Source organism: Alteromonas sp. 5NW40-0090 (genome assembly GCF_057552975.1).
In genome coordinates this window covers 1-57,671 of record NZ_BAAJLT010000004.1, presented here as the reverse complement: position 1 = coordinate 57,671, position 57,671 = coordinate 1, and the positions used below count along the sequence as shown (strand labels likewise).

General features: G+C 44.4%; 48 protein-coding genes and 1 pseudogene (1 of these 49 running past the window's edge). 31 read left to right on the top strand and 18 right to left on the bottom strand.

Annotated features, from left to right (window positions below; translation table 11 throughout):
* Window positions 1-413 carry the 3' portion of a DUF2780 domain-containing protein gene (locus AC27KT_RS05955; RefSeq protein WP_487128254.1) on the top strand. It extends 178 nt beyond the left edge of the window, so 413 of the gene's 591 nt are visible here — the last part of the coding sequence; its start codon lies beyond the left edge, outside the window; it ends in the stop codon at window positions 411-413.
* Window positions 414-558: 145 nt separating this feature from the next.
* Entirely contained in the window at window positions 559-4,014 is a 3,456-nt protein-coding gene (locus AC27KT_RS05950) for a DUF748 domain-containing protein (protein WP_487128252.1), read from the top strand.
* A 171-nt stretch (window positions 4,015-4,185) separates the two neighbouring features.
* Here AC27KT_RS05950 and gloA read toward each other — a convergent pair whose 3' ends face one another.
* Together gloA and AC27KT_RS05940 are read right to left on the bottom strand one after the other, a co-directional pair.
* Window positions 4,186-4,734: a lactoylglutathione lyase gene (gloA, locus tag AC27KT_RS05945; protein WP_487128250.1), complete on the bottom strand. Its 549-nt coding sequence runs from the start codon at window positions 4,732-4,734 to the stop codon at window positions 4,186-4,188.
* A 170-nt stretch (window positions 4,735-4,904) separates the two neighbouring features.
* The gene (locus tag AC27KT_RS05940) at window positions 4,905-5,555 is read right to left on the bottom strand and encodes a YehS family protein (RefSeq protein WP_487128248.1); all 651 of its coding nucleotides are present in this window, start codon (window positions 5,553-5,555) and stop codon (window positions 4,905-4,907) included.
* A gap of 242 nt (window positions 5,556-5,797) precedes the next feature.
* On the opposite strand from AC27KT_RS05940, the gene AC27KT_RS05935 reads away from it, so the two are divergent.
* From AC27KT_RS05935 to AC27KT_RS05925, 3 genes are read left to right on the top strand one after another with little or no spacing between them, the layout of a single operon-like run.
* On the top strand, window positions 5,798-6,307 hold the full coding sequence (locus tag AC27KT_RS05935) for a (2Fe-2S)-binding protein (RefSeq protein WP_487128246.1): 510 nt from the start codon (window positions 5,798-5,800) through the stop codon (window positions 6,305-6,307).
* Complete coding sequence (locus AC27KT_RS05930; protein WP_487128244.1) at window positions 6,307-7,332, top strand: FAD binding domain-containing protein; 1,026 nt, start codon at window positions 6,307-6,309, stop codon at window positions 7,330-7,332. The genes AC27KT_RS05935 and AC27KT_RS05930 overlap by 1 nt, the downstream gene beginning before the upstream one ends.
* Window positions 7,319-9,532: a xanthine dehydrogenase family protein molybdopterin-binding subunit gene (locus AC27KT_RS05925; protein WP_487128242.1), complete on the top strand. Its 2,214-nt coding sequence runs from the start codon at window positions 7,319-7,321 to the stop codon at window positions 9,530-9,532. The genes AC27KT_RS05930 and AC27KT_RS05925 overlap by 14 nt, the downstream gene beginning before the upstream one ends.
* 38 nt (window positions 9,533-9,570) lie before the next feature.
* On the opposite strand, the gene AC27KT_RS05920 is transcribed toward AC27KT_RS05925, so the two are convergent.
* The 3 genes from AC27KT_RS05920 to AC27KT_RS05910 form a co-directional block, all read right to left on the bottom strand.
* The gene (locus AC27KT_RS05920) at window positions 9,571-10,512 is read right to left on the bottom strand and encodes a dienelactone hydrolase family protein (RefSeq protein ID WP_487128240.1); all 942 of its coding nucleotides are present in this window, start codon (window positions 10,510-10,512) and stop codon (window positions 9,571-9,573) included.
* A gap of 121 nt (window positions 10,513-10,633) precedes the next feature.
* Window positions 10,634-12,436, bottom strand: a complete 1,803-nt coding sequence (locus tag AC27KT_RS05915) for a DUF1223 domain-containing protein (protein WP_487128238.1) — start codon at window positions 12,434-12,436, stop codon at window positions 10,634-10,636.
* Between the two features lie 10 nt (window positions 12,437-12,446).
* A complete protein-coding gene (locus AC27KT_RS05910) occupies window positions 12,447-13,805 on the bottom strand; it encodes a radical SAM protein (RefSeq protein WP_487128236.1) in 1,359 nt (452 codons plus the stop codon).
* On the opposite strand from AC27KT_RS05910, the gene AC27KT_RS05905 reads away from it, so the two are divergent.
* Together AC27KT_RS05905 and AC27KT_RS05900 are read left to right on the top strand one after the other, a co-directional pair.
* On the top strand, window positions 13,804-14,847 hold the full coding sequence (locus tag AC27KT_RS05905) for a hypothetical protein (protein WP_487128234.1): 1,044 nt from the start codon (window positions 13,804-13,806) through the stop codon (window positions 14,845-14,847). The two genes, AC27KT_RS05910 and AC27KT_RS05905, sit on opposite strands and share 2 nt — an antisense overlap.
* 113 nt (window positions 14,848-14,960) lie before the next feature.
* On the top strand, window positions 14,961-15,518 hold the full coding sequence (locus tag AC27KT_RS05900; protein WP_487128232.1) for a PepSY domain-containing protein: 558 nt from the start codon (window positions 14,961-14,963) through the stop codon (window positions 15,516-15,518).
* On the opposite strand, the gene AC27KT_RS05895 is transcribed toward AC27KT_RS05900, so the two are convergent.
* From AC27KT_RS05895 to AC27KT_RS05875, 5 genes are all read right to left on the bottom strand, one after another.
* Complete coding sequence (locus AC27KT_RS05895; RefSeq protein ID WP_487128230.1) at window positions 15,513-17,528, bottom strand: TonB-dependent receptor; 2,016 nt, start codon at window positions 17,526-17,528, stop codon at window positions 15,513-15,515. The genes AC27KT_RS05900 and AC27KT_RS05895 overlap by 6 nt on opposite strands.
* 156 nt (window positions 17,529-17,684) lie before the next feature.
* Window positions 17,685-20,948: a VPS10 domain-containing protein gene (locus AC27KT_RS05890; RefSeq protein WP_487128228.1), complete on the bottom strand. Its 3,264-nt coding sequence runs from the start codon at window positions 20,946-20,948 to the stop codon at window positions 17,685-17,687.
* Between the two features lie 165 nt (window positions 20,949-21,113).
* Window positions 21,114-22,001: an SDR family NAD(P)-dependent oxidoreductase gene (locus AC27KT_RS05885; protein WP_487128226.1), complete on the bottom strand. Its 888-nt coding sequence runs from the start codon at window positions 21,999-22,001 to the stop codon at window positions 21,114-21,116.
* 271 nt (window positions 22,002-22,272) lie between these two features.
* Window positions 22,273-22,965: an SDR family oxidoreductase gene (locus AC27KT_RS05880; protein ID WP_487128224.1), complete on the bottom strand. Its 693-nt coding sequence runs from the start codon at window positions 22,963-22,965 to the stop codon at window positions 22,273-22,275.
* Between the two features lie 14 nt (window positions 22,966-22,979).
* The gene (locus AC27KT_RS05875; protein ID WP_487128222.1) at window positions 22,980-23,534 is read right to left on the bottom strand and encodes a type 1 glutamine amidotransferase domain-containing protein; all 555 of its coding nucleotides are present in this window, start codon (window positions 23,532-23,534) and stop codon (window positions 22,980-22,982) included.
* A 397-nt stretch (window positions 23,535-23,931) separates the two neighbouring features.
* Here AC27KT_RS05875 and AC27KT_RS05870 point away from each other — a divergent pair, with 397 nt between their 5' ends.
* From AC27KT_RS05870 to AC27KT_RS05855, 4 genes are all read left to right on the top strand, one after another.
* The gene (locus tag AC27KT_RS05870; protein ID WP_487128220.1) at window positions 23,932-24,885 is read left to right on the top strand and encodes a YihY/virulence factor BrkB family protein; all 954 of its coding nucleotides are present in this window, start codon (window positions 23,932-23,934) and stop codon (window positions 24,883-24,885) included.
* 229 nt (window positions 24,886-25,114) lie between these two features.
* On the top strand, window positions 25,115-25,348 hold the full coding sequence (locus tag AC27KT_RS05865) for a hypothetical protein (protein WP_487128218.1): 234 nt from the start codon (window positions 25,115-25,117) through the stop codon (window positions 25,346-25,348).
* A gap of 528 nt (window positions 25,349-25,876) precedes the next feature.
* Window positions 25,877-28,051, top strand: coding sequence for a marine proteobacterial sortase target protein (locus AC27KT_RS05860; RefSeq protein ID WP_487128216.1), 2,175 nt, complete (start codon window positions 25,877-25,879; stop codon window positions 28,049-28,051).
* 85 nt (window positions 28,052-28,136) lie between these two features.
* Entirely contained in the window at window positions 28,137-28,706 is a 570-nt protein-coding gene (locus AC27KT_RS05855) for a class GN sortase (protein WP_487128214.1), read from the top strand.
* A gap of 88 nt (window positions 28,707-28,794) precedes the next feature.
* Here the strand turns inward: AC27KT_RS05855 and add are convergent, their stop codons facing one another.
* Complete coding sequence (gene add, locus AC27KT_RS05850; RefSeq protein ID WP_487128212.1) at window positions 28,795-29,799, bottom strand: adenosine deaminase; 1,005 nt, start codon at window positions 29,797-29,799, stop codon at window positions 28,795-28,797.
* Window positions 29,800-30,104: 305 nt separating this feature from the next.
* Between add and AC27KT_RS05845 the strand changes: the two genes are divergently transcribed.
* Complete coding sequence (locus AC27KT_RS05845) at window positions 30,105-31,013, top strand: hypothetical protein (protein WP_487128210.1); 909 nt, start codon at window positions 30,105-30,107, stop codon at window positions 31,011-31,013.
* Between the two features lie 193 nt (window positions 31,014-31,206).
* Here the strand turns inward: AC27KT_RS05845 and AC27KT_RS05840 are convergent, their stop codons facing one another.
* A complete protein-coding gene (locus AC27KT_RS05840) occupies window positions 31,207-31,848 on the bottom strand; it encodes a peroxiredoxin-like family protein (protein ID WP_487128208.1) in 642 nt (213 codons plus the stop codon).
* Window positions 31,849-32,104: 256 nt separating this feature from the next.
* Here AC27KT_RS05840 and AC27KT_RS05835 point away from each other — a divergent pair, with 256 nt between their 5' ends.
* The 3 genes from AC27KT_RS05835 (at window position 32,105) to AC27KT_RS05825 (ending at window position 33,637) form a co-directional block, all read left to right on the top strand.
* Window positions 32,105-32,653, top strand: coding sequence for a YaeQ family protein (locus AC27KT_RS05835; RefSeq protein ID WP_014979959.1), 549 nt, complete (start codon window positions 32,105-32,107; stop codon window positions 32,651-32,653).
* On the top strand, window positions 32,653-32,961 hold the full coding sequence (locus AC27KT_RS05830) for a hypothetical protein (RefSeq protein ID WP_061095647.1): 309 nt from the start codon (window positions 32,653-32,655) through the stop codon (window positions 32,959-32,961). Before AC27KT_RS05835 ends, AC27KT_RS05830 begins: the two co-directional genes overlap by 1 nt.
* A 265-nt stretch (window positions 32,962-33,226) precedes the next feature.
* Complete coding sequence (locus AC27KT_RS05825; protein WP_039228102.1) at window positions 33,227-33,637, top strand: late embryogenesis abundant protein; 411 nt, start codon at window positions 33,227-33,229, stop codon at window positions 33,635-33,637.
* Between the two features lie 91 nt (window positions 33,638-33,728).
* Here AC27KT_RS05825 and AC27KT_RS05820 read toward each other — a convergent pair whose 3' ends face one another.
* Window positions 33,729-34,187, bottom strand: coding sequence for an aspartyl protease family protein (locus AC27KT_RS05820; RefSeq protein WP_487128205.1), 459 nt, complete (start codon window positions 34,185-34,187; stop codon window positions 33,729-33,731).
* Window positions 34,188-34,518: 331 nt separating this feature from the next.
* Between AC27KT_RS05820 and AC27KT_RS05815 the strand changes: the two genes are divergently transcribed.
* From AC27KT_RS05815 to AC27KT_RS05805, 3 genes are all read left to right on the top strand, one after another.
* Complete coding sequence (locus AC27KT_RS05815; protein WP_014977175.1) at window positions 34,519-34,887, top strand: hypothetical protein; 369 nt, start codon at window positions 34,519-34,521, stop codon at window positions 34,885-34,887.
* A 194-nt stretch (window positions 34,888-35,081) separates the two neighbouring features.
* Complete coding sequence (locus AC27KT_RS05810; RefSeq protein ID WP_487128202.1) at window positions 35,082-35,756, top strand: nitroreductase family protein; 675 nt, start codon at window positions 35,082-35,084, stop codon at window positions 35,754-35,756.
* Window positions 35,757-35,946: 190 nt separating this feature from the next.
* The gene (locus AC27KT_RS05805) at window positions 35,947-37,119 is read left to right on the top strand and encodes a sugar efflux transporter (protein WP_487128200.1); all 1,173 of its coding nucleotides are present in this window, start codon (window positions 35,947-35,949) and stop codon (window positions 37,117-37,119) included.
* Window positions 37,120-37,243: 124 nt separating this feature from the next.
* On the opposite strand, the gene nei is transcribed toward AC27KT_RS05805, so the two are convergent.
* Window positions 37,244-38,065: an endonuclease VIII gene (gene nei, locus AC27KT_RS05800; RefSeq protein ID WP_487128198.1), complete on the bottom strand. Its 822-nt coding sequence runs from the start codon at window positions 38,063-38,065 to the stop codon at window positions 37,244-37,246.
* Between the two features lie 200 nt (window positions 38,066-38,265).
* Complete coding sequence (locus tag AC27KT_RS05795) at window positions 38,266-39,390, bottom strand: zinc-binding dehydrogenase (RefSeq protein ID WP_487128196.1); 1,125 nt, start codon at window positions 39,388-39,390, stop codon at window positions 38,266-38,268.
* Window positions 39,391-39,563: 173 nt separating this feature from the next.
* Here AC27KT_RS05795 and AC27KT_RS05790 point away from each other — a divergent pair, with 173 nt between their 5' ends.
* Both AC27KT_RS05790 and AC27KT_RS05785 read left to right on the top strand, forming a co-directional pair.
* Window positions 39,564-40,160 (top strand): hypothetical protein, encoded by a 597-nt coding sequence (locus tag AC27KT_RS05790; protein WP_487128194.1) that lies wholly within the window; start codon window positions 39,564-39,566, stop codon window positions 40,158-40,160.
* Between the two features lie 146 nt (window positions 40,161-40,306).
* A complete protein-coding gene (locus AC27KT_RS05785; protein WP_487128192.1) occupies window positions 40,307-42,301 on the top strand; it encodes a RecQ family ATP-dependent DNA helicase in 1,995 nt (664 codons plus the stop codon).
* 168 nt (window positions 42,302-42,469) lie between these two features.
* Here the strand turns inward: AC27KT_RS05785 and AC27KT_RS05780 are convergent, their stop codons facing one another.
* The gene (locus AC27KT_RS05780) at window positions 42,470-42,910 is read right to left on the bottom strand and encodes an SRPBCC family protein (RefSeq protein WP_487128190.1); all 441 of its coding nucleotides are present in this window, start codon (window positions 42,908-42,910) and stop codon (window positions 42,470-42,472) included.
* Between the two features lie 175 nt (window positions 42,911-43,085).
* On the opposite strand from AC27KT_RS05780, the gene AC27KT_RS05775 reads away from it, so the two are divergent.
* The 4 genes from AC27KT_RS05775 (at window position 43,086) to AC27KT_RS05760 (ending at window position 48,125) form a co-directional block, all read left to right on the top strand.
* Window positions 43,086-43,913 carry an SAM-dependent methyltransferase gene (locus AC27KT_RS05775; protein WP_487128188.1) on the top strand — a complete coding sequence of 276 codons (828 nt, stop codon included), beginning with the start codon at window positions 43,086-43,088 and terminating at the stop codon, window positions 43,911-43,913.
* 13 nt (window positions 43,914-43,926) lie between these two features.
* Window positions 43,927-44,130 carry a hypothetical protein gene (locus tag AC27KT_RS05770; RefSeq protein ID WP_487128186.1) on the top strand — a complete coding sequence of 68 codons (204 nt, stop codon included), beginning with the start codon at window positions 43,927-43,929 and terminating at the stop codon, window positions 44,128-44,130.
* Between the two features lie 17 nt (window positions 44,131-44,147).
* Window positions 44,148-47,354 carry a tetratricopeptide repeat-containing hybrid sensor histidine kinase/response regulator gene (locus AC27KT_RS05765; protein ID WP_487128184.1) on the top strand — a complete coding sequence of 1,069 codons (3,207 nt, stop codon included), beginning with the start codon at window positions 44,148-44,150 and terminating at the stop codon, window positions 47,352-47,354.
* A 222-nt stretch (window positions 47,355-47,576) separates the two neighbouring features.
* Window positions 47,577-48,125 (top strand): hypothetical protein, encoded by a 549-nt coding sequence (locus AC27KT_RS05760; protein WP_239246400.1) that lies wholly within the window; start codon window positions 47,577-47,579, stop codon window positions 48,123-48,125.
* Between the two features lie 124 nt (window positions 48,126-48,249).
* On the opposite strand, the gene AC27KT_RS05755 is transcribed toward AC27KT_RS05760, so the two are convergent.
* Window positions 48,250-48,699 (bottom strand): DUF3010 family protein, encoded by a 450-nt coding sequence (locus AC27KT_RS05755; RefSeq protein WP_487128182.1) that lies wholly within the window; start codon window positions 48,697-48,699, stop codon window positions 48,250-48,252.
* Between the two features lie 130 nt (window positions 48,700-48,829).
* The gene (locus AC27KT_RS05750) at window positions 48,830-50,020 is read right to left on the bottom strand and encodes a PQQ-dependent sugar dehydrogenase (protein WP_487128180.1); all 1,191 of its coding nucleotides are present in this window, start codon (window positions 50,018-50,020) and stop codon (window positions 48,830-48,832) included.
* 670 nt (window positions 50,021-50,690) lie between these two features.
* Between AC27KT_RS05750 and AC27KT_RS05745 the strand changes: the two genes are divergently transcribed.
* The 7 genes and pseudogenes from AC27KT_RS05745 (at window position 50,691) to AC27KT_RS05715 (ending at window position 57,583) form a co-directional block, all read left to right on the top strand.
* The gene (locus AC27KT_RS05745) at window positions 50,691-51,575 is read left to right on the top strand and encodes a hypothetical protein (RefSeq protein WP_487128178.1); all 885 of its coding nucleotides are present in this window, start codon (window positions 50,691-50,693) and stop codon (window positions 51,573-51,575) included.
* A 101-nt stretch (window positions 51,576-51,676) separates the two neighbouring features.
* On the top strand, window positions 51,677-52,855 hold the full coding sequence (locus tag AC27KT_RS05740) for an alpha/beta hydrolase-fold protein (protein ID WP_487128176.1): 1,179 nt from the start codon (window positions 51,677-51,679) through the stop codon (window positions 52,853-52,855).
* A gap of 92 nt (window positions 52,856-52,947) precedes the next feature.
* Window positions 52,948-54,459 (top strand): serine hydrolase domain-containing protein, encoded by a 1,512-nt coding sequence (locus AC27KT_RS05735; protein ID WP_487128174.1) that lies wholly within the window; start codon window positions 52,948-52,950, stop codon window positions 54,457-54,459.
* A gap of 22 nt (window positions 54,460-54,481) precedes the next feature.
* Complete coding sequence (locus tag AC27KT_RS05730; protein WP_487128172.1) at window positions 54,482-54,631, top strand: hypothetical protein; 150 nt, start codon at window positions 54,482-54,484, stop codon at window positions 54,629-54,631.
* 216 nt (window positions 54,632-54,847) lie between these two features.
* A pseudogene (locus AC27KT_RS05725) lies at window positions 54,848-55,798 on the top strand (IS30 family transposase).
* A 258-nt stretch (window positions 55,799-56,056) separates the two neighbouring features.
* On the top strand, window positions 56,057-56,338 hold the full coding sequence (locus AC27KT_RS05720; protein ID WP_487128170.1) for a hypothetical protein: 282 nt from the start codon (window positions 56,057-56,059) through the stop codon (window positions 56,336-56,338).
* A 3-nt stretch (window positions 56,339-56,341) separates the two neighbouring features.
* The gene (locus AC27KT_RS05715; RefSeq protein WP_487128168.1) at window positions 56,342-57,583 is read left to right on the top strand and encodes a hypothetical protein; all 1,242 of its coding nucleotides are present in this window, start codon (window positions 56,342-56,344) and stop codon (window positions 57,581-57,583) included.
* Window positions 57,584-57,671 lie beyond the last annotated feature (88 nt).

The following is a 57,671-nucleotide window of genomic DNA, read 5'->3' as shown; positions in this document are numbered from 1 at the left end:
GCTTAATAGGCACAGTCTCTGACAATTTGAGTGTTTCTGAAACTCAATCTGAAGGCGGCATCGCCTCTATTATGAACTATGTGCAAGGCAACCTTTCAGGCGCCGATTACGCCCAGTTGGCAAGCAGTATTCCAGGTATTGATAGCCTTCTTGAAGATGTGCCTGCTCTTAGCAGTAATTCAGCAGCAAGCTCAAGTTCTTCGCTATCGGGTTTACTTAATAAGGCCTCTGAATACAGCTCTACACTTAAGTCGGTAAACGACCTAAAGCAACAATTTGAAGCGCTAGGCCTATCAACTGACATGATTGCTAGCTTTGTTACGCAAATCAGCTCGTATTTAAATGTAAATGCAGATGAAGAAACACAGGCGTTGTTTAAATCTGGTCTAGATAATTTGTTAACCGCTCTGTAACCTATCTAAAGCGTATTAATTCTTTTCTACTACCCAAATTAATACGCTTTAATGTTTTCGCAGGGGTATTCAGCATGGTGAAGTAGCAACCCTTGCCTATCTTTTTACACTCAAAAATGCAGCCTAATCGCCTATGCAAAACGCAATGTCTTGGTTTTCAGAGAAGCCAAAATGGTTTCGACTATCGACTTATCTTGTTCTCATCTATCTCACTTATGCGCTTCTTATTGGTGTTGTTACACCCGCGGTGCTAAAAGCAAAGTTACCCGATGCAGTGAAAGAAAACATTGGAAGAGAAACTGCTATTGAAGATATTTCAATCAACCCTTTCTTGCTAAAAGTAGACGTTACTAATTTTGTTATCTACTCAAATACTCACTCTACAAATGAAAGCGAAGGTAACCCAGCAGATCAGCAGCAAGAAAACCGCTTTTTTAGCGTAGAACACGTTTCGCTAGACCTTGGGTTCTGGCAATCACTTTTCACCTTAACTCCTGCCATTGAATCGCTGACCATAAGCAAGCCTTTTATTTCTGTTGCTCGTTTAAACGAAAATGATGACGAACAAACCTTTAACTTCTCTGACATTCTCTCCCACATAGAAAAGCGCAATACGAATGCCCCCACCGAGCCTGAAGATGCTAGCGAAGGACAAATTCCCCGAATTACGTTAGGTGACTTTGCGCTTAACGAAGGGCGAGTGGTTATTGAAGACAAGGTGACCAACACCCTGCTTGATTACCCAGAACTGAGCGTTGACTTGCAAGATTTGGATACTCACGCTGTGATCAGCTCAGGCAATGTTGGCAACAAAAATACTAACCCTAAAAGCGATAAAAGTGAAAGTGATCAGTCAAAAGGTAAGTTAGCGTTCAACCAATATCAATTTAACTTGCTGACCGCAGAGAAAGGTAACATTGCAATTGATGGCGAGTTTCAGCTATCTCCGTTAAAAATAACGACAGACATCACGATAAACGATGTAGCGCTTACGCCGCTATGGTCGCTTTCGAAAGATTTGATAGAAGCAGATTTAGTAGACGGCAAGGTTAACTTAAGCTTACATGCTGAAGTTTTTGAACAAGATACAGCCTTCCAGTTTATTCTAAAGCGTGGCGAATTTGCTGTTAACAACCTTGCGTTTAACACTGGCTCTTCGTCTAACACAACAGGTACTGCTAACAGTTCGCAAGAGGTTTTTGCCATACCCTCGTTTGCCATACACGATGTAAACGTAAACGGTTTAGAACAGCGAGTAAGCATTGCTGGCGTTGCCATCGACAACGTTCGAGTGTCGGCCCTATTTGATGAGTCAGGGCTTGATTTACAGCGCCTGTTTACCCCAAAAAGCTCAGCAGCAGATGCTACATCAGCTAACGCTAACCCCAGCGCAGCACATATAGGTAATAGCGCAGCGCAAGAAGGAAATAGTGAAACAGAAGATGAGGATGTTTCCAACGTAGCAACCGACAGCACAAATGAACTAGCACATGACACCGCGTGGTATGTCGAGCTACAACAATTTGAATTTAATAAGGGTACCATAGACCTAATAGAGCGCAGCGTAAGTGATGGCACCTATTACCGCCTCAGCAATATTAGTATTGAAAGCGGCGAAGTTACCACTAACTTCTCTAAACCCATTTCCTACACCACAAGTTTGCATATCTCTGCCAATCCACAAACGTTTAGCGACACATCCAAAGGTGCACTAAACAGTAGCGGCAGCGTAGTTATTGCAGAGCAAACCATAAAGGGCAAAGCAGCAATTGAGCAACTGGTGCTAAGTCAGTTCCAGCAGTACGTTTCCCCCCACGCAAATGTGACCCTTGAAGATGGGCTATTTAATTTAAACGTTGAGTTTGATGGGGCATTTAACAACGCCGCTGATAAAGACGATATAGACTCACTAAACGTTAAGGCTAGTACTAGCATTAATAATTTAAGCGTACTGGATGACGCCAGCTCTCCCCTACTACAATGGCAGTCCTTAAATGTAGACAACATTGAATTTGACCACGCATCGAACCAGCTAAGCGTAGACAACATTCACCTACAAGCGCCATTTGCACGACTTATTATTGATGAAGCTAAACAGACCAATGTGAGTAAGCTGATTGTCGCTTCATCAGACAAGTCCGCTAACAGTGAAAGTTCCAGCGAAAATAGCAGCGCAACCGCGTCGAACACATCAAACGCAAACGTGCCTGTGGGCACTACAGCTGAGCCTTCACAAGCCAACGAATTGGCCATCGCCGTTAACACCATATCAATTGAGAACGGTAAAGCCTATTTTGCTGATAACTCATTAACACCAAAATTTGCATCGGCCATAGAAAGCCTAAATGGGAATGTAACAGGCATAGACTCACGCTCGGCTACGCCGGCCAATGTGGATATCACCGGAAAGATAGACAACTATGCTCCGGTCAAACTAGCAGGCACTATTCACCCATTAAAAGACGATATAGACCTTGATTTAAATTTTTCAGTCAGAGGCGCCGAATTGACTTCAGTTAACCCCTACTCAGGCACCTACATGGGCTACTACATTGACAAAGGTTTGCTGTCTTTGGCTGTGCAATACAAACTAAACGGTAAGGCACTGGAAGGTAAAAATCATGTTGTTATTGACCAATTAACGTTGGGCAAAAAGTCGAACTCTGATCAGGCATTAAGCTTACCGCTTGGCCTTGCTATTGCGTTGTTAGAAGACAGAAACGGCGTTATCGATTTGGGTTTGGATGTGTCTGGCGATATCGACAGCCCAGATTTTAGCTTTGGCTCTATTATCCTCAATGCAATTGGCAATATTATTACCAAGGCAGTTACTGCACCGTTTTCGCTACTTGCGAACCTGGTTGGCAGTAACGATGAACTCGACAACGTTGAGTTTGGTTTTGGAGAGCATTCGCTAAATGCCGACGCTCAAGAAAAACTGAATACCCTTGCCAAAGCACTTAAAAAACGTCCAGGACTTAGGGTTAATATCGAAGGTACTGTCAACGCCATGTCTGATGCAGGTGCCCTAGCGCAACGTCAGTTGAACACCACACTTTTAACCAGAAGCGGCTATGCTGATTCATCTGCTCCTTCCGGCAACGCTAGTACTAACGAAAAATCTCTTGCTGGCAGTGAAAATGAAAGTTCCAACACCCTTGGCAGCGTACAGCGCGACTCAATAAGTGGCAGTAGTATCCCACTGGAAGGCCCGTTAGCCGACGCGCTTTTATCCTACTATGTTGAGGTGTTTACACCTGACCTTAATCAAGAATACGAAAACATGGTGGCGCAGCTTTATCCTGAACTCGCAAATTCAGACAATGAACAGAACCAAAAGAGTGCTGATAACAATAAGGAAGTCGTTAACGAAGAAAGTGTAAACCGAGCACTAAGCATTGCCCGATACAACAAACTGCGTAACAACATTGATATTCCAGAAAGTGATTTAGTTCAACTGGCTGACGCGCGCAGTAAAGCGGTGAAAGGTTATTTGGCAAATGAAGCTGAAGTTGAAGCGAATCGCTTATTCTTGCTAAATACTCAGCACGACTTACATACCGAATTTAGTGGTGTGGAATTAACGTTAGAGGCGAAGTAATGAACGGGTTGGCTTGAAAATAAAACCCGATAATTTAGGGAGCCATAAGGTCACTAAACAAAAAAAGGGTAGCTTATTCAGTTAAGCTACCCTTTTTTGTAAACAGTGACTACTGATATTACTTGCTACTTAAAACCCAGCTAGCAAATGGTACCGTAGTGCGTGCCTCGCCTACTTCTTCAAATGGGGCGCGCAAGTTGCGGATACATTAGACGCGTTGAAAATTTCAATCCAATAGCCGTCTGGGTCTTTGATAAATGCGATCCCTTTCATAGAACCGTCATTAAGCCCTTTCTGAAAAGGAACGTTTAGTGATGCAAATCGTGCACATGCGGCTTCAGCATCAGGCACATGAAAACCAATGTGCCCAAAACCTTTTGGCTCTGTATTTCCGTTATGATAATCAACCGCTTCTGGTGTATCGCCCCAATTGTGGGTTAACTCTAACATGGCCGGACGACCAAAAGTTTGCTGAGTACGTTCGTCAACATCGTCAGATATATCAGAGAAATCATCACCTGCCGCCAAAAAATAAAGGCTGAACTTCATTTCTTCAAAATCTAGACGCTTAATTAGCGTCATTCCCATAACTCGCGTATAGAAATCTAGCGAACGCTTGGGATCGGCAATGCGCAGCATAGTTTGGTTGAACACAAAACCTTGTGTAGCGGCATCTTTCTCTTCATACAGGCCTTCGGCCTTATCGAAATGTCGGCTCATAATAGTCGTCCTTAGCGATATAGATAATTAAGGCAAGGCAATCTTGCTTTGCCTAAAAACGAGTGCATAGAAGTGAGGGGTAATTTTCTTTTCACAACAGCACTTAGTCTATCCTCTTACGCGCTTTACCTCAGATGCGTTTTATACAACGTCTATTTTTTACAGCGCTTTTATTTTTTAGGGAGCTTTCCCCAAACCGAACCTGCATCACTCTTTTTCACCGGCGGCACTTTAGTATTGGTGTTTTTGCCAGTCGCTTCTTTTTGTTTGCTAGCGCCTTTATTAAATGAGCCTGGCTTAGTACCAGAAGTGCTTGGGGTATCTGATTTTTTAGGCGAAGTTTGTCGCGTGGACTCCGGTCGGTATTTTTTCACCATACCTTGCAACAAATTGCGAACCACTTGATCGCCAGCAGGTTTAAAGTTGCGATGGTCTGGCTTTCTAAAAAACGCCGACAGCTCACCTTTACTTATTCTAAAGTCTGCTAATTTAAGCACCGCTATCATATCGTCATCTTTATAACTCATCGCAATACGGATTTTGCGTAGTACTTCATTATTACTTAGTCGCTCTTTTGGCCCCAGTTCTTGAGGCATTTGCCCTTCTTGACGCCCACGGTTTTTAACAATCAGTCCATCTAAAAACAGCGCAATAATCTTATCGCGACACGGTAGATAACCCTCCTCGCCCTCTCGCTTCATCACGGCATGTAAATAGTCAATTTCCATGTCGTAGTTAACTAATTTAAAAATACTTATGGCGGCGGTATCGTTGATAGCTAATGCATAACGAAGGCGACGTAGAACATCGTTGTGGATCATGAAAATGGGCCTGAAAAGTGGAGTAGCCAATAATTGGTATGGATTAAAGTGTAGCGCAAATCGCGCTTTTTTGATTTTACACTACTTGACCATTCGCATCTATCGTGGGCTGTTAGTTGCGTAATTTCTACTAACAGATCATGAAACCAATTTAACGTATTTGGCGTAACGATATTGTAAATCTCGTTACGCTCATTTCTCTGGAGTACTGAAATTGAGTTTATTGGTAAAAGGACACTTCCATGGCAACGTTAAATCTCAATGGGAAAGACGTCAGTCTTCCCGATGATCCACGAACTACTTTGTTAGATTTTCTCCACCAGCATTTATCACTTTTTGGCACCAAAAAAGGTTGTGACCACGGTCAATGTGGTGCTTGTACCGTTATCGCTGACGGCAAGCGTATTAATGCATGTTTAGTGTTTGCATTCCAGTTAGAAGGCGCTGAAGTCACAACTATTGAAGGCATCGGTGAAGGTGAAAGTCTTCATCCGCTGCAAAAAGCTTTTATCGAGCGTGATGCGTTTCAGTGTGGCTACTGCACATCTGGTCAAATATGTTCGGGCGTATCCCTACTTAGGGAAATGAAAAATGAAGACCCTAGCGCAGTTACTTATAGTCAAACTCGTCACAGTAAAGCTTTATTGAAAGAAGATATCAGCGAACGCATGAGCGGTAACCTATGCCGCTGCGGCGCCTACCCTAATATTGTGGATGCTATAACCGATGTTATTGCTTTGGAGAGACAATAATGCAGCCATTCACTCTTCATCATTACAACGGCGAAAAGCCGTTGAGCAGCCTGCCCCTGAACACAAGGTCACGATTTTTGGCCGGAGGTACAAACCTAATAGACTTAATGAAACTACAGGTAGAAACGCCTAAAACATTAGTAAGTCTTGCGAAATGGGATAAAGCTAACACGATCAGCGAAGACGACAATCACTATTATATTGGCGCCATGGTGACTAATTCTGACTTAGCGAAGTTTGCTCACACCCAGCCCTCTCTGTCTTTACTTGCACAAGCTTTATTAAGCGGTGCAACAGTTCAACTTAGAAATAGGGCAACCACTGCAGGCAATTTGCTACAACGTACCCGCTGTTATTACTTTTATGACACCACAAAAGCCTGTAATAAACGAGAGCCAGGCACTGGCTGCAGCGCATATGACAGCATGAATAGAATTCATGCCATATTTGGCACCAGCGAGAGCTGTATCGCCACACACCCTTCCGACATGGCCGTAGCCATGATTGCGCTTAACGCACAGGTACATACGCAGCAACCTGATGGCAACACGCGTCAAATCGCGCTACGAGATTTCTACCGCGAGCCAGGCGACACGCCGCACATAGAAACCCAATTAGACGAAGATGAACTTATCACCCATGTCAGCATAATGAAAAAAGCAAACGGCACGCAGTACTATCACAAAGTACGCGACCGTTCTTCCTATGCGTTTGCTCTCGTTTCTGTTGCGGCTGGTTTGAAAATTGAAGATGGTCGTATTAAAGACCTTTCTCTCGCCTTTGGTGGTGTGGGCACCAAGCCTTGGTATCCGCAAAAAGCAATCAGTGTTCTTGAAGGCGCGGAACCAACCCAAGAAGTCATATCGCAAGCCGCGGAAGCTGAGTTATCTGAAGCAAAAACGTTTGGCAGTAATGACTTTAAACCAGAACTATTGCGCAGGACGTTAGAAAAAGTGCTTCTAGAGATAGCAGAACATCAGGAAAAGCACCCCGAACATGAAGGAGCTTTATATGACAACGCATAATGCCAAAACTGTAGGGACGCCAGTTAGTCGAGTTGATGGTTCAGCAAAGGTGTCAGGCCAAGCAAGGTACGCTGCGGAGCATATGAGCGATCGCACTCCTTTGATAGGCTGGGTTGTATCAAGTGATACTGCCGTAGGTAAAATCACATCCCTTAATACAGAGCAAGCGGAACAGGTCGAAGGCGTACATGCAGTCATCACGTATAAAAATGCAGGTACTCTTAAGCCATTTAGCAAGCCTGCGGATGAAAGTCGGTTTACTCAAAGTCGCGCCGTACTTAACGAACCTCACATTCGTCATTTCGGTGCGCCGGTCGCTCTAGTTATTGCTGATACTTTGGAGCAAGCACGCTATGCCGCAAGTCTAGTAACCTTCACCATAGACAGTGAAATACCAGATTTGCTGACAGAATTCGATGATGCAACGCAAAAGCCAGCGTCGCTAGATGGTGGGTTTGAGGCAGATGCATCTAGCGGTGATAAACCGCAGCAAAGTGATATCCAAGCAAGCATTAACGAAACTTATACTACACCAAGCCAAATCTCTGCCGCTATGGAGCCTCATGCCACGGTTGCCGACTTTAAAGATGGAAAGCTTGAGGTCTATTGTAGCGTTCAGATTATAGCCACGGCTGTTGAGGCGCTTGCGATTACCCTTGAAATGGACGCAGCAGACATCGTAGTGCAGAGCCCCTTTGTAGGTGGCGGGTTTGGCTCTAAGCTAGGTCTTCATTACGATGCAACACTCGCTTGTATAGGGGCTAGGTATTTAGAGCGGGCTGTAAAAGTGGTGTTAAGCAGGCGACAGGTCTTTTATAACACCCCGCATAGAGGACACAGCATACAGAAAATTAGCCTTGCTTCTGGTGATGATCATGCACTGTTAAGCGTACAGCACAAAAGCGCTATGCCAAAAGCCAAGGGCTATGAGTTTGCCGAAGCAACAGGTGCCGGCGCACGGGTTACCTATAAATCTCAGTTTATTGAAAGTACGCATAGGGTCAAAGACGTAGACCTGCCGCTTATCGACTCTACCCGTTCTCCTGGAGACGCCATTGGCTCCCTTGCTTTTGAATCGGCCATTGATGAACTTGCCCACGAAGCTGGTGTCGACCCGCTCACATTTCGCATAAAAAATCTGCCGGTAGTTCACCCTATGAAAGGCACGCGATTTACCACCCACAACTTAGGTGAGTGCCTTCGTCAAGGCGCGCAAAACTTCAAGTGGCAGCATAAAACACAGCCCATACCGGGTAAACAAATCGGCCATGGCGTAGCCAGTGCTATGCGTATGAATGTGCTGGTGGAAAGTTCAGCTGAAGTGGAATTGAGTGCTACCGGTGAGGTAACGGTTCGCACTGATATGACAGATATTGGTACAGGCACCTACACAATTCTCACACAAATTGCCGCCGATACTTTAAATACGTCGGTAGACAATGTCACAGTAAAACTCGGTGATAGCCGCTACCCTGCTTCATGTGGTTCAGGTGGCTCATTTGGCGCAGCAAGCTCTGGTTCGGCGGTTAAAAAAGCCTGTGAAGCGCTTATTGCGAATATTAAAAGCTCACTTCCCCCAGCCCTTAGCCAAGCTGAAGTACAAATTTTAGATGGGCAAATAAAGTTAGTCTCGATTGCACAAGATGGTGATGAAGAAGTAAGTAGTCCGGTATTACTCGCCAACTTTATGTCCGACAGCGACTTCCCCATATCAGCAACCGGTAAAGTATCCGAAGATGACACCAGCGATGATGAGCAGTATTCATGTGGCGCTCATTTCGCGGAAGTAGAGGTAGATGAATACACGGGTGAAGTTAGGCTACTTCGCCAATACGGTATGTTCAGCGCGGGGCAAATCTTGAATATGAAAACAGCTGCATCTCAAATAAAAGGGGGAATGGTATGGGGTGCTGGCAACGCACTTACTGAAGGGATCCATCACCATAGAGACACGGCAAGCTTTGTAAATCCAGATTTTGGTGAATATCACGTGGCAGTCAATCGGGACATTGCCGAAGTTAGCCTGGATTTCTTACAAGAGGCAGATTATGCCGCGTCGCCAGTGGGCGCAAAAGGTATTGGTGAACTAGGCATTACTGGAGCAGGCGCCGCCATCGCTAACGCAATTTATGATGCATGCAAAGTGAGAGTACGAGACTTCCCCATTACCATGGATAAAATAATCGCAGGTAAAAACTAAGCAAAGAAAGCGGCCTAACAAGGCCGCTTCACATTTTACTATTTCAAATGGCTATCAAAAAAGTCTACCGTTCGACGCCACGCTAATTCAGCATCTTTGGGACTATAACGACTTGTTGAATCGTTGTGAAATCCATGCTGTGCTTTAGCGTAAGTAAAGGCCTCATACTCAGCAGCATTTTTTTCTAATACTACTTTGTATTCCTCCCATGTAGCATTCACTCGCTTATCGTTTTCAGCAAAGTGAATCAATAAAGGGCCTTTTACTTGATCGACTAAGGGCTGTTTCGCTGGGGTTCCGTAGAAAGGAACAGCAGCGTCCACCTTGTCAGGTATGCTGGCTGCTAGAAAATTAGCAATATACCCACCAAAGCAAAAACCTACTACACCAAGCTTGCCTGTGGTTTTTTCGTGATCTTTTAACCACAGTGCTGCCGCTACCATATCTTGTTCTATCTTGTCCTTATCAAGGCTCTTTTGCATAGCACGGCCATCGTCATCATTTCCCGGGTAGCCACCTAACGGAAACAGCGCGTCAGGAGCAAACGCTACATAGCCTTGCATAGCTAGCCTTCTGGCTACGTCTTTTATATAAGGGTTAAGCCCGCGATTTTCGTGTACCACTAAAACGCAAGGCGCAACGCCAGATTCCGGTAGACTAGTGGGCTGCACTAAATAACCGCCGCCTTCACCATGGCCTTTGGGCGAAGAAAAAACTTCGTAAGTCGCTTTAATTGCGGGGTCGTTAAACGAAACCTGTTCTGCTTTGGCATAGTCAGGGATCAGTGCGCCACCAACAGCGCTCACGGTCAAACCTGCAACTGAAAGCGAAGCAAGCCTGGTTAAAAACGTTCGACGGTCTATGTCACCGTGGGCGTATTCATCGTACCAATCAAACGCCTCTTGAGGGATATTAAGCGATGCTTCTTGCGGTGTTTTTTGCGGTGTTTTTTGCGGTTTTGGGGGGGTATTTTGCTTCATCGGTTTAACCTTTATGTGGTAGCACAAACCCCGTGCTCCGAAAATTGTCGGTAACATCTACTCTACGTGTGGTAGCCAAGAAAGCAAAGCGCAATTCATTTTCAAAGCGATAACCCTTACATCACATAAACTTAGTACCTTGTAACCACCAAGACGCTGCAACTTGAAGTGGCGAGGGGTCGTTGATGTCAGAAACCCAAACAACGAGGGCGTGTTTTTTGGCTCTTATATGAGTATTACTTGGCGAAGGCAGAGTAGCCACATATTGCTGAGCATTGTCTCCGTTGCTACTCGATAATGCGTTTTCATAATCGACTACTATAAAGTCGTGAGTGAGCTTTCGCCCGGTGTTCTCTCCTCGCGTAACTGAGGTTTCTATGCCAAAGCCAAGTAACGCAGCGTGAACAACTAGCGTGTTCGATGTACTTCTGTTGATATTGTTGAAGGACACATCAATGATGTTGTTTTGAACCGAAGCATGAAGTTCGCCAGACAGAGGGGCGACTCGGTTAGGTAACGACTGCCCCCGAAACCATCCATTCCAAGCACGACCATTTAAAGCAAAACCTGGCGTGGCAATGGTGTTTGCTTTGCCTACACGCTTATAATCTCGCTGCCGTTTACTAAAAGTACTGTCAGCAAATGGATCCTTCCAGCCTAGATAATCCCAGTAGTCCACGTGAAAGTTAATGGGAACCAGTTTTGTCCATAATTTATCGCTCTCTACAAACCCTGAAATCCATTTTTCCGCAGGCGGACAGCTGCTGCAACCTTGGGATGTATAAAGTTCCAAGACGATTGTTTGGTTGGGCGTACTGGTAAGTATAAAAGGCGTGTTTGTTGATTCATTGGTTGCTATATTTGTTGCTACCTCTGTCGCTACGTCTGTTTCTAGCAGCGGCCCAGATGACAGCTTAGATAACGGCGCTAATTCGGACGCTGGAGCAAGTGCTGAACCTGCAGTTTTGCTTTCATTAGAATGCAGAGTAAGGGCAGCTTTAACTATAGGGTTCTTTGCGGATTGACTTGAAGCATTATCCACGTCGCTATTTGTAGATGTTGAAACCTTCGAGTGTTCCGGTTGTGCATTAATACGCCAGTCATAATCGATAAACCGCAGCTTGTAATTGTTAGGAATAGGTTCGGCTAGATACTGGTTAATGTATTGAGGTAAGTCCTTTGCTTTTCCGGAAGCGACAAAGTCTTCAGTATAAAAATCGAGGATTTCCGAAACGTACACGCGCTTGCGTTTGTCATCAAAGTAAAAGTGCTTCTTATTCCCGAAGAACTCACGGGTGGCTTGTCCAAGGGTGTCGTCTAAGGTTTCTGCATAAAACGGCGTTTGCGGTAGCCTTGGGCAATCTTTTACCATGCAGTTAAGCGCAAAGTGGGCCCTGGGCTCGTTAAGCGGTCTAATTACATCGTTTTCAAAATCATATAAATTGGTAACTTTACCGCCAATCACCACATCGCGAAATTTGAAAAAAGCAGCCCGCGAAAAGAAACTAGTGAAGCCATCTGGAATACCTTTTTCTATAACCCCGTACATGGCTAACGCATTATAGCTATTGATGTAATAGGCCATCACGGATTGTGGTGAGTCAAACAATTCAGGCGTAACGTCAGGGCTAGCAAAACTGATAAAATTAATGACATTTTCAAGGGGCGCTATATCTTCAGTTAATCCTTTGAAGTCGGTTCGTCCCGCTTCATCTACGTAGTTTTCAAGTACATATTCCCAATCTTGTGTTGCTTTGTAATAGCCTTGCTTAAGTTGCGCTAGCTCTATTGGTTGAGCGCTGTTGATATTTAACCCGCCCTCAGACGCTTGGCTACTGTTGGCAGCTGATAAAATATACAACAGCAGCATGGACAAGATAATGGCTAACACACTCCCAAATTGAGGAAATCGGCGAGGCTTCATGATCTTCTCCTTACACGCTTTTGGCTGGATGGTGACGTTTGCCATTTGTAGCGAACGTGTTTGCTGACAGAGAACTAGGTGTTGCTGTATCTGGGATTTCGCGAATGGGTATTACATTATTTTGTTTGTGGCGTTCTCCAAGTGGCTGGTACTGCTTTTTCTGCCCATGGCGGTCGGTATATGTCAGAGGTTTCAATATATGTTCATCGCGCTCGGCGTTGTGCTTGCACATAGAGATGGGGCCATCTGCGGTCATAACCATGAATGAACACGCATCAATTCTGTCTTGCTGAAGGGCGTTGGCATCCATAAAGTTCTGAACAAAAAACGACAATTTGTGCACACGTCCTTTGCTTTTGAAAAGGCTGCTACGCATTTCAAACAGCTTCAATGAGGTCGCTTTTGCAAGCTTCCAAATCCACTTTGGCCTAGCAATCAGTGCTTTACTGTAATCCCATAAAATCTTTGCCATGCCGTGCTGTCGAGTTGTTTGTATGTGCTTAAAATCCTCAATGAACTGCGCAAATAAGTGTGCATCATCAACGACGGAATAGACCTGTTTATTAGCCACTAACGTTGGCATGTAGCTATGACAGTCGTGATGCCCAATACGTACTTTTTCCCACGGCAGCGCTTTGCTAATTGTTTTTTCTATAGCGGCTTTCACCGTTACGGGGTCAATTACATCAGCTCTTGCTCCCCATTCCCCTCGGCCTGTTTCTGCCTGTAGCTGAAACGAGGCGAAACTTACGGCGTCTGCATTCTGCACAAAAAAATCCACCAGCATGGGAAGCGCTTTGAAATTGTCGGTGTGCACGGTGGTGTTAAAAATAATCATAAGCCCCAAGCCTTTGGCCCGTTCTATGTATTCTTCGCGAATAGCATTTAGCGATGCTTCTTCAGCGAAACCTTTACGTTCTTGGGTGGTATCAACGTGAAAAGCGACATCGTTTAAGCCGACTTTAGCTAACGCAGCAAGCAGGTCACGGGAGGCAGCAATACCGTTGGTAAACAGTGCAGTGTGTAAGCCGAGCTTATTGGCATATTCAACAATTTCAATTAGCTCGCTGCGCTTTCTTAACGTAGGGTCTCCACCGGTTATTTGTACACTGGTACCAGGACCATAGTGACGAAGGACATTGTCTAATCGCTTAAACACTTCTTGAATGGGAATGTCGCGAACCGCTTGCGAATGCTCAGATAAATAGCATAAGGTGCAATCAAGATTACACTTTTGCGTGATTTCAACAGCAACACAACCTATGGTGTGCGTGCGGCCCAGCAGCTGATTTGGGGTGAAATGTTCACCCATGCGTTTTTGGGTATGAAGAAGTTGTTGATTTCTAGTGATACCAGGGGAGCACGCCATGTCAATGCGCCTTTTTCGAACTACACAGTATCAACAAAGACCTATTACATATAAAAATACTTTCACGGCGTGCCGTTTTTTTGCACTAGTTTTATTGTCATGCAACGCACTCGCTTCTTCTGAAACAACTGAAAACCAATCGCTATTCACAACAACGTCGACTTCGTTCGAAGAAGTAAAAAGCCGTGTTTTTTCAGATCCCTATTCGGCGCTACCGCAATATGAAGTGTCGCGGAAACACTTCGATGCTGACGGTGAAAATCTGCTGCTAAGTCACGCTAAAAGAACCCTTTCTTCCAACGCAAATTTTATAGAATTAGGTACCAAGCATAAGCTACTTCAAGCTAATGGTATTTGCTTCGCTGGCACATGGAAAATTAATCACAGCAGCCCTTATTCGGGGCTTTTTCAAGCACGCACAAACGTGCCGGTTATTGTAAGAGCGTCAGTCAGCTTGAGCGGTACAAAGCAGCGAGATAAGCGTGCTTTTGGTATGGCAATCAAGCTTTTCCCCAATACTCAAAGTACGGTTACTGAAAACATATTTTTAATGCACTCGCTGGGTGGCACTAAAACCCAGCACGTGGCCAACTTACCTATGACCAACGAGCCCGCTCTGGGCGAATTGCCGCCTTTCAGTCAATTGCTCACCGCTTATCGCTTGGAAAGCGATCTTGAAGAAGCAGATCAAGCGTTTAGCGGAAAAAATGCGAATGCGCGTTTCAGACCTGTTTCACATTTGGCAGAAGTATTGCTCCCCAACGACGAAATAGCGAATAACGTGAGGCAAGGTCCTTACTGGCTAAAAGCGTCGTTAAAACCTGATACACCGCTAGTGAATAAAGATGACTTTAGGGATGAATTGTCGTTGCAGCATTACCCAAATAAGACGCTATCTTGGGTTTTATCTGCTGCCAATTTTAACGATGCAGGAATAGATAAAGCCCAATGGCAAGAGATAGGTGAAATGACATTGACTGAATCTGTGGCCTCCCTTACCTGCGACACGAAACTTCACTTTAATCACCCTGCAATCAAATGACGCTAAGCAATTCCGTTTAAACGGGTAAACCTCGCGTTAGAGTGTTTTTACTGCCTATTGAGATTACCGTATAGTGAGCAATGTTTTCATTGTTTTAGTATTAGTGTTGTTTCATGTCCGGTACCTTTCGCAAGAACAGTCGCAAATACAGCCGCAGTATTCACTTGTGGCTGTCGCTGGTTATTTTTATTCCTGTGATCATTGTTATTGCGAGCGGTTTATTATTGCAGGTTAAAAAAGAATTCGACTGGATCCAACCACCAACACAAAAAGTGCAGAATACCCAAACCAACGGGCCTACGATTTCCTTCGACGAAGTGCTACACGCTGTAAAACAAGTGCCTGAGGTTAGTTTAAACAGCTGGGACGATATAGACCGATTAGACGTGCGCCCCACAAAAGGCGTCATTAAAGTGCGAGGGAAGAACCATTGGGAAGTTCAACTGAACGCACAAAATGGTGATGTACTTCAGGTTGCGTACCGACGCACAGACACCATTGAAGCTATCCATGACGGTAGCTGGTTCTTTGAGGGCGCTAAGCTATGGCTGTTTTTGCCAGCTGCCCTGATGCTTTTTGTGCTGTGGGTAACGGGCCTTGTTATGCTTTACACCACCATGAAAAGTAAATATCGAAAGAACAAATTTCGTCAGCCCTTAAACAACTCATAACAGATAAGTTATCGCCAGTTGAACACTTTCGCCCTGCGCAAATGCCGCTTTGTCATCAGCACTGGTGTAATACTGTTGATTGGTTAAGTTGCGCCAGCTAGCTTGAAGTTGAACCCGCTCGTTTAACTGCCAATCAGCGCCCATGTCCAGCGTAAATACCTCATCAAGAGCTCGCTCTCCGTCAGCAATCTCCGTCTTACTTGCACGATAGGCAAATACCGTAAAAAACCGCACAGCTTGCCATTGAACACCTAAATCAAGCCTCTGACTGTTTGCAGGTATATCTGCGATGCTATTACCCAAGTCGTTTTCACCGCTAATCCACATTCCGCTAAGTCGAGCGTCTAATGCGTCATCGTGCGATTGCCAACTAAGTTGATAGCTCACCCCCTCTATCGTTGCACGGTCTAAATTAGAATATTGAAGCACATCTTCAGCAACCATAATGCGTTCAATATAGTTATCAATTTTCTGTTTAAACACCTCTATCGAGCCTTGCAGTTGCTCACTGCTGTAAGCAATACTGGCTTGCATATTTAACGCTTGCTCTGTTTCAAGCTTTAGGCTTCCCAACACGGTACCGCGAGGCGTTTCGCCAGCGAAGAAACGTTCAGTTAAAGACGGATTACGAAACGCGCTAGACACATACACACCGGCCGCCCAATGCTGAGAAAGCTGATAATTTGCGCCTAAATACCCGCTTAGATTAGTGTTAGTCTGAGCAGTGCTAGATTGGAGTGTATTGACACCTGAATCATCAGACTGGTGCTGCCAGTCAACCCGTGCGCCAAGGGCAAGCGACAAGTTTTGCCACTGACGTGAGGCATCAGCAACCGCTGCGGTATTAATCTCGCTTGCATCCAGAGTACGCACTTCATAAGCAAGTTCTGATGCAAATGCATTTGTTATTTCACTAGCCGTTGTGACGTTAGGTGATGCGCTTTCCGTTGGTGTTAATGTGAATTCTCTCTCATCTGCCACTACGCCGTCTCGACCAGTAACTTGTAGCTGCCAGTTCAAATCCCAGTCTTTCAGCTGCGTATCTGTGCTTATGTTAAACCCATAGTCAAACGCCTTGTTTTCGCTGTTGTTGATGCGGCTTTCTGGTCGCAACACTGAGGTGTCTAGGCTAGATTTATGCCACCAGAGATTTCCAGTAAATAGATGACTTTCAAACGCTATTTTGCCAAGCCAGTGCGTGTTGTCTGGGTAGGTGGTTATTCTACTTTCTGGGAAGTCACTGCTCGACTTACCAATGTCGTTATTATCAGAATAAAGCGTCCATGCCTCTTTTATGACGCTATCTACCGGCCTGTGTCTAACAAATAGCCCTGATTGTTCGAATTGATCAAACAGCGAGCCCCCGTTCGCATCTTCTCCATTGTCGGCGCTTCTGTATGAAATGTTCCAGTCTGTCTCGCTCTCTTCAGTTAGGCTGTTGCTAGCGTTTGCACGGCGTGTGCTGTCAGCATAGCTCAGCGCCTTCATTTGTTGATTGCTGCTGTAGCCAACGCGTAGGTGAGGCTTTTGAATTTCCCCAAGATGCAAGTTCACCGCGCCACCTATCGCTCCCGAGCCTAGGTAAGTGGAAGCGGCGCCTGGTAATACAGATACTGTTGAAATAAAGTCAGGTGGAATAAAGCCTATGCTAGACCCTGCACGCCTGTCGCTCACGATCGGTACGCCGTCTAGCAGGGTTTGAATTCTCCACCGCGAATACCCTCGGATACTGATGCTTTGTATTTGCCCGCCCTGCCCATTTAACGACACGGAAGGAGATTGAAGTAAGACATCATTGGTATGTAACGGCGCTACTAGGCCACTTTTATCAAACTCATGTTGCGGAAAAATGCGCGAGAGCGTTTCGTCGTAATAGGGTCGTGCAGCCGTTACTGTGTAGCGCTCTACCTCCTTGAGCGATTCACCTTGGGCAACGCTAAAAGATGATGTAAGCAGTAAAGGTAGTGCTGCAATAGATACCGATAGACCAGACGAGGTTTTAGAAGACACTGAAAAACTTGAACCTAGTAAAAAAGAAAACAATGATGATCTCACTACGCGATGCATACCTGTGAAAATAAGTGTGCACCGAAAAAGTTGGCAAAGAAAATGAAAAACGCGGCAGTAAAGCTACTGCCGCGTATTAAGCACAATAATGAGTGACCGCTATTTAGCGATTACAGGAAGCCCCGTAGTCCATGGACCACCCGCATCAAGCACTGCCTGCTGCAGCTTCGGTACAGCGGTGTTTTGCAAAGTGCCGATGCGCGTTACTACGCCATCTAAACTGTCCTCTGCATAGCCAAGCTGCTCCTTGTGCTGCTGTGTCGGGCCGTAAGAAGAGCCCAACGCAGAACGCGCATAGCGCAGGCGACTCATAATATTTGCCGGCTTGATCCCCATTTTATCGCGAGATTTAAGACCATAAAACGCTCTATTCACTTCGCTTATTTCATCTTGAATAGCAGCAAACTGCGCTTCAAGTTTAGCCACATCATTTGGAGTGCGGTCGATAGCCGTTCGCAATAGTGCCATTGTATCTTTAAGCTGCGTTAGCACGGTAGTAGAAGAGAGTGCTCGTTTTTGGGCGCTGCTTACCTCGTCTGAGTACGCAGCTATTTCTTCATAACTCGCCCCTTCAAGCGCGCCCTGATAAATTGGCTGTAGTTCAAACGAAACAGGTTCAGAAAGTGGCGTAACCATAGCACCAACACGCTTAAATAAAGTAGCGGTATAGGTGCCTGGCAGTGCCATTAAACCTCTGTCCTTACTTTCTTTATCAGTAAGCGGCGTTGTTGACGTATGCTTCATATCCCAGGTGATGCGATGTAAGCCTTTTTTCACTTTACCCTCTACACGCTTTATAACGTCGCCTTCGCTGTCTTTTATTTCAACGTAAATAGCGGGTGCCGCCTCTTGATTTTCAGCCTCAACGGCCTCCCAGCTTGGATATTTAGGGTACTTCTTATCTTCAATTAGCTTTTTCTCTGTTTCCTGGCGTTTGTCTTTTGCCGTAAGCAAGCTGTCTTTCAGATAATAGGTAAACGTTGCGCCGTGCTCGGGGTTCTCGGCCACAAAGCGATCGTCGCCGTCAGAGTCTGTGTGGTTATCATCTAACTGGAACCATTTGACCGGGCGGCTTGGGGCAAACAAGATAGCCTCTTGCTGCATTGACTTTTCGGTTAACGAACGCAGTGGCGCGTAGTCATCAAGAATGTAAATTCCTCGACCAAACGTACCTGCCACCAGGTCATTCTCACGACGTTGAATTTTCACATCTCGGGTTGAAATGGTCGGCATACCGCCGTCTAACTCAACCCAGTCTTTACCGCCATCTACCGAGAAAAACACACCGAACTCAGTACCGATAAACAACAAGTCCTTATTTACGTGGTCTTGCACTATGCGCCAAACCAGGTGCTTTTCAGGTAAATCTTTTGCTAATGAAGTCCAGCTTTTGCCTAAGTTAGTCGACTTGATTAAATAAGGCTTGTAGTCGCCGTATTTATGATTATCAAGGGCAACGTATACAGTATTGGGGTCAAACAAATCTGCGCGAATATCGTTCACGTAAGAATTGGCTGGAATGCCCTTAATGTCATCTAGCTCAATCTTTTTCCAAGATTTACCACCGTTTGTGGTTACTTGAATAATACCGTCGTCGGTACCCGCCCACAGTATATTCTCGTCAACCGGGCTTTCAGCAAAGTTAGCAATGGTGTGAAATTCGGTCATGGCGTACAGGTCCCAACCGGCTTCTACTGACCACGTGCGCCCCATCAGCGGCGAATGCATGCGATTGCCATTTTTAGTCAGATCGCCCGACACCGCAGTCCAGCTATCACCGCGGTCATCGCTTCGCCAAACCCGCTGTGAAGCAAAGTAAATACGCGCTGGGTCGTGTGCCGACACATTAATTGGTGCATCCCAGTTGTATCGCTCTGCCGGGTCTCCTGGCAGTGGCTGAGGCTTAATATAAACCCCTTCACGGGTTTTCATATCGACGCGGGTCAAGTTTCCCTGCTGCCATTGCGAATACATAATATCCGGGTTGCCGGGCTCTGTCGCAGGGCCATGCCCGTCGCCACCTAGGGTTAAGAACCAGTCTTTGTTCTTTATTCCTTCCTCTCGCATGGTGCGCGAAGGACCGCCTTGGGTAGAGTTATCCTGTGCGCCTGCATAAACCTTATAAAACGGCTTAGAATCGTCTAGCGCTACTTTATAAAATTGCGTAAGTGGTAAGTTCGCCATAAAGCGCCAGTTCGCCATTCTGTCGTGAGACATATAGATACCACCGTCAGACCCCATCAATACAAAATCTGGGTCTGTAGGATGGAACGCCATGGCGTGGTCGTCTACGTGCTTGCGTTTAGTGTTGATGGGCGTCCACGTTTTGCCGCCGTCATCCGACACTTTGCTGTAGTTACTGGCAATATAAACACGGTCAAACTGATGTTGGTCAGCGAATATTTCCTGATAGTAGTGAGGGCCTGTGCCACCGCCTACTTCATCTGACATTTTAGTCCAGCTAGCGCCTTGGTCGGCTGAACGGTAGAAGCCACCACCGCGATTGTCGGTTTCAATGGTGGCATAAATTACATCTGGGTTCATGGGTGATATGGCCATTCCAATTTTACCCATGTTACCTTCTGGCAAGCCTGTTTTAAGTTCAATCCAAGTTTCGCCGCCGTCATTAGAAGTATGAATACCAGCACCTTCGTTAGTACCCACATAAGCGCCAATTGAACGCTGACGTGCCCATGTTGCAGCATAAAGTTTGTCTGGATTACGCGGGTCAATTAGTAATGACGTTACCCCGGTCCATTCGTCAGCCGGCTTAAGCACTTGCTTCCACGTTTCACCGCCATCGGTCGTCTTATAAAGCCCACGCTCACCGCCGCCACTCCACAACGGCCCTTGGGCAGATACCCATACAATATCTGGGTTTGTAGGGTGAATAATAATGTCAGAAACGTGCTCTGACTTCTTCAGCCCCATATTCTTCCAGCTTTGACCACCATCTAGCGATTTATATACGCCGTCGCCAAAGCTAATGTGACGGCCACCATTATTTTCACCCGTCCCCACCCAAATGATGTTTGAATTACTTGGCGCAATCGTTACATCACCGATAGAGTAAACAGGCTGGTCGTCGAAAATTGGTGCCCAGGTCGTGCCCGCATTGGTGGTTTTCCATACGCCACCTGAACCGACCGCGGTATACCAGGTTGAGGGATTATTCTGGTCAATTGCAATATCAGCGATACGCCCAGACATGTACGCAGGCCCAATGTTTCTAAGCTCCATGGCTTTGAATGTTGAACTGCTGAAAATACCGTCTTTGTCGTCTTTATCGTCTTTGTCTGCGTAGGTGGGTGAGCATGAAAGCGCAATCGATACCGCAACTGCCGCTTTAAGAAGCTTCTTCATTATTATTATCCAATGTGTGTTGGTAGAGCATTTTGCTCTGTTTAACTTATAGTATTATCAGTTATAGCATTACTAACAAATGCTTGAAGTTACAATGTAACCCACGACCAATTACCCATTACAAAAGTTAAAAATGAAGTTGCTTCCCTGTGAATGGGTGAGGTACTAAAAAGTTACGATTTCATCGTTAATGAGATGTCCAACAATCAAACTTTGCTCAGCGTCCACAAAGGCGCTGTCGATAGCATTAAAGCGTGCAGTTGTTACCTTACGATAGTTTGGGTGAGTATAGATATAGGTTTGCTTGGTCTTAAGCGCCTCTACCACACGCTCTGCAAGTACCCTTGCCGGAATCCCCGACTCGACCGCCTTGGTGGCTGCTTGAGCGCCAGCCTTAAGTTTTTCTTTATCAATGCGTTTTTCAGCTGCTATTGCGTATTTTTGCTGCCTATTCCTATACGACTCGTGAATGCGGGTTTTCACGAATGCTGGGCATAATACCGAAGTATGGATGCCAAAAGGCTTCAGTTCTGGTACCCAGCTTTCTGTCATTGAAACTACCGCGGCTTTGGATGCGCAGTAGGCCGCCGCATATGGCATACCCATCATTCCCGCCATTGACGCCACGTTTAGTACCCAACCACCTTCGCCGTGCTCTTTGATTGCTGGCACGCATGCTTGTGCGCCATAGAGTACGCCCATAACGTTGACGTCCATTACCCAGCGCCAAGTCTCATGCTCCGAATCTTCGACTTTCCCCGGCGTACCGCCAACGCCAGCATTATTGATGACCATATGAACCTTGCCAAATTTCTCTTTGGCGTTAGCTACAATATCTTCCCACTGAGCGTAATCGGTAACATCAAGGGCGCAAGTCAATACATCGAAACCTTTCTCTCGTAAATCATTGCCCGACTCGGCTAATGCAGTATTATCAATATCGCCCATGACGATATTCATACCCTGCCTTGCCAATGCCTCTGCCAGCGCTAACCCTATGCCGCCAGCGGCGCCAGAAATAATAGCGGTCTTACCCGTAAATTCGTTAGACATCTTACTCTCCTGTTATTGTTATTGCGCCGCGGGCCCTTTGGCAAAGCCATTTCAATGAGGAATTAGAAATCGCCTATCTCACTCAATTAGCGCTTATCTACACACTTAGATTAGGGGTAACAGGATGGGGAAAATACTTTATTTGGCTAATTTGAATAGCTTCATGAAATTAATAAGGCAGGTTAAACACAAAAAGCGGAGAAGTAAAAAGGGCAGTGACTGATCCTGCCCTTTGCTTAAATAGAGTACCTCTTGCCCGTGCTCAGTTCATTTACTTCGCCGGCATGACATAAACCTCGCGAACGCAGGCTGACTCTTCTGCGCTTAAGGCAAATAATACCGATTTTGCGATATCCGCTGGTTGAAGCTTATCTTCCTTAGGTTCATCGAAAAATGGCGTATTCACCATGCCAGGGCAAATAGTTGTGCAGCGGCCGCCCCACTCTCGCATTTCTTCGGCGAGATTCTGACCGAAACCATAAGCAAACCACTTACTTGCCCCATATACAGAGCCTTTCAGGGCTATTCGACCGGCGACAGAAGACGTAATAATGAAGTGGCCTTGCGTATCGCGCAGGTACGGTAAGCCTGCTTTTGCAGTATAAAGTAATCCATTTACGTTTGCGCCCAGCATACCATCCCAGTCTTCCACGTCACCCTTTTCAATGCCGGCGGCTTTCGCGCCGCGCCCTGCATTGGCGAAAATGCCGTCAATGCGACCGAAATGTTTGCTCACCTTTTTAAAGGCCGTGTCGACATCGTTAAAATCGCTTACGTCAGCTTTTACAGCAAATGCATTATTGTTGCCAAGCTCTTCAACTAAGGCACGCAGTTTGTCCTCACTCCTTGCTATAAGGGCAACGTTAAAATCGTTATTTACCAGTTGCTTTGCCGTTTCTTTGCCAATGCCGCTGGAAGCTCCCGTTATCGCGATAACCTTTTTATTTGTAGCTGCGGTGGACATACACTTCCTCCTTTTTATTGGGCAACCATTTCACTAATTTTGTCTACGAAAGCTGGAATATCATCTGGGTTTCTACTGGTCACCAGTTTTGCATGGGTCACCACTTCCTCATCAACCCAAATCGCACCAGCATTTTTCAGGTCTGTTTGAATACTAGGGAAAGAAGTGAGTGTTGCGCCTTTCGCTAACCCAGACTCCACCAGCAACCATGGACCATGACAGATAGCACCTATTGCTTTAATACTTGCCGCGCAGTTTGCACTCTTGATGAAGGCAACTGCATCTTCGTTGGTACGCAGCACATCGGGATTGATTTGACCGCCAGGTAGCACAAGGGCATCGTAATCTTGAGGATTAACAGACGTAACTTGTTTATCAACATTGACGTCCTTCCCCAAATTGTCTTCATCCCACGCTTTAATTGTCGTCTGATCATCAATAGATAGCACATCAACGTCAGCACCTTGCTCAACAAACATGTCTCTTGGTTGAATCAACTCACTTTGCTCAAAACCATTGGTTGCCAAAATAGCGATTTTCTTGCCTTTTAGGTTTTGGGTATTGCTCATAATGTTCACTCCTTTTGAAAGACGAAATGTAAGCTAGTAAAAACAGGGGTCGCCACACGACAGGAATAACTGTCCGCCTACCACCTTTAGCAAACCCCATCAGGTGAACGCGTTAGTTTGTGCATGGCATAACCTAGCTCTTACTACCTAGCTACGATGCTGTTGGAGGTGCAAATTACAAACCACCCGAAAAAAACATAACAAAACATTGATTTTATGAGAATAAACGCAAAAAAAGAAATCTCACCAACGCAAATGGTCACGCACATATTCAGATTTTGTGAACGATTTACAGAGCGCCTTTCTCGCTCCTTTTTTAAAGTGATGTAAGCCGACAGCGAAGTTTTCATGTATCAAGCTTTAAGAGTTTTATCGTTTAGGCAAGGCATGAGGACACATGAGCAAGGAACGTTTCAACCAGGCTAAATCTGCATTCGAACTTTCTTTGAAAAGTTGGTGGAATATTTTAAAACGAATCTTCACCAGCCTTCAAAAAGACAACATTCCTCTAATCTCTGCTGGTGTCGCCTTCTACTGTTTACTGGCTATTTTCCCACTACTGGGGGCTACCATTTCTTTGTATGGTCTTGCTGTTTCACCTAGTGAACTACAAAACCACATGGCCCTGCTGGTAAACGTAGTGCCAAATGACAGCCGGTATATTATTGAAGAACAGCTCAAAAACTTAACCGAGAAGTCGAATACTTCACTGGGTTGGAGTTTTTTATTTACTCTGCTCCTGTCACTGTGGAGTAGCAGTAAAGGTGCTAACGCACTGATAAAGGCATGTAATATCACATACAGTGAAGCGGAAGGCAGAAGCTTTTTAAAAGGTATTTTGGCACGTATTACCTGCACTATCTTTATGATCCTTACCGTCATCGTATCCCTAGGCTGTATTACTATTTTACCCGAAACTATAAGTTGGATGACGTCGAATACTGTTGATTCTAAGCAAGCAATGTGGGTGACATGGCCTGTGATGTTAGCGCTGTTTAACATTGCACTATCGGCCTTGTACCGATATGCCCCTCACCGAAAAGAAGCGCAGTGGCGCTGGGTAACGCCGGGCTCCGTATTTGCTACCATCTTGTGGGTGGTCGCCTCATATGGCTTTTCGATATACCTAAATGAATTTGGAAGCTATAACAAAACCTACGGCTCTGTAGGTGGCATTATTATCTTGCTTATGTGGCTATATTTAACGGCCTATATCATTTTAATTGGTGCTGAAGTGAATTCATCTATCGAGCTTCAAACCAGTGCTGACAGCACCGTGGGTGAAGATAAACCAATGGGTGAAAGGGACGCATTTGTGGCCGACCACACGCCAGATGATTTAAGGCGCTAACTAAACCCATTTTTTAAAGGTTGCCAACTGTTAGGGCCGTAGTTTATTGGTTTTCCTGCTTGCTTTCGTATTAATATCTACCCTTTCAGCACTTATAACTAATGGAAAATAGCGAAGTTACGTGGCAAGCGAATAAAATCTAACCCTAAATACAGTTACAACGTTTTTTTGAATTCCCTATATTGCTTTCTACCCAATGTTGGGTTGAATTTTAAAAGGAATTTGAAAAATGCAAGAACTTACACTTAATGAAATTACCTACGTATCAGGTGGTTGTGAAGAGCACTGCTGGGGTGACTTTAGCTGGGGAGGCTTTTGGGCCTCAGTAGGTGCTGGCGCCATAGGTGGAGCAGCTGCTGGCTTGGGCGGCGCTGCCTTGGGCGGCTTATCTAGCGGTTTAGGTTACGCTGGTGGCAAAATAGGCGACAAAATGTCAGAACGCACTACTGAAACTGACGAATAAAAAACGGAGGCTTTTTGCCTCCACTTCAAGGAACTTTTTAATGAATATCTCAATCCTGCAAATAGTTAAGTATATTGCTTATATGCTCTCAATTATTGTTTTAATCGTTTTTTCGCTAAACGCTACCACACATTATTTCAGTCTAAATGGACGTACAGAAATAGTCGTGACATCAATACTTGTTTTCATTATTTCACTGCTGTGTACCCTGGGTGCAAAAAAGCTAAAAGTTTTCCCAAAACGAAAAGTAGAGCAATAACCGCGTCTATTCCTTTCAGGTTCATGCAACCTACTTTGTCGGATCTAGATTTTTCAATTTTGGGCGGTTTTGCCCTATTCGATTAAGGTAGCGTTCAAGTGTCAGCGGAGTAGTTGGCTTTACGATTCCCCCCAACCATCGCATCAAAAAAAGAGTTGAGAATACACTTTTGCCATTTTTCTTCACTAGTTCGCCATAATAGCTGTTCAAAATTCGCCCTAATCAAAGTGTTTAATTATAAGCATCGTCAGATAAAACGAGCTTACTTCATGCCATTTCCTAAAACACCCAAGCGTGACTATTTCAATCCGTCCACTGCATACAAACCTTGGTTTAAAGAGCGGTCGACTGCGTCACGAGCGTTTAACCACAAACTGCTTATTCTTGTTTCTTTTCTATGTTTTTTGCTTGGACTGGTGGTCAGCCCGCTAAGTCGCGCTGAGTCTGGCGAATTGACGCTGCAAAGTGTGGACGGTGAGTCTTCCCCCGCTTTATTGCATTCAACTGACGTTGATTTACAGGTTAACGGCATGATTGCGCACGTAACCTATTCTCAAAAATTCACTAACACCAGTAATGAATGGATGCATGCCGTTTACACTTTTCCGCTTAATGAAAACGCAGCGATTAACAGTATGGAAATGCTTATAGGAGACAGAATAATCCGGGGGCAAATTAAGCCGAAAGCAGAAGCGAAAGAAGCATTTGAAGCGGCAAAAAAAGCTGGAAAGAAAGCCAGCTTAACAGCGCAACAACGCCCAAATTTATTCACCCAGCAGGTCGCGAATATAGCGCCGGGTGAGGAAATAACGGTGACACTTCAGTATGTCCAACAGGTAGACTACCGCGATGAAAAATTTACTTTTCACTTGCCAACTACGCTCACTCCTCGCTATTCGCCCGGCATTCCGCTAAATCAGTTTAACGAGAATATAGAGGCTGAAATATCAGGTACTGGCTGGGGAGAGCCCACAGATCAGGTACCCGATGCCAGAACCATCACACCTTATATGAGAGAAGGCAATGAAGGCCCGCAACTTACGTTCAACGCAACACTCAATGCCGGTTTAACGCTTAATAGCGTCACTAGCAGAAATCACCGTGTGAATTGGTCAGAATCGACAGGTAATTATCTTGTCACCTTTAATCAAAGCAATATCAAAATGGACCGAGACATTTGGCTAGAGTGGCAGCCTACGCCCTCTAGTGCACCACAAGCAGCCATTTTCACTGAATCGAAAGGTCAGCATGACTACGCCCTTGTTATGCTAATGCCGCCACAAGTGAAGAGCCAAGATTTACAGGATTTTGATCGCGATATCACCTTCGTTATCGACACGTCAGGCTCTATGGGTGGTCGCCCAATTGTCGATGCAAAAGAGAGTTTACAATTAGCGATAGACCGCTTGAGTGAGAAAGACCGATTCAATGTTGTTGCGTTTAACAATGATACCACCCGTTTGTTTGAAACCTCCGTAGAGGGAACAACACGAAACAAGCAATATGCGAGAGATTTTGTAAAGCGGCTGAATGCAGGGGGCGGCACTGAAATGGCACCAGCCCTTAATGCCGCACTTAAGCGTACGACAGCAGAAAACTTTATAAAACAAATTGTCTTTATTACTGATGGTGCAGTAGGCAATGAAGCCGCATTGTTTTCGCAAATAAAGAACGAACTGGGTGATGCGCGCCTTTTTACAGTAGGCATAGGCAGTGCGCCTAATAGTTATTTTATGACCAGAGCCGCTCAGTTTGGTCGCGGAAGCTATGTATTTGTTAGCAATACGGCAGATATTAAACAGCAAATGGATAGCTTGCTTTATAAGTTAGAAAGCCCTGTGTTGAGTGATTTAAGCCTCACTCTTCCGGCTGGCTATGCACAGTCAGCCGAGATTTACCCTTCTAAGATCCCTGATTTATACGCAGGTATTCCATTGCTTCTGAATGTGAAACTGCCTCATAACGCCGGTAAAAGCGGAAAAATAACTCTTCAAGGCGCACTAGTAGACAAGCAGGGCACTACTCGCGAGTGGACCCGTTCGGTAGCAATATCGCCAACGTCGACAGGTTCTACTCAACACCTTGGCGTAGCGACTGCTTGGGCAAGAAAGAAAGTGGCGGCGTTAATGGATGAAAAAGCGTTAGGGCGAAATATAGATGAAGTAAAACAGGACATACTTGCTATAGCCCTGCCCCATAAACTTATAACAGAGTTCACCAGCTTCGTTGCTATTGAAGAAAAAATAGCAAATACACAGCGCATACCGTCTTCCACCGAAAACGTAAGAAACCGAATGCCACAGGGAACGCAATTCAGACAAATCAGTTACCCCCAAACCGCAGCGGGTGTATCTGAGCATGTCGTCCTAGGCGTGATTGCAATGCTTTTATTGTCGCTTTTTCACAGCGTTGCCTTTTTGCGAAAAAAGGGGTGTCGTGGTTAGCGCTGTATTTTCACCTCTTGATTTTTTGCATTTCTTTATTTTCTGCATTTCTTTTCTTTTTGGCTGAATATTGCTTGGACAAACAATGATTAAATACTCTTTTACCATTATCTTAGTCTTGATCGCCACGGCCAGCTTTGGCAAAGCTGGCTGGATATTACTGAAAGCTGAACTCGCGCAGTATTTGATTCAATCTTCGTGGGAAGAAACGCTAACCACTGGCGCTAACCAGAAACCTTGGCGTTGGTCTGATACTTGGCCAGTGGGCAAACTAGTTCATGCCAAAAGCGAAACACAGTTGTACGTACTAGAAGGTGCACAGGGAAATGCCCTTGCATTTGGCCCAGGTCATCATACCGACTCGCCCCCACTCGGACAGAGTGGAAGTGTGATTGGCGGTCACAGAGACACCCACTTCACCTTTTTAAAAAACGTGAGAACTAGAGATATTATGCAATTACAGTTGCCGAACTCACAGTGGGTAACCTATCGGGTTGTATCGAAGACGATAGTCGATGACGCCTCGGCAATGAAAGTAGATGTAAATGGTCAGCGGCTCTATTTAGTTACCTGCTACCCATTTAATGCGGTATCAACTCAAAGTAATTTGCGCCTTGTTGTTGAGCTGGTCGAAACTGAAAGCCAGCGAACCTAAATAGGTTCGCCCGCAATTAATTAGCCGCTTTTCTAAAGAGGAATACGCTGTACAAGGCAGATGAAACAAAGAGTGTTGTACCTGTTTTCTAGCGAGTAACGGAATTAACACGCCTAAGTGCGGCTTTTTCGGTTTCACTTAAAAAAGCAATTGCTAGCGCGTTCTCTTGCGCTTGTTGAATATGAGAAGGCATAAGGCCAGCTTGCTTAGCTGCAATGGAGAATTCGTGATCAAGCTCTACTCCTTGAACTGCCGGGTCGTCGGTATTCAGGCAGGCGAGTATGCCGTGATCCAAAAAGGTTGTTAACGGGTGCTCAGTTAATGATGTGACCGTGTTCGTCAATACGTTGCTGGTTAAACAGCTTTCAATACCAATACGGTTGTCGCGCAAATAGTCCATTAACTTAGCATCATTGATGGCATTAACGCCGTGCCCTATTCGCACAGCCCCTAAGTCGTTAATGGCTTGCCAAATACTCTGCGGGCCTTCTGCTTCACCTGCATGAATTGTTATAGGCAGCCCTTCGCGGCGTACTTTTGTAAAGTGCTCTATGAACATGTTGCCAGGAAAGCCTTTTTCATCCCCCGCCAAATCAATTGCAGCTATATGCTCTTTACAGGCCAAGATTGAATCTAGCTCATGCTGACATACTTTTGCGCCATAAGAACGCGACATAATACCGATAAGATTAACTTTAACATCGTGATCTTTAGCTGCGCTTTTTACACCGTCTATCACGGCCTCAACCACACCTTGAGTTGGTAGCCCGTGACTTTCACCCATAAAATAAGGACTAAAACGCAGCTCTGTGTAGTCAATACCCTGCTTAGCCGCATCTTCTACATTCTCTATTGCTACCCTTTTGCAGGCGTCGAGACTGCCTAACACCTTAACGCCCCAAGTAAGCTTATCTAAAAATGACACCAAATCGGGGGCGATCTTCATTACTTGAACATGCGGTCGCAAGCCTTCTAACGAATAAGCTGGCAAACAAATGTTAAATTGCTGACCAAGCTCCAGAATGGTTTGCAGACGCACATTGCCATCTAAATGACGATGTAAATCAAGTAATGGAAAGTTTTTATTTATCATGGAAATACGATGAGTTAAGGCGTAAGCCCTACTATACCACTTGGCGCAGCAAACCTCGCTTTCTTGCAGAAAATAACTTTTTTATAGCGGGACAAAACAGTGCTTTTTTTGAAACAAAATTTGTTTTAAGTTCGCTCTTGGCATCTAACTTCACTCTATCGATGCTTTTCTTGATTACTTTTCATAACTTTCAATAGCAACGAGCCAGTTGCTCGTTGGCGTGCGCCTTGTCACACAGGCTAAATACCACCATAGAGCAACAGGCCTCTTCATTATCACCAAAAAACACTAACAGGAACACAGTCATGTGCGGAAAATGTATAGAAGGCAGCTATTTAGCAGGCTGGCGTAATGGCGTGTATTCATTCGAATATATGCAAGAAGAACCCGATTTTATGGGGAAAGATGTAAAGGCAGCCCACAGCTTGGTGGAAGCGGTATGCTCATTAGGTTCTTCGCTCAATGAGCTCCACAAACTTGGATTAGCGGACTCGCCAATGATAGCTTGGGCAGGATGGATTTATTCGAGAAACGAATCGCACACCCAAATCGATTTAACACGGCATGACGACGTTCTCAAATATCAGAGGGCCTTACGTCATTCAAAAGAAAGTAAATGGTCTGAGATTAATACCCTCTACCCGAACATTGCGAAGTTTTTAAATAACCTAACGCTTCAAGACATTGCTAATACCCTCGATGAAACGCTTCTCGATGAAATCGAGACATGCCTTCTTGCTCTTCATGGTAACGGGTATTACACCTTTGAATTCGTAGAGTCTATGTTCGCTGCTGAAGGGCTATTCCCCATTATTGAGCTTACTGATACTGCAAAGCCGTCACTGTTTGTTGACCATGCACTTGAAATATTCTTACTAACCGAACATCTTTTACACTTTCGCCCATTGTCTTGGGCGCTTCGTGTGGCGTTAACTGTTGACTTAACGTGCGATTTCGACAGCTTTCATATGGCGTGGCGTCGATACACCGCTAACCGCGTTTTAAACGCGCTTCTAATAAATCGCAATTTGAAAGGTGTGCACGCGTTAGCAAGTACACTTGAACTCAATACCGTTCACGCTATATGTCAGCGGAACGTAGCGAATAAACACTTACTTACTCAGCTATTAAGCGTCGTAAACAACTGTAAAGGAGACACTTATATTGAACCTAAACGTCTAGCCGCGCACATCACTTCATTGATCTCAGTGTAAATGCTTACTCCTTACACTTTGATATTTTAAGATAGGGTGACTTGGTGAATGGTTAAGTACAGCGCGTTATGACAGTCAAATACGTGCGAATCTAACTTAATCATTATAAGACGCGATGAAATGCAGTGCTCGATATCATAGAGAACTTTTGGCATGCCTTACCAAGAAAAACGCCTTGGTAAGGCTATTCGCATTACATTTCTTTTTTAAGGGTTTTCGCAACCGCTAAAACTAAGTCTGCCGACGGGCGAACTTTGAAGTCTGGGTTAACATAGCTAAACAAAACCTGCCCTTTTTTATTGAGCATGAAGATGCTGGGTGCCGGTAAAACACTATTACCGCTTTCATCTTTTGTTAAGTTTATGCCATAGGTTTTGTACTTTAACTCAGTCACAGTATCTAAATAGAAACCAACGCCGAACTCGCGAATAGCGTCTAGTTTGTCGTCGGATAAAAGCGTAACCAAGAATTCTGTTTCAAGCTTTTGCTCTTGCAAGCGCTCTGGTGATTCAGGTGAAATGGCCAAAATCTGATAGCCCATATCCACCAAGTCTTTTTCAATATCTTTAAGCTGGGCAAGCTGCTCATTACAATATGGGCACCACCCGCCGCGATAAAAAAGTACAATGCTGGGCTTTTGCATGGTAAGCGCTTGTAAGCTTACTGGAGAGCCATCTGCCATTTTAAGTGTTGTTTTAGGCGCCATTTGACCATTAAGCAACGGCGTTACTGAATCTGCATCTTCTGCAATAGTGCCGCGCTCCAAAGCATACGCATTTGATGCGCCTGCTATACAGGCGAACATTAACATCGCCATAGCCACTAGTCTCTTCATTAACCCTCTCCGTTTTCATTTTTGTTTGTTTAGTTTTTGGTTATCCGCGCTTTGCGCGATGTCCAATATGACCGAGAAGCTTCACTAGAAATTTCGCGTTCCAATAAATAAACCTACAAATACTTATAATGGGCGCTACTCACCTACAGCGAAATCTGCTTTTTACTGCTACTATAGCGCCAAAACTTGCTATGCCACTTTTTCACATAGCACACGGGGTTAACTTCAAGCCCTCTAAGAACAAAGCAGGAACACCATGGCTCTTAAAGCGACCATTTTTAAAGCTGACATATCCATAACGGATATGGATCGCAATTACTATAACGACCACAACCTTACTATTGCCCGTCACCCTTCTGAAAATGACGAGCGAATGATGCTTCGCGTGGTTGCATTTATTGTTAACGCTCATGAACGCCTGCAGTTTACCAAAGGGCTGTCTGACGACGACGTTCCAGATTTATGGCAAAAGAGTTTTAGCGATGAAATAGAGCTGTGGATTGAGTTAGGCCAACCCTCTGAACAGCGCATCAAAAAGGGCTGCAATCAAAGCCAACAAATGATGATTTATTCCTACGCCGACAACAGCTTCGACGCGTGGTGGAAGAAAGAACATAACAAGCTACAAACCAAAAAGAACTTATCAGTTTTTACTTTGCCTGAGTCGCTTGCCACTACTCTGGCCAATGCTGTTCATCGCTCTATGCAAATACAGGTTACTATTCAAGATGGGCAAATGTGGCTAACTATTGAAGGTGCAGATGTCACCGAGAGCGTTGAAGTGTCTATAGAGAAACATTTGTAATGAAAAAACTCTCTGCCGTTCAACTCAAACAGCAAGCACTGGTCTTTAGTGTAGCCGATAGCCTTGAAGCACAAGCGCTTGAAGAGTTAAATGGTATGCAACAGTGTTGGTTTGACGTTCAGTATCACCAATTCCCCGGCTCGTTACTGCTTCGCTTTCAATTCGAAAATGAAGAAGCGGTGTCAAACGCTGAACCTGAGCTAAAGAAGTGGCAGCGAAAATTAAGCGCAGCGCTACTTAAAAAAGGCGTCGTGTTGAAGGATATGCGCCGGCACCTCGTGTTTACCACACAAGGCCCAGAAGCGTAGCCTTGTTCAACTTCGCTGTACAATATCTCAACAATCCGCATGCAGTTTTGCCAGGTAAATGTTTGGTTATAATCCTTTCATTTTTCGGTATAAAGTCTACTTACACTTTATCAGGTAAGTAGGCTAGACTGGTCTCGTCGAATATTCAGCTTGCCGAATATGACAATAAAACGGCAAGCGTCTTGAACGTATACAATGGATATTTGAACACACCATGTTGACCGGCTTTGAAACAAGCCACTATCCCAGCAAAAGGAGCTTCACAATGAAAACTAAAGCAATGGCGTTAGCACTGTTACTGTCTTTAATGGGCTGTACTGAGTCTAGCGAAGAGACGAAAAGCGAAGTAAAAAAAGAGATGGAAAAAGCGGGCGAAGCGACAGCTGACGCCTATGACAGCGCAAAAGAAAGTGCTGCAGATTCTTGGGATAAAACCAAAGACGCGAGCTCTGAAGCTTACGAAGAAGGTAAAGAAATGGCTTCTGATGCCTTTGATGACGGCAAAGAGATGGCTTCAGACGCATACGAAGATGGCAAGAAAATGGCCTCTGACGCATACGACGCAACGGCTGAGAAAGCAGGCGAATTTAAAGACGCCGCAGCGAAGAAAGCTTATGAAGCTTGCGTAAAAATGAAAGAGCAAATGGGCGGTGACGTTAGCGAGTGCGACGATTAATTTAATCTTCCAGCGAAAAACAAATTTGAAAGCGAACCTTCGGGTTCGCTTTTTTGTTGGTGTTTAATCAAACAAAAGTGAGTCATTCACGCTATTCACACCCGGCTAAAATCACAGCATCTGGTGTTATAGTTAAAGGTGCGACCCTAAGCAGCGTATTAATACCTAAAATATTGTTTCCTTTGGGAAGCACGGCCACTTCCACTGGCCCCACTTCGCACGTATTTCCTATACGAACCGAGTTTAATTGATACTGAGATATTTTAACGATCTTTCCATTTGCCATTCTGGCAGCAGAGGTTCTGGTGGCAAGAAGCTTTTGATTTCTTGTTAGCGCGTCGAACGTAGCTTGATTGAGGGTTAACAAGCTTGAACCCGTGTCTAATAGAAACGAAGCCTTTATGTTCGATTCTAGGGTCGCTTCTAGATACAGTGTTCCGCCTTTGCTTTGTGAAAGAGGAATATTTTGCTCTATCGCTGACACGGCAGATGTGCACGCTAACCAAAAATTTAGCAGAACAAATAAGGGGATTTTAAATTTTACACTCACCGCACATACACCCTTTGTCGACACTTTACATAGGTGTTGATTGACAGCAAGATAAAGACCAAAGGGTAAATGATTGATTTTACCGAAACTCTACAATACCAGACGGCGCTATAGCACCATAACAGTGCACAAACTCATCCATTTCGCACCATCGTTAAACACTCCGTTTTCAACGCAGTAGCTTCTCTTTCAACCGCACTCCATTCTCTTGATTACTCAAATTCTCTATATCCAATTAGGTGATAGCAATCACCTATCACCAATCGTCATTGTTTAGAACATTTTTGGTCATACAATAGACTAAAGTAGCAATTCAATGAGAGGACACAACATGAAATTACGCTATGTATTGGGTTCATTAATTACGGCTGTCTCGCTTGGCTTTTCTGCAAACGCAGCACAAGCTATGACATCTTCAACTGATGAAACGGTTGATGTACAAGTAGTTGATTATTCAGGAAAGCCGCCATTTAAACGCAAGATAGTAAGCTTATCGGTTAACGATGTAGCACAATTGGAATCAGTAGGACAAGAAGCAATTGAATACGTAGAAGTGAAAGAAGTCATCATGCGCGGTAAACCACCGTATCGCAGAGTGACAACAATGATGCCCGTGTATGACGTTGCCCAACTTGAAATGCTAGAAGAGCAAACTGACACGCAAAAACGCGGTACTCGCCCGCCGTTCAAACGCCACTAACCGCGCTTTCTATTACCAATAGTATTGCACCAAAGCGATTCACTTTTGCCTGAGTGAGTCGCTTTTTTTGTGCATACTTGTTTACGCCATTTTCTATTTCGATGCATATAACACGCCCTAGTTAGTGCGTTTTTATTTTTAATAACCCGTCACTAACGATAAAGTAGTAAAAAAGCAGAAAAAAGAGATGATAAATGCAGCCTCACGACCATTCTCCGCTCAGTGATTTTATTGAGTACCCTGAAGAGAAAATGCTTTCTCGAAGCGAAGATTTTTTGAAAACCATGCAGCGTCGCCACAGTGTTCGTCACTTTAGTGACAAGTACGTTGATAAAGCGGTAATTGAAAACTGTATTTTGACTGCTGGCACTGCACCTAGTGGAGCGAATCATCAGCCTTGGCATTTTGCCGCCATTCAGTCGCCCGAAGTAAAACAACAAATACGCGAACAGGCTGAAGCGCATGAGCGCGGTTTTTATAATGGGCGTGCTGGGCAACAGTGGCTAGATGACCTAAAGCCGTTAGGCACTGACGCAAGTAAACCTTATCTGGACACCGCGCCTTGGCTTATTGCGGTATTCAGTCAAAAGTTTGGAGAGACAGAAACGGGCGAAAAAAGCCAAAACTACTATGTGCACGAATCGGTGGGTATCGCGGTGGGTATGCTTATTACCTCACTTCACAACGCAGGTTTGGCAACCTTGACCCACACACCAAAGCCAATGAATTTTTTAACCGAGGTCTGTCAACGGCCTGATAACGAGCGCGCTTACATGCTTATTATTGCAGGCTATCCGGCGGACAACGCCACAATTCCTGCACACGCAATGCAGAAAAAGTCGCTTAGCGAGATAGCGAGCTTTCTTTAAATGTAAAAAGTGCGCAGTGCTTGAGCATATAAAGTAAACCAAGTATTTAAAACGGCATAACTAATAAAAGCTTTGTCATAGACATGAGAGTCGCAGCACTTATAATGCGCCCTCGTTATTAAGGGCTGCGACCTTTTCTTTACGAATTTCGGTCAACCACGTTTAACAGTCCCTCGGAGCTCGTATCCTCATGTCATCGCGTCACACATTCTCTCCACAACTTCCTTTTTTACTATTAAGTCTATTAACTGGCCTAACATCATCTTTTGTTACGCCACTGATGAGCTATTTCCTCATCGATGAGATCAACGTTGAGCCCATTTATATAAGTATTTATATGGTGTCCGTTACGCTGTCAGGGTTGGTGATCAGTCAGTACCTAGGGCATTTGGCAGACAAAGGTTTTAACGCAAATAGCCTTTACGGGCTAACCATGATTTGCGTGGGCATTGCCATGGTCGCCTTTATCTTTAGCAATCAGTTTTGGCACGTATTTCTTGCTGGCGTTTTGTTTATGTCGGTGGGCGCTGGAGCCGTGTCTCAAATGTTGACCGTTTCGGGATTATGGGCAAAAAACCAAGACATCGACTTAGCCGCATTTAACTCAAAAGTTCGCGCTGCCATTTCTCTCGCTTGGGTAGTAGGTCCGCCGCTGGCGTTTACGCTGGTTGCCAATTTTGGCTTCGCGGCTTCCTTCTCGGTGGCAATTGCATGCGTGATTGTTGCAACGCTTTTTGTCGTGAACGTTGTGCCGCCTCAAAAAGCCAATCAACAGTCACTCACTACAACGCTTAAAGGCTCGCTATCACTGCCGTTTTGGCTTGTTGGTTTAGCCATACTTGCCGGAATGGCAGGCAATGTCATGTATTTATCCTCCATGCCCTTGTACGTTATGAATGAGCTAGGGTTGCCGGAAAATTTGCCTGGGCTAATGATGGGGGTTGTGGCCGCACTTGAAATACCTACCATGCTGCTAGCAGCCAAATTAGCCCGACGCTTCCCACCTGCGGGTATCATGGCTGTGGCGTTTATTTTCGGCTGTTGCTTTTACGTTGGCGTGTACTTTTCTCAGTCAAGCTGGGAGTTATTGACCCTTCAAATACTGAACGCGCTGTTCTACGGTTTATATGCCGGTATTGGATTGACCTTACTGCAACAACAAGCACCCGACTTAACTGGATTCACTTCAGCGTTTTATTCAAACGCCACTCGGGTGGGTATGATGCTAGGCACCATTGGCGCAGGTACCGTGGCTCAATTCTTTAGCTTTAGAGACGCCACTATTGGGTCGTTGTGTATTGCCATATTCGGCTTAAACGTGATGCTGGTATTCATGTTTGTAAAGCGTCGAGTACATGGCTGAAGAGCTACCCAACCTCATTGATTGGATTACACGCAAAACTCAATCAAAATGCGATACCGCTTAATACGCAATGTAGCTCAAGTCGATAGCAGTTCATCCGTAGGAAAAAAGTGACCGTTCGAGATCACTTTGCCTGACATTGACCACACCAATAAAGACGTCGCCCGTTATACGTTTGGCGTTTAATTGGAGTAGCGCAGACTCTACAAGGCTGCTCTTCCCTGTCGAACACCATAAATCGCGTACCTTCAAAGTTAACGCCCTTTGCTTCAAGCACTTCGCGTAGTTCTGTGTACACGGTATAACCGCCGGTTTCATAGCTGCGTTTGCATATGGCTAAGGTATGATGTGATAAGCTGCGCAGCTGCCCATCATCTAATTGAGAAGGTTTGAGTGATGGGTGAACGCCTGCAGCAAAAAGGATTTCACTGCGAAGGTAATTTCCTAGTCCTGCCATAAAGCGCTGATCTAGGTATAAGCCGCTAAGTGCTCGGTTATAGAATGCTTTTGAACGTAGTCGTTCCAACACCAGCTCTTCTGTTACCGAATTGTTGAGTACATCAGGCCCTACCCGCTGCAAAAAAGGATGTTCATGAATGGTTTGTGTTGGCCAAATACTAATGTCCGACGCGCTATACAAAATAGCACTGTGTGTTTCGGTATGAAGCCCTACTCTTAATTGACGTTTAGTATCAGGCATTTCATTGCGCTTGCAGGTATGCCACACACCATAAAGCTGATTGTGTGAATACATAGAAAGCCCACTACTAAAATGGGTGATTAGCGCCTTGCCACGGGTTTCCATACGCAAGACTTTTTCGCCTTCCAGCTGCTTAGCATAGGGTTTAAGGTGCGCTAACCCAAACTCTACTTTTTCTAAGGGAGTATCTTTAGTTACTGCTTCGACTTTGTCTGCAGCACGACGAATTTCAGGACCTTCAGGCATGTTGCTCGCTTAATACCTTTTACTTGTTTTTGCATCACCTTAGGCAGGCTTTTATCATCCTTTCATACAGTTAGCACTGAATACAAAAAGAGCACGGTGACCTTCAATGTAACTTTAAAACGTTATTCGTACATCAAAGATCAACGAGCCCTTCTACTTTAATCTATAAAGTTAAAGCATGGAGCTTTAAAGCTTAGGCTTTAGTCGCCTTTATTTGGCACAATCAAATACTTAGTGCCGGTCTTTTTCGCGTTGTACAAAGCCACATTCTCTGGCTGAAGCGCTTCTTCAAGACTTAGCTCTTTACTATAAGACGACGCAAACGTAGTGTTAATTTCCGTTGCCACTTTTTGGTAAAGCTCACCTACCCGCTTCTTATCAAGCTTGCCTAAGAAGCGCATTAGCAACCAACCACCAATGCTCCACGTCATGCCATAAGCACGGTTTAAAATAGTCGGTGAGAAGTCTAAGCCGCCATAGATATAAACTTGTTTATTGCTGTCAGAGCCATATGTGTTGAAACCTTTTGCATCTTTACTGCCCGAGGCTTCCATCATGGTAAGGATATCGCTAACTAGCTCACCGCCACCAATGGCGTCGAACGCAAGTGTAGCGCCAGTGCTGTCTATGGCCTGGTAAAGTTCAGCTTTGAAATTATCGCTGCTGGAATCAAGCACAATTTTCGCGCCAATACCTTTAAGTAGGTCTACCTGCTCTTGGCTACGAACGATATTGACTAGTTCTACGCCTTCCTCTAAACAAATTTTGTTTAGCATTTGCCCAAGGTTAGACGCCGCTGCAGTGTGAACCAAGGCTTTATGCCCTTCCATACGCATGGTTTCAACCATACCAAGAGCAGTAAGCGGGTTAACAAATGAAGACGCAGCTTGTCGCGGCGTAGTGCTATCCATGTGAGGTAAACATGCCTGTACAGGCACACACGCATACTCTGTATAAGCTGCGCCGGTAAGAATAGATACTGTTTTGCCCATTAATGCCTGCGCTTCAGGGCTGTCGCCCGCGGCAACTACTGTACCTGCGCCTTCGTTCCCGATAGGCAAAGTTTGGTCAAGACGAGACTTAATACGGCTTAGCAAAGGCTTGTGTACCGGCGCAACCAACGCGTTCTTATCAGCATCGAAAGACGCCTTATCAAGGCTTGCTGGTCCAAACATAGGCCACATATCTGACGGGTTTATTGGAGAGGCTTCCATGCGTACAATCACTTCATGAGCCTTCGGCTCTGGAACATCTACTTCTTTTAGCGATACCTGAAGCTCACCTTCTGATGTAATTAGCGTAAATAGTTGTTTAGATTTATTCATATTGACTCTCGTGCCCTAAAAATTAAACGCTGTATGTGTTGTTAAGCTAACACGCCACCACTATCAGCAGTATTTATATTTCGAATACATATGCGTTTCGATGGTTTATACACCCGATAATCTAGATGAGTTACACTGCAAAGCGTGTATCGACCTGTAATAGCGAATAAAAAATGAAAAGACATTGTATGTACCTCTTTCTAGGACTAATCGGAATAAGCGATGTGGCGTTTGGTAAAGCTGCACCTTTGGTCTCAATTCCTACCCACGACGCGTTTTTTAATTCTATAAAAGCGCTCTGCGGTAAAGCGTTTCAAGGGAAGGTGAGTAAAGATAATGTAGGCAATACCTTCGGTGATGCAGAACTTGTTATGCACATACGAAAGTGCACAGACTCAGAAATTCAAATACCTTTTCATGTGGGTAACGACGCATCTCGCACTTGGATATTAACAAAAACTGGCTCTGGTCTTATGTTAAAGCACGACCACAGAAACAAAGATGGCAGCTTTCATTCTTCAACCATGTACGGCGGGCACACTGTAGATGATGGATATGTCCAAGTTCAGTCATTCCCCGCAGATGCCTACTCAAAAGCATTATTTATAGAATCTGGGATTGCAGCATCGACAGATAACGTTTGGCAAATGATGATTTACCCCAACCGCTTTAGCTACCGATTGACTCGCCCTGCGCGCGAAGTACAGGTTGATTTCGATTTAGATAGTACAGTTTCGGTTCCCAGTACGCCTTGGGGCTACGCAGATTGATTTAAGCTGAAACTGGACTTGGGTATCGTTGCATTTGTTACCACCACACCTTATAACAAGTTTTAAATTGCAAAATATATCTTGTTCCCACCTACGACTAGATAGAATCTAGTAAGACTTTAATTATCAACTACTTGGATATAAAAATGCCTTCTAACCACAACCTTTTACAACAGCTTTTTGGTTTCTCAGCGTTTCGTGAGGGGCAAAAAGAGGCGGTGGATTCTCTACTTAGTGGGCATTCAACGGTAGCAATCTTTCCCACTGGCTCGGGCAAATCATTGTGCTATCAGTTCGTCGCTACGCAGCTGCCACATTTAACTTTGGTGGTTTCTCCATTACTGGCGCTAATGAAAGATCAGCTGGAATTTTTGCATAGCAAAGGTATTGCAGCAGCTAGCATCGATTCCACCTTAACACCCGAGCAAAACAAGCAGGTGATGAACGACGTGCGTTCTGGGCAGTGTAAAATTTTAATGGTGTCAGTGGAGCGTTTTAAGAACGAGCGTTTTAGACAGTTTATTGAATCTGTTCAGGTAAGTATGTTGGTAGTTGATGAAGCGCATTGTATTTCTGAGTGGGGCCATAACTTCCGCCCAGACTATTTAAAGCTTCCCACGTATAAGAAAGAGCTAAATATTCCTTTAGTGCTGCTGCTCACTGCTACTGCCACTAAAAAAGTAAAAGAAGATATGTCGGCCCGCTTTGATATCGCGCCGAACAATATTATTCAAACGGGGTTTTATCGCCCTAATTTAAATCTACGTGTTCGCCCCGTACTTGAACCAAACAAAAACCACGCCCTACTCGAAGAGATTCGCAAGCAACAAGGAGCAGGCATTGTTTACGTTACGCTTCAAAGTAGCGCTGAGGAAATAGCCCAGTTCTTACAGCAGCAAGGGTTTGATGCGAAGGCCTACCACGCTGGCCTTGATAGTGAAATAAGGCAAGGTATTCAGCAAGACTTCATGGGCAATAAGATTCAAGTCGTTGTGGCTACTATTGCCTTTGGTATGGGGATAGATAAATCAGATATTCGTTTTGTCATTCATTACGACTTGCCCAAATCTATCGAAAACTACAGCCAAGAAATTGGCAGGGGCGGACGGGATGGAGAAGCAGCAAACTGTACAGTGCTCGCGAACCTAGACGGGCTTGTCACCATAGAAAACTTTGTTTACGGCGACACGCCAGATAAAAGCGCTATCGAACGAGTAATTGGTGACATTAAGTCTCAGGCACCTGCCAAGCAAGCCACAATTAAACAAAATGATTCTCTCGTAAAGGCAGAAAACAACCAATACCAGTGGGAAACACAAATCAACAGCCTATCAAGTGCAAGTAATATTCGTCAGCTTCCGCTAAAGACCCTGCTGGTTCAGCTCGAACTGGCGAACGTTATACGCCCTTTGTACGCTTACTTTGCAGAATACAAATTCCGCTTCATTTCAGATAAAGCCGCCATTCTTAACATGTTTTCAGAAGAGCGAGCGCGCTTTTTAGACGCCGTGTTTACCCATTCAAACATGAAGAAAGTATGGGGTGTGGTCGATTTTGATAGTATTTATCAGCACTACGGCGCAGAGCGTTCTAGAGTGGTGGCGGCTTTAGAATACTTACACGAACACAATCATATAGAACTCGCATCGCGCTTAATTACAGATGTATACCGTGTTAATAACGAACTACTCCAAGCCGGCGATTTAGCAACCCAACTAGCCCACTACTTTTCGGAGAACGAGCGTAAAGAGGTCGAGCGCATTGCCGCACTTGTAAGCTTTTTCGAACAAGACACCTGCCTGAGCCACAACTTGTCAGCGTATTTTGATGATACTCAAGCACCGAAGGCGTGTGGACATTGCAGTGTATGCAAAGGCGATGTGGCAAAGCTTAGCTATTCATCACCAATATCAGCACCAGATTGTGAGCAAGTATCAGAAGCTATGACAGCGCTAAAAGCGCATTTAAGCGGTAAGTTTGAAGGCACCATCACGCCTTCTATTTACTGCCGTTTTCTAACTGGCATGACCATGCCTTTATTTAGTCGTTTGAAAATAAGACAAGTGAAAGGATTTGGCAGCTTTGAAAACTGCCGATATGCAGATGTTCTAAAACAAGTGAACGCAATTTTGTACAGGTGACTTATTGGTATTGACTGTTGTCTTCTCGATACGAGCCGGTATTAAATTGAGCCAATCCCTTTTACTAAAAGAGGTCAGATTGTGCTAACTATCTGGCCCAATATCCGCCAGTTGTATGAACTATGTTTATTACGCTTTAGCGAATTGTTTTATCAATTTAACGGCGATTCACGCCATACTATCAATCTGCTTTAGTATACTACCAAACGCGCGGCTACCAACACTTTGAATCTGTTTATCAAAGTACAGGCTTCCCAAAAGAAAAATAGTGATATGGCCTCTCGAGCGCCACGTCACGTGGGTTTTTCCACCTTCATCTTTAAGGGTTATTTCGCCCAATTGGTGATCATAGGGTAATGGCTTAGACTTAACCACTTTATAGCCCAATTTATGAGGAGGCTCGTAGGTCACTATCTCTTCGTGAAGATTCGAGCCCCCTGAAATAATCTCGCGTACTGCACCTAGCCCATTTGATTCATCACTACCCTTTACCAGTAAATTCGACTGCTCAATAGCTTTAAACTGCGCATAATTAGCGTGATCACTTAATATTGCAAATACCTTTTCAATAGGTTGATTAATGGTTCGCTCTACATGTATTGAAAACACGCTTTGTTCCTTTTTATATATTTTTATTAGCAATATTTTTCGATAATAGCTTAAACACTATAAAACTTTTACTTAATAAAACTTATCGTTAATCGGCAAAGCTGTGAATATAGCAAAAGCCTTAATTCTAATTTATAGTGGCAAAATAATAGTGTCGTAGACGGTTTGGGATGTAATGGACACCACTAAAAAAGGATCGCTAGTTGTGGTCGGCACAGGTATTAGCGTTGCTGGGCAAATGACCATTGCCGCTAGAAGCCACATTGAAAATGCCGACATCGTGTTTATGGGGATCATGAACAAAATTGGCGAACACGTGGTGACCACTCTTAATCCCAATAGCGTCTCGCTAGATGACCTTTACGAAGAAGGTAAGTCCCGCGCGTTAACCTATTCTCAAATGGCCGATAGAATTGTAGAGTCGGTGGTAGCAGGCAATAAAGTATGCGTTGCTTTTTATGGCCATCCCGGAGTTTTTGTTACTCCCTCTCATGAAGCCATCCACCGCGTTCAAGAGATGGGCCTAGAAGCCAAAATGCTGCCTGGGGTTTCGGCGGAAGACTGCTTAATTGCCGATTTAGGCATAGATCCCTCGCGCTTTGGTTGCCAGTCATACGAAGCAACTCAGTTTTTGTTTCGCGACTACCGTATTGACCCATACATGACACAAATTATCTGGCAAATTGGGCTAACTGGGGAAGCAACATTGAGTGTGTTAGACGCTAATCAAAGCCAGCCTGGGCTTGCCATGCTGGCAGACATTTTAGCAGAGCATTATCCTACGGACCATGAACTCATTATTTATGAAGCCGCGACACTGCCTCTTTGCGAACCAAAAATAGAAAGCGTGCGACTTTGCGAACTTGAGTTCGCCAAACCCACATTGGTGTCGACCCTCGTCGTTCCCTCGATAGGTATGCCAGCATATCGACAAGACCGATTAGCAAAGCTAGGGCTGACCGAACAGCAAGTTATTAAGTATAGAAACCCAACCGTTAATTAAAAAGGATAAAAAAATGGCAAAATCTATTCAAGATTTCTTGATTGAGTTGGATACCAACAGCAAGCTTATGGAAGCCTATAAAAGCGCCCCAGTTGCAACCGCTAAAAAATACGGGTTATCTGCCGAAGAAGTAAAAATAATTGCAGATCAAAACTGGGACGAGCTATCTAGGCGCTTTGACGATACCAGTAAAACCATTCGCGTTATTAGCTACTAACCAATAGTAAGCAAATTATGAAGCGCCTTGTCTTGTGTGTTATTAGTGTCGTTGTATTAATGGCGCTACCCGCTCGCGCTTTTGCTGCACCGCAAGACAACACTTCATCACCCATAGTTCAATTAGACGGGCTTAAAACACGCATTCAAGAAAACGATTCGTCTGTTCAAAGCGCTTTCACGGAATTACACGCATTTTTTGCTGCACACCCTAATGATTATGAACACGCACGCTTTTTGAACATAAAATCCTACTTTTATATTTTAAAACAAGATTATGTATTGGCGTACGAGGCGTTACTCGAAGCCCGTAAATACGCTACCTCTGCAAAAAATGTACTGAGCCTTGCTGAATCACATCGCTTAGAGGGGTTAATTCTCGATTTATCTGGCGAACATGCCAGCGCGCTAGAATCCATGCACCAAGCGCTAGATCTTTTCAATAAAGCTGAAAGTGACAACGTTCTTTTGGTTTATAGCGCCATGGGTAACGTATATATGTCGCTTAAAGACTATGAGTTAATGCTAACTTTTGCACATCAATATTTGTCTGCCGCACAACGCTTTAATAGTAAGGAAGGCGAAGGTACCGCTTATTTCTTTCAAGGATATGCCCAGCGAGCACTTGGTCAGTATCAGGACGCAAAAGTAAGCCTGCTATTAGCTGAAAGTCAGCTTCGCGAAGCAAATTACCCTTTTATTGGCATTGTGCACAGCGCTATGGCAGAGCTTTATATTGCGCAAGGTAATTTTAGTGAAGCGCTGAAGAAATTAAACCAGGCTTCGGAAGCTGACCGGCAAGTTGGTTTTAAGTACAACGAAGGGTCACATCTTCTTCATTTAGTAGACATCTATAAACAACAAGGCGAACTGGAACTTGCAATTGCTGAACTAGAAGCTGGGCTGGAAAAAGAAGTCATAAAAAATGACAAAGTGTTGATCTTAGATGTTCTCAATCAACTTGTCTCACTTCACGAAACAAACGGAAACTTGGAAACTGCACTTAACTATTCGAAGCAATATAAGCAGGCATTTAAACAGAGCTTTAATGAACAGCAATCAAGGCTAGTGGCCCTGCACCGCGTACGTTTAGCCATTTCAGAAAAAGAAGAAACAATAAAGCTACTAGAAAAAGACAATCAGTTAAAAGAACAGCGTAACCTTATCCAAAAGAAAAAGAATACCCAGCAACTTTATTTTATAGGTTTTGTCATCCTTTCATTGGGCTTGATGGCTGGGTTATGGCTTCGAACCTGGCAACAGAGAAAGTCGCTTGATATCTTAACGCAAGATTTGCGCAAAGCCACTAAAGCAAAGTCCGATTTTCTAGCCCGTATGAGCCATGAAATTCGTACGCCGCTAAACGCCATCATCGGCCTCACAAAGCTTTCTCAACGGACCGCTGAAGACAAAGAGCAGCAAACAAATTTGATACAGATTGAAGGCGCATCTCAAACGCTGCTAAGTATTATTAATGACATACTCGACTTCTCTAAAATCGAGGCTGGCAAGCTAGATATTGAGACAACGCAATTTAATCTAGATGCGCTCGTTAATCAAACCATCAGGCTGCACCTTGCCCGTGCACAAGAAAAACATATTGAGCTAATTCAACATATCTCCCGAGATGTGCCGCTGAACTTAATTGGCGATCCGCTGCGCGTACAGCAAATACTGAATAACCTGCTCAGCAACGCCCTTAAGTTCACCGAAGATGGGCTTATCTCTGTAAGCGTTAGATGCAAACACGCCGCTGACGATATTCAGCTTGAATTTGAAGTGAAAGACTCAGGTGTAGGCCTGACTGCTGCACGTCAAGCACAACTGTTTCAGCCATTTAATCAGGGTGATGAGTCGATCTCACGACGCTACGGTGGTACAGGTTTAGGGTTAGCAATTTGTAAGCAGCTTACCGCATTAATGGGTGGTGAAATTTGGGTAGAAAGCCAGTTGGGGAAAGGTTCTGTTTTCCACTTTACGGTAAAAGTAAAACACGACACTTCGCAGCAAATTGTTTCACCATCTAACCAGCTTTCTGCGCTAAAAGTACTTGTCGCCGACGACATTGAAGCATCTAGGAACGCTATTTTAGAAGCCCTGTCTATGGCTAATATTCAAGCCGATATTGCCACAGGCGGAAAAGACGCTATTGCTAAAATGCGTGCAGCTATAGCGGCATCATCTCCTTATGACTTGCTTATTTTAGACTGGAACATGCCTGATATTGATGGCCTTGAAGTGGCCGCCATAATGACTCAAGAGTTTTCAATTAAGCAGCCAAAAGTAGTTATGCTTTACGCATTTGAGTCGCCACGAATGCGCGAACAGGCCATTCAGCTTGGCATACGTAGTTTCATCAAGAAACCATTTAGTACCAGTGAGTTGGTAGATACACTGCAGGAATTATGTCTTAACGTAAAAGCCAAAACACTACTCAAAGACATACCAAGCGTGCCCAATTTAAAAGGCACACGCATTCTTTTTGCAGAAGATAATGCACTCAATCAAAAAGTAACACTTGGACTTTTAAACGACACTCAAGCCACTATTGAAGTTGCTAACAATGGTTTAGAAGCTATAAACAAACTGCGTGAAGACAGCGCGTTTGACGTAGTCCTGATGGATATTCAAATGCCAGTAATGGATGGATTAACCGCAGCTAAGCGCATTCGACAAGAGCTACAGTTAACCTTACCCATCATTGCTACCACCGCCCATGCCATGCAGCAAGACATAGATAAAAGCTTAGCTGCGGGTATGGATGGCCATATTAATAAACCTGTCGACCCAAACCGCTTTTTTGATGTACTCGTTGAGGTTTTAGATAAAAGAGGGTCTTCGGCCACTTTAGAAGTAACCAATGAAACAACGGTAACAAGTTCATCACTTACATTTATCGACAAACCTAAAGCACTTCAAACATTGCTTGGCGATGAGGCGCTTTATACAAACCTAGTTAACGACTTTATCGCTTTAGAAGATGAATTCAACGCGCTACACAAGGCTATTGATACCCAAGACTATCCATCCATCGCGCGCATAGCACATATTTTCACAACGGCGCTTCGATATATTGGTGCGTTTACACTAGCAGAATTAGCGAGCTCGATTGAGTTAAGCGTAAAGCGTGGTGAGCAAGCAAATGAGAAAGATTTCAGTGCGAAATTAGACCTTTTTTATGAGTCGCTTAAAAAAATGAGAGTACAGCTTAACGCAACACAATAGCGCATTCCAACTTCATACTCTTTACAACCCCTCAATTAACAAGTGCTTCATAACACGCGCCATACGTCTGATTATAGGAGACTTTTGGGCTAACTTTAACCTTCAACATTTTAGGATTTAATGTATTATTGTTTAGCTTTTTTTAACAATTAAGCGCTTTTAACCGCTCTCTTTACAAGAATGCCCAATAAAGAGAGTTTTTCAAATGGGCAAGGAAAAAAAATGAATAAAATAAAAACTATACTACTGCTTGGTGTTTCACTTTTAGCCACTGGCTGCGCAAACAAAGTACATACCTATGCCACCTCTACTGAAAACACAATTGCTTTAAGAGCCTTGTCGAAGCAAGACGTTCAAGCCAATATTGGTGAGTTTACCGACTCAGGTAAAAACGAGTCGAAGGTAATGTGCCGCCTGTCTTCTCCAGTGGGAACGCCAGAAGGTAGAACTTTTGCAACGTACATTAGAGATGCAATTTTAGCTGAAATGGTTGTAGCAGACCTATATGAAGACCAATCTTCAACAGTTTTAACCGCTAACCTAAACGATATTTATGGCAGCACCGTAATCGGTAATGCATTTTGGGAATTCGACTTATCTTTAGCTTCAAGCAACGGTAAAAACCTAAACATTAAATCACGTTATGATTACGAGTCGAGCTATCTAGCGACGTCAGCCTGCTCTGAAATGCAGCGTTCTTTTGTACCTGCGGTACAGAAGCTAAATACTGAGATTTTTTCTCACCCAGATTTTCCGGCTTTACTTAAATAAAGCTTGAGCTAGAAGATGCTTTTTCACTCAAAAGCATCTTCTATTTTCTTTATACAAATCACCACTCGCACGTAAAAATCAATCTCTAACCTACTTTTAAGTCTAATTAAGTGAGCAGTGCTTGCTATTCACTAGACTCTTGCGACGCATACTCATTTTTCATAAGCCATGCATATGCTGTAGTAAACGCGGCCTCTTGGAACTGTTTCAAACCAGTTTCAGAGAACGAAACCGCTAACGGGTTTCTGCGAAGCGATTCTTTAATATCTGTTGGACTAAATACAATAACTTCTAACCCATCAATTAACTCGATAGCGGCCTCTAGCTTGAAGCCAATAGCACTGCCTGCGAACTTGCCTTTGCTTTGGCGCTGACGAATTATTACAGCATCAATTTTGTAGTCTTCGACAAGCTTTGCAAAAGTGCTTTGAAAGCTTTTTAAGCCTTTTGCACTGGTATCTGCAAGGGTTAAGCGACGCGTTCTACAGTCTGGTAAATGAAACAAACCATCAGCAAGCGACACCAAACTAACAATCGCCTCATTACCTTTTAAATCTACACCACAGACTTTCATATTAATTCCTAATTACGTTTGACCATTATTATAACGTGATTCGGTGCAGATATTTATCAAAGCGTGTTTTTCTTTTCCTATTTGAATGCACTCATTAAGCGCTTCACTAAACGCACAGGTAAAGCTAGCGCTACTTCGCTGAAACTAGTTTAATTAAGCGCGCGCCTTCCTTATCTTCAAGTACATAGATATTACCCCTGCTGTCTTGCTCGACTTCACGCACTCGCTTGCCCCACTCGTAGCGTTCCGCTTCTTCAACCTTCCAGTTACCCTCGTCGTCTTTATCAAAGGCAACGCGAACCAATGCCTTTGAAGACAAGCCACCAATAAATCCATTACCTTTCCAGTCGCTGAACTTATCGCCTCTGTAAATGATAAAACCGGCAGGGCTTATGGCAGGCACCCACGCTAGCTCAGGCGATTTAAAAATAGGAATGTCTTCATGATTTGGAATTTTAACACCTGAATAATGGTCGCCCTGCGACACCGTTGGGTAACCATAATTGCGACCACGCTCAATCAAGTTGAGTTCGTCGCCATGGCGCGGCCCCATTTCATGTGCCCATAAATTCCCTTTCTCATCAAAATCGATACCTAGCGGATTGCGGTGACCTAACGTCCAAATCTGTTCGGTTACGCTACCTTGGCCATAAAACGGATTATCTTTAGGTACGCTACCGTCGTCGTTTAAGCGCAGCACCTTACCTAAGTTCATCGCCATGTTTTGTGCTGGCGTGAATTTCTGGCGCTCACCCGAGGTAATAAATAAATGGCCATTAGGTGAAAACGCCATGCGATGAGAGTAATGCCCGTTCCCCGTCACTTTCGGCGACTGACGCCAAATTAGCTCTCTATCAGACAGCTTCGCACCATTTTCAGAAATGGTAAGCGTTGCGCGCTCTATTACCGCACCGCTAAACGCTTCGTCTTTTTCATCTCGTTCAATATACGAAATATAAATGATGTTATTCGACGCAAAGTCAGGGTGAATGATGACATCACCTAAACCGCCTTGCCCGCGTGCGGTAACGCTTGGCACATTGCCAACCTCAAAACGCTTTTGCTGGTTTTCATCAAGCAGCCATAATGTACCGGCTTTTTCCGTTACCAAACTATGTCCATCAGGCAAAAAAGCCATGGCCCACGGGTTATCGAAAGACGCCTGAGCATTACCCGTTACAGTAGTGCCCTTACTGCCCTTCATTTCAATTTGTTCAGATGAGTTCGACTGAGCAAAGGTAAAAAAAGAGGTGGCAAAAAGCGTAACCAATAGAGCGGCTTTCCCACTCTTGCTGGTTTTGTGCGTGTTTGTTATTTGCATTGCAGTTATAGCCTTGATAGCGAGTTTGCGTACTGCTAGTTACACGATGAAGCGCTTATTACACATCAACGGGTAGCGCAAAGGGTTTTAGTTAGCATTGGTTACGTAGATTTAATTAAACGGGTTTATATTGTTGCCTTCGTTTTACTATTCATTAGTAAACTAGTTGCGCGCATTTGTTCACTTGACCCTAAACTTTCTTTAATGCAGCCGCGCTTTACTAAAACGCCACCTATGTTATTTTCGACTGAGTTTTAGCAACGAATGTAAGGAGGTGATCATATGTCGAGAGTTAAGGTATTTGGACAGGCAGCTATGAGTGAGGGTCGTTCTAGCTAACCCCTTTAACGTAATTGCTCTAGAAGGCTGTCTATTCAGCCCAGCTCGGAAAGCCGCATCACGTTGCTGAATGCGGCTTTTTTACTGCCTTTACAGAAATAACTATAAAGGGCTAAATTTTTCTTTTGTCGCGCGTCAACGCGTGAAAACCTTTCTAATATTCATAAAAACATATAAAAAAAATGGTAAATTAGTCAGAACGTAGAAGTGGCGCTTTGAAAGACAATGCAGATTTAACGCTGTTGCCTTTCCTAATAAGAGTCACAAATTAAAAGTACGTTTAACGTGAGACGTTGTGACTAGCGTTGATGTTTCGCCAAGGAGTAAAAAGTTGTTCAGGGTTGGACTATTCATTCTAATAACATTAGTGAAGTTTGCTTATGCAAATTCGAGCGACAACAATGAGCAGAATAATCTTCTGTTCTTTCACGCTGACAATGCATTTCTTACGGAACGGGTAAATCTGCAAGGCAAACCCTATTCAACCTCTGTCGATACGGTACAAATGCTAGTTGATGAACTAAGGTATACAGATCCCGTGCTTCATGTTCCACTTGTGCGTTCCTTTGCCTATATGGAACATGGCGAAAACATTTGTGTACTTAATAAAATAAAAGCACCTGAACGAGAAAAAAATCACCTTTATTCACTACCGCTTAGCTTTTTCCAAACACAGCGTTTTTACCAACTGGCTTCACTGCCACCAATAGAAAAAGAATTTTTAGATGATAAAGGCCGAATACTGAGCATATCTCGCGTAATAGAAGCATTTCCAGACTCTTTTATTGTGTTACCAGAAGAATACTCATTCGGTGAAAGGATAGACGGCGATCTAAAGCAAGTTAATCGAGAGCAAATCCTTCGTATAGCAAATAATATTTATTACTCTCGCTTTATGGAGATGTTTGCAAAAGGGAAATCTGATTTTTCGCTTATTTTTCCAGCAACTTTATACAGAAGCTTTGCAGAGAACATGCCTATTAAAGTACGCAGTTACTCTATTGCAGATAATCCTGACTATGTATCAGGCCATGTTATTTGCCCCAATACAACTCAGGGCGCAAAACACATAGAGCGTATAAACGCGGCAATAAAACGCATCTATTTAACACCTGAGTTTATTAATGCTCATACCCGCTATTTGCCCGCTCAGGACAAACAAAACTTGCGAACTATCATCGAGCAATCTATTGAAAAGTTAATACTAGCCGATTAATAACTTGGTGATTTTTTGACAAGCAAGAGTGACTATGACAGCTTAGGTAAATTCAATTATAAAAATAGACTCGCGCCTGATAGCGAGAAAGGGAATTTCAAATGTATCAGAAGCTTGCCTGCGTTTTTATCAGTGCTTTACTTACTCTCAGTCTTAGCTTTCACGTAAATGCCAAAGTACGTGGCGAAGCCGTAGTTACAACAATAAAGTCAGAAGTTTTGAATGAGTCACGAGAACTACTTATTCACTTACCTAATAATTATTCCCGCTATAAAGACACCACTTACCCAGTTTTATATTTGCTAGATGGACAGCGTAATTTTGCGCATACCGTAGGCACGCTCGACCTTCTAAATCAGTCTGGAATGGCGCAAGAAATGATTGTTATCGGTATTGCCAACACCGAGCGCACGCGAGACTTCACACCTACCTATGATGAAAGCTACAACCAGTGGGGAATATCTGGTGGTGCCGACAACTTTTTAGACTTTCTAGAAAAAGAGCTAAAGCCCTACGTAAAGGCAAACTATCGCACCAATAACTACGCGATTATTTCTGGGCATTCATTAAGCGCCCTTTTTACCTTATACGCACTGCAAGAGCGGCCTGAACTGTTTCAAGCTTTCTTCGCATTTAGCCCAAGTTTATGGTGGCACGACGAAGTGATATTTCCAGAGGCAAAAGCGTTCTTTGCGTCAGATAGCGACCTTAACAAATACCTTTATGTCAATATGGGTAACGAAGGTGGAAACATGCTAAGCGCATACCAACGTTACGTTGAACTACTAAATAGCAGCGAACGAAAAGGGTTTAACTTTGACACGGAGCTAGACACATCTGAAAGCCACAATACGACTGCTCTTGCAGGTATGAGCTTGGCGCTTCAAAAGCAGCTAAATTCGTTACGCCCAACAGGTGCGATAATACAAGAAGGTATTCCTGCGGTAGAGCAATACTATAAAGACCTTTCTGCAAAATACGCTTTTGAAGCAAAGCCAGAATATAAAGCCGTAAACCACGCGGGTTATGCGGCGCTAAACAACCAAGAGTTTGACTCTGCCATTGCAATTTTTAAGAAAAATTTAGCTCGCTTCCCCAATAAATCTGATGCTTACGACAGTCTGGCAGACGGTTATGAAGCTAACGGCGATTTAGCCATGGCACTTGAAATGCGAGAGAAAGCGCTAGCAATGAGCTATGAAGAAAATGTTGAAAATGGTGCTTTTAAAACGCGGTTGGCTAACTTGCGAAAGAAGATTGCAGAAGGTACAGGCGACTAGCTATCAAGTGCCTGAACTAGAAAATCGTCAGCATTGACCGAATAATAGTAGAAACGTACTCTGGTACGTTCACTCGTAATGGAATACACATAATGAAAACAAACAAGATCTTCGCCTCTTTAACACTTTCGCTTTGTTTAGCTTCGTTATTGGGCTGTACAGAGCCTGCAACCTTGCCCGCCTCCCCTTCTGCTGCCGCAGAATCAAAAGAAGCCAACCTTTTAAAAACAGGGCTTACTGAACGCATTCGAATTGAAGGGCAAGAGGTTGATTACCAATCTTTGGAGCAAAGACAAGCGCATTATGATGTGCCTGGGGTATCTGTCGCGTTTATGAGAAATGGCCAACTAGCTTGGACCATGCAAAGCGGCGTTAAAGATTTAGCCACTGAATTGGCTGTTGATGAAAACACGGTGTTTCAAGCAGGCAGTATTTCAAAACCCGCATTTGCGGCAGTATTGATGAAGTACCGCGAAGATAACCCACTAGATTTAGATGCAGATGTTAATACCTTACTCACCAGCTGGCAGTTGCCTGAACATGAATGGACAGGGCAAGACGCTGTTTCTTTACGCAGATTATTAAGCCACACGGCAGGCACCACAGTACATGGCTTTCCTGGTTACGCAGCGGGCGAACCAGTACCTACTTTACAGCAGGTGCTAGAAGGTGTATTTCCCGCCAATACCGATGCCGTTGTTGTTGATATTCAACCTGGCACGCAAATGCGTTATTCCGGTGGCGGCACTACGCTTGCTCAGCTTACCTTGCAAGACGTAGCTAACGAGCCCCTGCCAACTATGTCACAACGGCTTTTGTTTAAACCTTTAGGCATGACACGTTCTGGCTTCGAACAACCCATATCTACCAACTTATCAAATAATATGGCTACGCCGTATGACGGAGACGGTGCGCCAATTAAGGGTGGCGCGCATACTTACGCTACGCTTGCAGCAGCTGGCATGTGGAGCACGCCATCAGACATGTTGAAACTGGCAAGCGGCGTGCGCAGCGCATATTTAGGGCAGAAAACCGACTGGATATCGCAAGCCACCGCGCAAGAAATGTTAACCAACAATACGCCGAGTATTGAGCCACCCAATGTAGGAATAGGCTTCTTCATCAATATGGATGACAATGGGGAGATTCTAGGCTTTGGCCACGGCGGCGAAGATGCTGGGTTTATGTCGCAGCTATATATTGAACTAGATACGGGCAACGGCTACGCCATTATGACGAACGGCAACAACGGTAGGCAGTTAATAACTGAACTAGAAATACGGCTAAAAGAAGCGTTAAAAGTAGGCTACTCGGAAGCTGAAGTTAGGAAGTTAGTACCCATAAGTCAAAAGGAACTGAGTAAATACATTGGAACCTACGTGGTAACTAACCCTGTTAGTGTTGATGTGGTGCTAGAAAAAACAGCCCATGGATTTGTGCTTAATGCCTTACCTTATGTTGAAAATGAAGAGTATTTTCATGAGGGCGAAGGGCTATTTTTTGCGAAAAATGGCAGTAGTATTCGTTTTGAGATGGATGAAGAAAATGGGTTGGTCAAGGCGCTTGTGATGGATGGAGGGATTCGGGGTGTAAGAAAAGAATAGATTATCGGGAGTGAACCGATATATGACCCAAGTCTTTTTGTGCCAGTCAACGTCGTTGACGTATTTGGAGTCAGACGGCCGCTACGTAAGTGAAGCAGCCGATCACTTTGCGAAGTTTGACCACCTCGATTTTAAAGCGTTTACGGCACATAAGTACCTCTCTCTCAGTTAGTTTATCTAACTAAGAGGTATCTAGGAAACTAATGGCGATTGAAGAAGATACTTTTTTAAGCTTGACTGATAAAAATTACATGGCTAAATTTTAACCAGCAACAAATATCAAGCCCGAATTCAGACAATAAGTGCACCACTCATGGTTGAACGGTGAGGAGAGATCAACTGCCTGTTTGTGTACTCTGTAGTCGCCAAACAAACATGAGTAGTTACCATGAGTTACAAGCAGTTGATCGAGGGACAACGATACCAGATTGAGGCCTACTTACGCGAGTGTTTCAGTTACCGGGAGATCGGAAAACGTCTGAGCTTGAGTCACAGCACAATCAGCCGAGAAGTAAATCGCAATAGAATTCGGGATAACCACTATTTGCCGGAAGTCGCTCAGGCAAAGACACTGTAGCGCTGCTGCCAGGCCGCAAAGTTCAGGATATCTGAACTGACGATTACCTTTGTTGAGTTCGGGCTAAACGAGAAATGAAGCCCCGAGCAAATTGCAGGTGTAGGTAAAATCATCGGTCATCACGTCAGTCACGAATTGATTTATCGCTACGTCGAACGTGAAAAATTATGTGGCGGCAGGTTGTACAAACAGCTTCGCCAGAGTCACCGAAGGTATCGAAAAGGTAACCTCGCGAAACGTGTGATAATCCCGAATCGCGTGGGCATTGAGCATCATCCCGCTATCGTGAACAAGAAAAAACGGTTCGGTGACTGGGAAGCTGACACGGTTCTGGGCAAGCAAGGAACAAGCGTGATTGTTAGTTTAGTCGAGCGCAAAAGTAAGTTGTACCTGATACGCAAAGTGCCAGGGAAAAGCGCAGCAGACGTGGCCCAAGCGATGGTAGGCATGCTGTGGAGACATCGAGGTCATGTCCAAACAATCAAAGCGGTCAACGGCAGCGAATTCTGTGACCACGAGTTGGTCGCTGAGAAGCTCAAAACCGATATCTACTTCGCGAATCCGTATTCATCCTGGGATTGCGGACTGAATGAAAACTTCAACAGTTTGCTGCGCCAGTACATACGGAAAGGCACCGATCTACGGACGGTAACAGATAAACAAATTGGTGAGATTGAACGGGCATTAAATGCCAGACCGAGGAAGTGTCTCGGCTTCAGGCAACCTGTTGCGGTATTCAACGAATTACGCAAGTCTGCCTAAATTAGCGAGTGGTGCACTTCGGAGTTGAATTCGCGGCTAATGCCGCTGAGCTGTATATACATGAGGCTTTTATTTCCGAAAGTTGTGGATCGCGATCTGAGCTTCCATTGTATTGGCTGCTGGCTAAGGCAAAAATGACATTAACGAAGTCTTAGCGAGTAAGGCTTCTAACAAGCAAAGGCAGCGGATGCTACGCACCGCTGCTTCGGGCGTTAGAACTTGTACCAACTCTTAAATCTATCAGAAGGATTATGAACTATGAAATTCGGAAAAATTGTGTTGATTTTAGCATTTCTTATTTGCCAGAACTCTTGGTCAGAGGAAACTAAAGCGAGGGCATATCTAGTTGATGGAGTAAATGGAACAAGATCTGGTCCTATCAGAATGGTTAATGAGAAAGATAAATTAGAAAAGGATAGGAAATATCTCGTTGAGCACGCTCAATCAAATGAAAGAAACTCCGGAATTGCAAGCCCAGGAGATCAGTTTTGGACGGATCTACCGGCAGATAGCATTTTCAAAATGCGCAAGGAGCAATAAATCATGGCTCACAAAATACTACTTGCCCTCGCATTTATAGTCTTTTCTATTGAAGTTGCTGCTGAGCAGGTGGCGACTTGCAATATTGCAAATGGCTCTTATCGAGATCAAATCTATTTCTTCAGTAACATGCAATACAGCTCTGCGACTAACTCAAACCATCGATTTGCGAGGAGGGACCCATCTGGTCGAGCATTTGTTCAGTTATCTTCGTTCAACCCACAGAGGATGTATTTCATAGGATGGAACTCTGCAGTCATCGAGGTCGCTCCTTTTGGTTGGCGTCAGATAGGCATATGTAATTTTTTTAACGGTATTCCTATGCAGAACCCATATGCACGAGCCTTTAACCCTCTTCAACTCGGCAATGGTCACGTGAGGGGCATGCCTAGTAGGAGAATTCCTGTCCAATATTCCAACAGGGCTAATTCATTTTCAGCACCATTGTATACGAGCGAGCGAGCAGCTAAAAATTGTGCTAATACCTCTTATTATAGTAATGGCTCTATTGACCGCGCCAAGTTCGGTGATTGTATGGTCAAAGAAATGTTGGGGGAGAAAGAAACAGCTCTATACAACTGTGCCAAGACGTCTAATGATGACAGCACTAAGTTAGCACTCTGTTCTCTTTCAGTTCTTGGGGGGCAGAATGAAAAAGCTGCGGTAGCGCAAATTAGCAACTGTTATGCGACTCACCAAGACAACTACGATATGTACCCTCTCTGTATGGCTCAACAAAACATGAACGACGATGCTGCAATATTGCTATCGTGTGTAGAAAAGCAGACACAGCAGGGAGATGTAACTTTCTATGGCACCGCAGCTTGTTATGGAGGTAATGTGATTGATTTAACTCCTGAACAGCAGATCGCTTTAGAGTGTGCGGCAGGCACAGGTGGGGAGCCTTATTCATTTGCTTCGTGCGCAGGTGGCCGGCTTACTGCTCGTGAATTAGGGAAGTGTTTTTCTCATGGAATAGGTGGCCGGGGTTGTTTCGGTCCCAATAATGATATTGTAAAAGCTCTAAGAAGCGTAGGAATTGATATTTCAAAAGAGTTTGGTCCGAACAACGACATCGTTAGGACCTGGAATAACGCAGTAAATGATATTCAAAATGGCCCGGGAGAAAATAATGAGATAACTAAGGCTTTTAGAAATGTGGCAAATGACATAAAAAATGGTCCTGGGAAAAATAATGATATCGTCAAAGTGGTTGAAAGTGTTGTTCCAGGATTTAAGTGGTAACTAAAGCGAAAAATAGTTCTAATAAGTCAAACCATTCGGACGCAGCAAAGCTGCGCCGGTGTTTGAGGCGTTGAATGTCCGCTTCTTG

What these genes read in the sequence shown, in the direction of transcription:
- AC27KT_RS05825 (WP_039228102.1), top strand. Translation starts at nt 33,227, where the DNA reads ATGAAAACTAAAGCAATGGCGTTAGCACTGTTACTGTCTTTAATGGGC.
- AC27KT_RS05755 (WP_487128182.1), bottom strand. Translation starts at nt 48,699, where the DNA reads ATGAAAGTCTGTGGTGTAGATTTAAAAGGTAATGAGGCGATTGTTAGT.
- AC27KT_RS05845 (WP_487128210.1), top strand. Translation starts at nt 30,105, where the DNA reads ATGTGCGGAAAATGTATAGAAGGCAGCTATTTAGCAGGCTGGCGTAAT.
- AC27KT_RS05750 (WP_487128180.1), bottom strand. Translation starts at nt 50,020, where the DNA reads ATGCAAATAACAAACACGCACAAAACCAGCAAGAGTGGGAAAGCCGCT.
- AC27KT_RS05910 (WP_487128236.1), bottom strand. Translation starts at nt 13,805, where the DNA reads ATGGCGTGCTCCCCTGGTATCACTAGAAATCAACAACTTCTTCATACC.
- AC27KT_RS05915 (WP_487128238.1), bottom strand. Translation starts at nt 12,436, where the DNA reads ATGAAGCCTCGCCGATTTCCTCAATTTGGGAGTGTGTTAGCCATTATC.
- gloA (WP_487128250.1), bottom strand. Translation starts at nt 4,734, where the DNA reads ATGAGCCGACATTTCGATAAGGCCGAAGGCCTGTATGAAGAGAAAGAT.
- AC27KT_RS05730 (WP_487128172.1), top strand. Translation starts at nt 54,482, where the DNA reads ATGACCCAAGTCTTTTTGTGCCAGTCAACGTCGTTGACGTATTTGGAG.
- AC27KT_RS05870 (WP_487128220.1), top strand. Translation starts at nt 23,932, where the DNA reads ATGAGCAAGGAACGTTTCAACCAGGCTAAATCTGCATTCGAACTTTCT.
- AC27KT_RS05905 (WP_487128234.1), top strand. Translation starts at nt 13,804, where the DNA reads ATGTCAATGCGCCTTTTTCGAACTACACAGTATCAACAAAGACCTATT.
- AC27KT_RS05950 (WP_487128252.1), top strand. Translation starts at nt 559, where the DNA reads ATGTCTTGGTTTTCAGAGAAGCCAAAATGGTTTCGACTATCGACTTAT.
- AC27KT_RS05770 (WP_487128186.1), top strand. Translation starts at nt 43,927, where the DNA reads ATGGCAAAATCTATTCAAGATTTCTTGATTGAGTTGGATACCAACAGC.
- AC27KT_RS05940 (WP_487128248.1), bottom strand. Translation starts at nt 5,555, where the DNA reads ATGATCCACAACGATGTTCTACGTCGCCTTCGTTATGCATTAGCTATC.
- AC27KT_RS05760 (WP_239246400.1), top strand. Translation starts at nt 47,577, where the DNA reads ATGAATAAAATAAAAACTATACTACTGCTTGGTGTTTCACTTTTAGCC.
- AC27KT_RS05930 (WP_487128244.1), top strand. Translation starts at nt 6,307, where the DNA reads ATGCAGCCATTCACTCTTCATCATTACAACGGCGAAAAGCCGTTGAGC.
- AC27KT_RS05810 (WP_487128202.1), top strand. Translation starts at nt 35,082, where the DNA reads ATGCAGCCTCACGACCATTCTCCGCTCAGTGATTTTATTGAGTACCCT.
- AC27KT_RS05775 (WP_487128188.1), top strand. Translation starts at nt 43,086, where the DNA reads ATGGACACCACTAAAAAAGGATCGCTAGTTGTGGTCGGCACAGGTATT.
- AC27KT_RS05880 (WP_487128224.1), bottom strand. Translation starts at nt 22,965, where the DNA reads ATGTCCACCGCAGCTACAAATAAAAAGGTTATCGCGATAACGGGAGCT.
- AC27KT_RS05860 (WP_487128216.1), top strand. Translation starts at nt 25,877, where the DNA reads ATGCCATTTCCTAAAACACCCAAGCGTGACTATTTCAATCCGTCCACT.
- AC27KT_RS05925 (WP_487128242.1), top strand. Translation starts at nt 7,319, where the DNA reads ATGACAACGCATAATGCCAAAACTGTAGGGACGCCAGTTAGTCGAGTT.
- AC27KT_RS05875 (WP_487128222.1), bottom strand. Translation starts at nt 23,534, where the DNA reads ATGAGCAATACCCAAAACCTAAAAGGCAAGAAAATCGCTATTTTGGCA.
- AC27KT_RS05865 (WP_487128218.1), top strand. Translation starts at nt 25,115, where the DNA reads ATGCAAGAACTTACACTTAATGAAATTACCTACGTATCAGGTGGTTGT.
- AC27KT_RS05840 (WP_487128208.1), bottom strand. Translation starts at nt 31,848, where the DNA reads ATGAAGAGACTAGTGGCTATGGCGATGTTAATGTTCGCCTGTATAGCA.
- add (WP_487128212.1), bottom strand. Translation starts at nt 29,799, where the DNA reads ATGATAAATAAAAACTTTCCATTACTTGATTTACATCGTCATTTAGAT.
- AC27KT_RS05735 (WP_487128174.1), top strand. Translation starts at nt 52,948, where the DNA reads ATGAAAACAAACAAGATCTTCGCCTCTTTAACACTTTCGCTTTGTTTA.
- AC27KT_RS05920 (WP_487128240.1), bottom strand. Translation starts at nt 10,512, where the DNA reads ATGAAGCAAAATACCCCCCCAAAACCGCAAAAAACACCGCAAAAAACA.
- AC27KT_RS05740 (WP_487128176.1), top strand. Translation starts at nt 51,677, where the DNA reads ATGTATCAGAAGCTTGCCTGCGTTTTTATCAGTGCTTTACTTACTCTC.
- AC27KT_RS05900 (WP_487128232.1), top strand. Translation starts at nt 14,961, where the DNA reads ATGTCCGGTACCTTTCGCAAGAACAGTCGCAAATACAGCCGCAGTATT.
- AC27KT_RS05835 (WP_014979959.1), top strand. Translation starts at nt 32,105, where the DNA reads ATGGCTCTTAAAGCGACCATTTTTAAAGCTGACATATCCATAACGGAT.
- AC27KT_RS05830 (WP_061095647.1), top strand. Translation starts at nt 32,653, where the DNA reads ATGAAAAAACTCTCTGCCGTTCAACTCAAACAGCAAGCACTGGTCTTT.
- AC27KT_RS05785 (WP_487128192.1), top strand. Translation starts at nt 40,307, where the DNA reads ATGCCTTCTAACCACAACCTTTTACAACAGCTTTTTGGTTTCTCAGCG.
- nei (WP_487128198.1), bottom strand. Translation starts at nt 38,065, where the DNA reads ATGCCTGAAGGTCCTGAAATTCGTCGTGCTGCAGACAAAGTCGAAGCA.
- AC27KT_RS05890 (WP_487128228.1), bottom strand. Translation starts at nt 20,948, where the DNA reads ATGAAGAAGCTTCTTAAAGCGGCAGTTGCGGTATCGATTGCGCTTTCA.
- AC27KT_RS05815 (WP_014977175.1), top strand. Translation starts at nt 34,519, where the DNA reads ATGAAATTACGCTATGTATTGGGTTCATTAATTACGGCTGTCTCGCTT.
- AC27KT_RS05855 (WP_487128214.1), top strand. Translation starts at nt 28,137, where the DNA reads ATGATTAAATACTCTTTTACCATTATCTTAGTCTTGATCGCCACGGCC.
- AC27KT_RS05790 (WP_487128194.1), top strand. Translation starts at nt 39,564, where the DNA reads ATGAAAAGACATTGTATGTACCTCTTTCTAGGACTAATCGGAATAAGC.
- AC27KT_RS05885 (WP_487128226.1), bottom strand. Translation starts at nt 22,001, where the DNA reads ATGTCTAACGAATTTACGGGTAAGACCGCTATTATTTCTGGCGCCGCT.
- AC27KT_RS05935 (WP_487128246.1), top strand. Translation starts at nt 5,798, where the DNA reads ATGGCAACGTTAAATCTCAATGGGAAAGACGTCAGTCTTCCCGATGAT.
- AC27KT_RS05720 (WP_487128170.1), top strand. Translation starts at nt 56,057, where the DNA reads ATGAAATTCGGAAAAATTGTGTTGATTTTAGCATTTCTTATTTGCCAG.
- AC27KT_RS05715 (WP_487128168.1), top strand. Translation starts at nt 56,342, where the DNA reads ATGGCTCACAAAATACTACTTGCCCTCGCATTTATAGTCTTTTCTATT.
- AC27KT_RS05805 (WP_487128200.1), top strand. Translation starts at nt 35,947, where the DNA reads ATGTCATCGCGTCACACATTCTCTCCACAACTTCCTTTTTTACTATTA.
- AC27KT_RS05765 (WP_487128184.1), top strand. Translation starts at nt 44,148, where the DNA reads ATGAAGCGCCTTGTCTTGTGTGTTATTAGTGTCGTTGTATTAATGGCG.
- AC27KT_RS05795 (WP_487128196.1), bottom strand. Translation starts at nt 39,390, where the DNA reads ATGAATAAATCTAAACAACTATTTACGCTAATTACATCAGAAGGTGAG.